Raw genomic sequence first — 57671 nt, 5'->3', positions numbered from 1 at the left:
AGGGCCCAGCACGCCGGGCGCAGCACGGTCGGCATGAGCTGGATGAGTGCGTGGATGGCGGGGTCGTGCGCTCGTGTGGTGCGGCGGCACAGCCGGTACGCCGCCCGTAAGAGGGGGTCCTCGCCCATCAGTGCACGGCCGGTGGCCCGGCCCCGCCGCGCGGGCGTGACGTCGTCGAAGGGTGCCGAGGTGGGCTGGGGGTGTGGGTGTGTGCGCATCTGGGGACCGGGACCTCAGGGTGCTGTCGTGTCGGATGCCGGCCCCGGCGCCGAGGGCGTGGCGGTTCGACGTTGGGGGGTGAGGAAGGAGTCGCTTCCCGGCTCGGGGGCGAGGGCCTGTGCGGCGGTGGGCAGGGTGCTGCGGGTGCTGCGGCGGAAACCCACCAGGGCGATCAGGGCCGCCACCGCGAACCAGGTGAGCTGGATGGCGAGGTGGCCCGGTACCGGGTTGGTGGAGAACCCCGCCGCCGTGCCCGCCTGCATGGCTCCGTAGGAGGGCAGGAAGCGCATGATCGGGTTGTCGGCCCCGGAGCTCACGATCGGGTTCTGCAGGGCGAGGTCGATGATGCTGGTCATCACGATGGCGAACATCCCCTCGACCTCCCGGCGCAGCACCGAGCCGAAGCCGACCCCGAGAGCGCCGTAGGTGAGCCCGGCGCAGAACAGCGCGGCGGCGAGCAACAGCGGTTGCCGGGGTGTCCACGCCAGGCAGGTGACCGCGGTGGCGTAGGCGGCGACCGCCGCCGAGACCAGGGCCAGCGCGGTGACCTTGGCCGCCACGAGGTGGGTGCGGGGGTAGCCGGCCATCGCCAGTCGGCGGTCGAAGCGGCTGCCGGAGAACGTGGCGGCGAACATCATGAAACCGGTGATGAGGGTGACCGCGTTGAGCGCGCCGCTGATCTCGGTCAGCTCGTTCCCGCGCGGCGCCAGCGTCTCACCGGTGGCGCGCAGCCGCAGGGGCGCCGGGGTGTCGGGCACCGACAGATACGCCAGGGTCGTCCACAAGGGGATGAACAGGACCACGAGGAGCGTGGCGAACCGGTTGCGGCCGTGCTCGATCAGCGCGAACTTGGTGGCCGTGGTGAACCAACTTAAGTGGGACCTCACGCGGACACCGCCTCGTCGCGGCGGAGCACCCCGTCGTCCAGGCGCCACAACTCGTCCAGGCGTTCGGTGTCGTAGGCCAGGTGGGAGACCACCAGCACCGAACGCCCCGCATCGCGCAACCGCGCGGCGAGGTCCCAGAACCGCTGGTAGGTGTCCCAGTCGAACCCCTGGTACGGCTCGTCCAGCAACAACACCCGCGGATCGTGCATCAGCGCCAGCGTCACGTTCAGCTTCTGCCGCGTCCCACCACTGAGCACACCGACCCGCTCGTCGACGTACCCGGCGAAGTCCAACACATCCATGATCTCTTCGGCATACCGCAGATCGGCCAGGCGATAAGCCTTCCGGAAGAACTCCAGGTGCTGCCGCACGGTCAGAGCGTCATTGAGGACCACGTGCTGCGGGCAGTACCCGAACGGACCAGCGTGACGAACCGTCCCGCGAGTGGGCCGCAGCTCACCGGACAGGACCTTCAGCAAAGTCGATTTCCCCGCACCGTTCTCCCCGACGACCCCGCACAACGCACCCGGACGAAGCCACAGGTCCACGCCCCGCAATACGACACGCCGACGATAGGCATGACGCACACCCCTGACCTCCACGCCTACTTCCCCCACCCATCCGGGCCAACCGTGACCGAATCGCCCAACGATCATGACGCGGAGAAGAAACGGGCATTCACCCCAACGGACTAGTTCCGGCGGTCGACCGGGCGACTGCACGAGTCGTTGATCACGCGATGAGGGGCGGGCCCGAACACTGAACCTTTCATCGTGGTGGCGGGATGCAGGCTGGTGGACGCCGAGACCGCCAGCGCGTAGGTCAGGCCGCGGTCGGTGAGCCCCTGACGGAAGACGGTGTTGTCGCCGCAGGCGGAGTCGGCCACCACCGGCCGCAGCGCGGCAGCGGGACGACTCGGATCCGTGAGGTCGGCCGGTGCCGGCGGTCCGCGATGTCCGGCAGCCCGGCGTCCGACCGGTCCGCGGTTCGACCGGACCGCCTGTGCGACACGGCCCCGAGGTCCCGGGCTGGATCGCGGGAGCGGCGTGTCCGACTGGGTGGCGCTTCGACCACGCCCCGGGCCGACCGGTGCGGCGGGGGCGCGCGGCTCGGCGGTCAGACGCGGCCGAGCAGTTCGCGTGCGACGGCGAAGTCGTGGCGGCCGGCGAAGAAGTCGTGCAGGGCGACCGCGAGCTCGCGGATGTCGAGGAGGCCGTTGCCGTTGCGGTCGAGCGCGCGGAGGTCCGTGATGATCTCGTGGCGCTTGGGGCTGTTGGTGAACAGCCGGGCGTACTCCTCCTCGGGGATCCTGCTGTTGCCGTCGCGGTCGATGAGGCGGCAGATCACGTCGACCACGTCGTCGACGCCGCGGGTGGTGGCGGTGTCGCCGGGGTAGCGGCCTTCGGTGACGGCCGCCTGGTACTGCGTGAAGGTGATGGCGTCCGTGCCGCCCGTGGCGTCGCGGAGTTGGTCCCACCAGGACTCGAAGGCGGCGTGGACCTCGTTCTCGTCGGCTTCGTCGAGGTCCAGGTGGACGGACAGCTCGCGGGCCATGGCGAGCAGGTCGTTCCACCGGATCCGGCCTTCGCCGGTCTGGTCGAGGACGGTGGTGAAGAACATCGCCGGGTCCATCGGGGTGTCCAGCCGCGGTGCGTTGCGCACCGCCTTGATGGAGGCCGCGGCGTAGGGCATGTAGCGCCACGGCTCCGGCAGCGCGTCCATGACCACCCGGACCGCGTGGTGCAGGCCGAGCACTACCAGGCCGAAGCCGGGCAGGGTGGTGATGCCCAACTTGCGCCGCAGCGCCGCCGGCAGGGTGGTCACCGTCGCCTGCACCGCGGCGGTGGTGACCACGCGCCACAGCGGCGCCCAGACCGCTTGGGGGATCCGCACGCCGGGCGGCGGGGGAGCCTGGTGGATGCTGCCGAACAGCAGGTCGCGGACGGCCGCGTTGTCCTCCAGGACCTCGTCCACGGTGCGGTCGAAGTAGGCGGTGAAGTCGTCGAGCGTGGAGGGCAGGTCGGCGTCGGTGATGCCGAACCGGTGCCCGAGCGCGCGCCACTCGGCGTAGAGGCGCTCGGCTTCGACGCGGGGCAGCGGGTCGCCGCCCAGGCGGTGCACCGTGAGCATGGAGTCGAACAGGGTCAGGTGGACCCACATCCTGGCGGCCGGGTCCGACGCGGTGAACGGCCTGCCCCGCTCGTCGACGCCCCGCATCCGCCGGTGCAGCCGCTCCAGGCGGGTGATCTCCCGATCGCGCTGGGCCTGCGTGCCGTAGATGTAGAGCTGCAGGCTGTCGAGGGTGTGGAACAGCCGCCGCCACGGTCGGGCCGTGTAGACGGAGAACTGGCTGATCGCGGCGCCGACGGCCGGGTGGGCGCCTTGCAGGACCAGCGCCCGGTGGGCCACCAGCAGCAGCCGCCACCTGCCCAGGTACCTCCACGAGGCGGAGCCGACGCCGAGTTCGTCCTCGTCCCCGACGGCGTGCTGCGCCTGATCCGACACGCGACCTCCCCAGCCCGGACCGCACGGTCCTCCCGCTCCGGGACATGATCGGGCGACGCGGGCCGTTCGGGAAGGTCCTCGCCGCCAGATCATCCGATCAGGTGGTCGGCGCCACGGCGGTGGCGCCGAGGCGGCGTTGCCTGCGCCCGTGCTCGGTGATGGCCTCCCGCAGATCGCGCAGGTCGACCTCGAACCAGGGGCGCGGGCGAGTGCGACTCGGCCTAGTGCGGCCTGCCAGCGGAGGAAGTTGGAGGAGCGCTGCTCAGCGCTGGTGCGCCACAGCAGGTCGACGTCGGGCATGTCGGCCAGGGGCAGGTGCCGCGTGTCAGGCGCGCGCTCACCGTGGTCGTTGCCGAAGTCTCACCACCTGTGCGCGCTGGACATCGCGGGCTTGGACAACCTCGACCCGGTCGAGTTCCTGGCGGCACACACCACGCGACCGGAGGCCGGCTCACGGCTGCCCTGAGTGAGTGCCGGCCGCTGCGGAGGAGAACGGCCACCTTCGCCTGGTGTGACTCTCACACGTGAATGCGCCGGCCTGCCGTGGTATTCCTGCTGGTTCGGCAGTCAATCACGTGTTGGCGGTGTACGCGTCGCTGTCCATGGCGGCGAGGTCGCCTACGGGGTCGACGTTGTCCGGCGGTGTGGGGGAGGAAGTGCCAGACGAGTGCGGCGGCCGCGATAGTGACGGCTGCGGCGACGGTGGCGGCGGAGGTCATGCCGTCGGTGAAGGTTTCCCTGGCGTCGCCCAGGGAACGGGTCCGCAGCGGCTTTGCCCGATCGTGGTGGTCGTGCGGGTCGGCCATCCGGACGCGCAGCCGGGACCTGCCTCAAGTGTCTACTCTGGTGCGTCCGTCCACGCTGGCGGAATGGCTCGCGTCCACGGCTCCTGAGGGGACTTCCGGGCCTGCGGTCGAGGGACCGCTGCGGTTTCTGTTCCACGGGAGAGCGTCCACTGCCGAGCACCAGGACCCGCGGACGTCCCGGCTGTGGCAGGTTGATGTCGCTCGCAAGCTGGTGGCCGGTCACGGAAGGGATCGTGGCCGAGTACTTCGAGGTCGGCTGCTCCCGTCAGGTGCCCTGGCCCAAGCGTCCGCAGCCCGCCCCGCTGCTCGCGGCCTTGGGCGACCCGGCCAACCGGATCGACGCGATCGTGGTCGGCGAGTACGAACGGGCCTTCGACACCGGACAGCTCGACGCCCTGCGCCCGATCCTGGAGCGGCACGGAGTCGGGTTGTGGTTGCCGGAAGCTGGAGGACCAGTCGAATTCGGCAGCCCCCTGCACGAAGCGTTGGCCGCGGTGCCGGCAGCACGATCGCATGCCGAGGTCGTGCGCGCTCGTCACCGCGTCGTCGCCGCAATGCGCCTGCAAACCGTCGAGCAAGGCCGCTACCTCGGCGGGCGGCCTCCCTGCGGCTACCGGCTGGTCGACGCGGGCCCACACCCCAATCGGGCACTGGCCCGTCGTGGTGTCCGCGTGCAGCGCTTCGCCCCCGACCCGAGCACCGCGTCCCACGTGCGATGGATCTTTTCGCAGCGGCTCGCGGGCCGCAGCTGCGCCCACATCGCGCGCCGACTCAACGAACGCGCCATCCCGGGCCCGTCGGGCGCCGGCGACGGCTGGTCGCTGCGCACCGTCACCGAGATCCTCCGCAATCCCCGCTACACCGGGTACCAGGTGTGGAACCGCACCAGCGCGGACCGCACCGACCGCTCCGCTACCGGACGACGCCCCACGACCCGCAACAGCCGGCACGAGTGGGCGCTGTCCCGCCGCATAGCCCACCAGCCGCTGGTGTCCGAGCAGGACTTCCTCGCCGCCCAAACCGTCCATGCCGGTCGCCCCAACGCCGAGGGCGGCAAGCACGTCTATGTGTTGACCGGAAGCCTTCACTGCGCGGTGTGCGGGCGGCGGATGGACGCGCACCGGGTACATGACCGGCCCGGCTACCGCTGCCGCCACGGACACCCCAGCGCCCGGACCCGGCCCGACGACGCACCCCGCAATCTCTACCTCCGCGAGGACCACCTACTGGCCCGCATCGCCGACCACCTCACGTCGGCGGGCATCGCCGCAAACCCCACACCGGTCCTGCACGTGCTCGCTGTCCTGCCGCATCCGAGGGTCACCCACAACGTGGTGCAACTGTGTCGTTTCCTGGCCTCACACCGCCCGATCGAAAGCTTCGACGTCATCACCGAAGTCCTCACAGCACACGACGAGGAGCACGTCGGACAGACCGTTCCACTCGACGCCGTCCTGGAATGCGTGGACCGCCATGTGATCGTCGACGAAGAGTCCTTGCAGGACGAGCCGCGCCTGGCTGGCTTGCGACGCCTGCTGGAAGCGCTGAGCTCCCGCGGCAGAGGTGACACCACCGCATTCGCGGATCGGATGAGGTCGGCCTTCCAGTAGGCGGCCGGCCCTACCGGGCAGGCGCGCGTTCGACGCGCGCATCGCGACCGCGGAACCGCCCTCGGCGATGCGCCTGCACGACTCCACCGCCGATCGGGCACGCCTGGTCAGCTGGTGCCCCTCGGTCACCCATTCCCGGCCACGGTCGCCGAAACACCGGCACATCGTGCTCCTCCGCCCGGACGAGCATCGGCGTGATCTCCTCCAGCACCACAGCCCCGGGCTTGCAGCGGAAATATGGCATGTACGAGGAGGGGTCGTGGTGATCACGTCGAGGGCTCGGCGTGGCCGACTGCCGCCGATCGCGCCGAGCCGCCGATCGCGGCCGAGACGGCGCTGCTGCACGACGGCAATCGTCCCGCACCCGCGTCCCGGTGCCACCGCGGTCGCGGAACGCCTGATGTGACCGCGACCAGCGAACGGCACCAACGTCGGGGCCGATCACGCGCAGCCCGACCAGACCCAACGTGTTGTCGACGCACTGGGTGGACCTGCGGGCCGCCGTGATCACGACAGTCGGACGCCTCGTGCTGTCAGCCCTTGGCGTGGTGCATGATCAGCGCATCAGCTCGTGCGCGGGTAATGAGGAGGGGCCATGCCGATCGGGAACCAGCAGGTGCAAAGTCACGCGTTCCTGCAGGAACTGTACGCGGACTCGTACTACCCCGATCACGTCGTCGACAAGGGCCGGGCGATCCTGCTGCGGCTGTGCGAGCGGATCGAGGCCGAGCAGCCGGCAGATACGGCGGCCCTGTATGCGTTGACCGAGGCCGCGACGGAGGAGTTCAACCTGCTCCAAGCGGAGTTCGATGCAGCCGGAAGTGAAATCGAGACGGTTGCGCGGGAGGCGATCGCCGAGGAGTTCTGGTTCGTCGCCTCGGCCTACGGGTACGCGGACGCGGATGTGGAGAAACTGATCGCCACCCGCGATTGGTGAGCGACAGACGGCGCGTTGGCTCGACTCTGTCGGGGATCTTGGTCGCTGCCGTGTCAGCTGACGGCTCGCCAGGGAACGCAGGCGCAGGATGTCCTGCTGGTCGGGGTAGTCCTGGAAGGCTCTTGGTGGTCGTGTGGAGTGCCAGAACTCTGCACTGGGCTGCTGAGCTGCGGTGATCGTGCACCGTGGACCGCATGGCCATGATCGTGAAGCGTGGCGTTGCGACTGCTGTACCTGATCTTCGTCCGGCTCGTCGGCTGGTTGGTTCTGCTCGGCCGGTCTTCCGCGGCCAAGGACGTCGAGCTGTTGGTGCTGCGGTACGAGGTCGCGGTGCTGCGTCGGACGAACCCACGCCCGCGATGGGACCGGGCCGACCGCGCGGTGCTCGCCGCGTTGGTGAGACGGCTCCCCGACTGGTTACGGGAACACCGGTTGGTGACGCCGGGCACCGTTCAGCGGTGGCATCGGTGCCTGGTCGCGAGGAAGTGGACCTACCCGAGTCGGACGGGGTGCCTTTGTCGGTCACGCTGAGGGGAGGGGATGTCGGCGAGCAACGGAGGTGTGGACGGCGGCCGAGCGGTGCGTGGACAGCTCCTGTTGGATGTCGGTGAGCGGGTGGGTGGGGTTCGGTGTGTCGTTCAGGGTGTCGGAGATCGTCCGAGCGACGAGCGTGCCGGTGTCGGTGAGGCAGTTGTGCAAGGCGGTGGTGGCCAGTTCGGCGGCGGGGCCCAGGACACCGGGATGGTCCTCGATGCGATCCATCGGCACGACGGGGTGATCGATCATGGCGGTCACGACGTCGGCCAGGCGTATCCGGACGTCCGGATCCAGGCTGTCGCCGCGACGTGCCAGGACGGTGCAGGCGCCGGTCTTGTCGTCTGCGGTGACCTGTGGCTCGGATAGCAGTGCGTAGAGCGGTTCCCAGCGTGCGACTGCCGGGTGGGTGGTGTTCAGCACGGCCAGTGCACGGCCGAGGTCGTGGCCGCCGGTAGAGCAGGAGCCGTGCAGCGCCTCGTCGATCAGGCCGAGGATCCGGGGTTGGAGCATGCTGATCAGGTCGGCGGCGACGTCATCGGGTAGGGAGGGGACGTTTCCGAGTGCTGCCAGCGCGTCCAGGGAGTCCTCGTCCCTGATCTCGGTGAGCAGTCGCTGGTGGGCGGTCTTGTCGACTGGGCCGGCTGCGGAGAGCAACGCGAGGCGCAGCGCGTCGTGGTGTGCGGATGCGGCTGTGGTGGCACGGGCGGCGAGGGCGGGGGTCCATGTGTTCTCGGGCAGGGCGTGGACCACGCGGGCCCAGGAGGTGGCGGTCATCTGGTCGTGCTGTGGGGGCATGGTCAACACGGTGTCGATGACGGTGAGGTGCTCCGCCGGCGCGGCTGCGGGCACGACTCCGGCGAGTGTGTCGATCAGGCGGCGGCCGAGGCGGAAGGTGGGAGTGGTGCGCGCGATGAACTCCTGTGGTGCGTTGAGGGTGGCGAGCAGCCAGTCGACGGCGGCGGAGGCAGTGGAGGAGTCCAGGACGTCGCCGCCGCGGTGCAGCAGGGTCAGGTTGGCGGGTGTGGTGGTGCGGGTCCAGCGCGCGAAGTCGATCTCGGCCGCGGCGGTGGTGACGGCTTGACGGCGATGTCGAGGGCCTTGTGGTCGCCGTTGACCCGCAGTGCGTCAAGGAGAATACGGGCCTGCTCCGGGTCGGTCGTGCGATCCACTCGCAGCAGGGCCCGTTTGGTGTTGAGGCTGACCAGACGTCGCCATGGTCGCCTGTGTGGCTGGCCATGAGTGAGGCGGTGAACAGACGGTTGTTCGCGACGTCCTCGGCACCGATCACCAGGGCCGAGCGCCGGCTCCAAGTGGTGAACTCGCGATCGATCACGGAAGTCGCGCCGGCCGCGATCCGCTGGTAGCGCCACCACACGGAGATGGTGTCCGAGCCGACGATCACCTCTTGGACGTCACGGGTGCCCCAGTCGGCGAGGCTGAACAGCAGTTGGGTCGCCACACCGGCGATCGCCGTCGCCGTCACATCCTCGGCGTTGCCCAGCCGGACCCGCTGGACGCGGGCGGCATCCTCGCGTGCCTGGTCGACCAGACCGATCTCCAGACAGGCCCGAGCGTGCTGCACGGTCAACCAGGCGTGGTCGACGGGGTCGCTGTCGTCATCGGGCGAGTGCCGCGTCCAGCAATTCCAGGGCCTGATCCGGCTGTGCCCGCTCCAGCAGCGCCGCGGCGGCGGCGGTCGCCGCCGCACGGGTGGAGGGAGTGTCGGCGGTCTCCACGCAGGCCAGGAGGTCGTCGATCGCGCCGGTCAGGGTGCGTTCGGCCAAGGCTGCCGCGAAGCGCCATCCCCACTCCGGTGAGTTACCCGCCGGTTCGAGGCCCGGGACCTGGGGGTGGCGGGCGGCGAAGCCCTCGATCGCCTGCGATCGTGCCTCGACGATCAGGGCGACGGCCTGCTCGGGACCGATCGCCTGTGCCACGCCGGCGTTGAAGTGCGGGGCGACGAGCCGAGGGGTGAGCAGCGCGTGCCGCAACAGGTCCTTCGGGCGGATCGCACCGGATCCGGCCCACGCGCTGCCCTCCCAGACCGCGGGCGGTCGTACCGTGGCGGCCACCGTGAGCAGGGCCTCGCGGTGTGCCCTGTCGACGGTGTCGCTCCGGGGTACCAGGATCTTCGCACCCTTGCCGGTGGGCACCACCGCCTCGGGGGTGACGTGCACCCAGTACGAGGTGGCGCTGTCGAGGTCGTGCAGGACGAGCAGGTGCGGCAGCGTGTGCGCCAGCCAGTAGTCGACGTGCTCGCGGTCGTCGTCACGAAACCACCAGCCGGTGACCTCGCCGGACTGGTCCCGCCGGGGTTCGTCGAACCAGCTGTCGCCGGTCTTGACCTGGACACCCACCACCAGGCCGAGGTCGAACAACCGATCGTCGCGCACGAGCAGGAACAGGTCGGTGCCCACATCGTGGTCCTGTGCCTTTGGCTACTCCCCCATCGGAGGTCCACGAACGCGGCCTCGACAGCGAGCTCACCCTGAACGCCCTTTTGTTTCTTCTCCGGCTGCCGCATCGGAACAGTCGATACCACGACATCCCTTACGGCGATGGGTTGGCTGCGGCGTGTCCGCCGATCGTCCCCCATCGTGTGAGTGCGGTGGTTCCCGTCCGCGTGCTCGCCGCAGTCTCAGCCCTGTCCGACATCGCGACTCGCCGGTCCGGCGTCACCATCGGATTGTCGACGGAATCCGCTGAGCAGCGGATTCGACGGTGAAAGCTGGCAACGTTCCCGGGTTACCCGTGATCGTTTCCCACCTGGCTGCCCGTCTATGAACGGTCAGCCGCTACGTCGGGACTGCGGTTGGTTGTGTTATCGAGGTTGTCGAGTTGCGTTTGGACGCGGTCGGCGTCGGTGTCGCGGCCCTGCTCCCGGTACAACTCCAGCGCCTCCCACCACACCGCGCGGGCGTGGTCGTATTGTCCGAGACCGGCGTGGGAGTGACCGATGCGGCCGAGCGTGTCCGCGACCCGATAGGCGTTGTCGAGGGTGCGATACAGGGCGAGGGCCTGGTGGTAGCGGTGGAGGGCCTGGTGGTGCTCGCCGGTGCGGTGGGCGATGTAGCCGAGGCTGTCCAGGGTATCGGCCTCACCGTCGGTGTCGTGGTGGTGTCGTTGTAGGGCGAGGGCGGCGTGGCAGTGGTCGCGGGCGGTGTCGAACTCGCCCAGGCGCGCGGCGTACCAACCCACCTGGTTGTGCGCGCAGGCTTCCCACACCGGCCGGTCGAGTGCGCGGTAGAGGTCGAGGGAGTGTCGGGCGTGGTCTAGAGCCCGTCGGTCGTCCCCTACCAGTTCCCAGGCGGCCGCGAGCTGCCGGTGGGTGTGTGACTGTTCGGTGGGGTTGTGGTGGCGTGCTGCCAGGTCGAGGGCCTGGTCCAGGTGTCCGATGGCCTCCTCGTGTTGGCCCAGCAGAGAGCAGGCGCGGCCGAGGGCCCGGTAGGTGCGGGTGCGAGTGGCGGGGTCGGGCAGATGTGCGGAGGCGTCCAAGGCCGCCCGCCACATCACAAGATCGTCGTGGTGGTGCCCGTGCCGGCTGTGGAAGGTGTGCAGGTTCCAGGCGAGGTGCCAGACGGCGTGGTGGTGGCCGAGAGCGGCGGCGGTGCGTTGAGTGGCCAGGAGGGTGGCGTGCTCGGCCTCCAACCAGGTTGTCGCGGCCTCGACGTCGGCCAATGGGAGCGGGCGAATGCCGGGCACGGGCGGGTCGGGTGACAGAAGCGTGCGGTGGCGGTCCAGGAGGCGTTCGGCGGCGTGGGCGGTGTGCAGGTGGAAGTCCGCCACCCGCACCAGGGCCGTCGTGCCTACGTCATCGGGCAGGGTGTGGGCGGTGGTGGCGGCATAGGCTCGGACCAGGTCGTGCATCGCGTACCGGCCACCCGGTCGTCGCTCCAGCAGCGAGGCGTCCTCCAGTGCCGTCAGCGCTTTGCGCGCCGCGGTCGGGGCCAGGCCGGTGAGGGCGGCGGTGGCCGGCGGGGTGGTGTCGGGGCCGGGGGCGATCCCGAGTAGGGCGAACAGGATGCGCTGCTGGTCGGTGAGTCGGCGCAGGGACCAGGACAGCACAGTGGGCAGGCCGGCGGCGGGATCGTCGTGGTCCAGCGCTTCCAGGCCGAGGTCGCGCAGTTCGGCGGCGATCTCGGTCAGCGGGATGGCGGGTCGGGTGGCGGCGGTGCGGGCGGTGATCGACAACGCCAGCGGGTAGGCCCCGCACAGCGTCACCAGTTCATCAACGGCCTTCGGTTCGGCGGTGACGCGGTCAACACCCATGCGTTCGGTCAGCAGGGCGCGGGCTTCTTCGCGGGACAAAGCGTCCAGTTGCAGGTGGCGGGCGCCGTGCCGGTCGATCAGCGAGGCGAGCTTGCGGCGGCTGGTGACCAGGACGGTGCAGGTGGGGGTGCCGGGCAGCAGTGGGATGACCTGGTCGGTGGTGGCGGCGTTGTCCAGCACGATCAGCATCCGTTTGTCGGTGATCAGGCTGCGGTACAGCGCGGCCTGGGCGTCGAGGTCGGTGGGGATGCGGCTGGGGTCGACGCCGAATGCGTCGAGGAAGCCGCGGACCGCCACTGCCGGGTCCGTCGGGTCGTCGGCGGGGCTGAAGCCGCGCAGGTCGACGAACAGCTGCCCGTCGGGAAACCGGTCGGCGTGGCGGTGGGCCCAGTGCAGCGCCAGCCAGGTTTTGCCGATCCCGCCCGCGCCGCCCAACGCCGAGATCACCACCGTCGCCCCGGCGGCGGAGTCGTCGCCGACGGGCGTCAGGGCGTGGTCCAGGTCGGCCAGGTGCTCCTCGCGGCCGACGAACAGCGCCGGCGCCCCGGGCAGCTGCCGAGGCACCACTCCATCACCGTCGGGTGCGGCCGGGCCCGCTTGCTGGTCGAGCACGCCGGGGTCGGCGGTGTAGGGGTGGTCGGGCAGGGCGAGCCAGGCGGTGTCGCGGACCTCCTTCACCGCCACCGGCACCAGTCGGAATGTGGCCGGGTCCAGCACGGCGGAGTGGCGGACCACCTCGTCGAACAGCCAGCGCGACACCACCAGCGCGACCAGGCCGGGCGAGTCCGCCAGTGCCCGCTTCACCGGCGGCGCGTCCAGCAGCCGGAAGGTCGTGGTCACTGCGGTCGAGGTCACGCCGTGCCGGTCGAAGACCACTTCACCGGCGTGCACCGCCACCCGCAACCGGACGTTCTGCGCGGACGGGTTGCCGTCGTTGTGTCCCCGCAACGCTTCCGCCAATGTCCCTGGCAGCACCTCCACCAGCGGCGCCTTGGCGTACTCGGGCGGGACCAGCACGAACACGCCGTCGCCGCGGTCCTCGTGGTGGCAGTCCTGCCACCGCACCCCTGCCGCGCCTAATGCCTCGACGACCATCCGGTATAGCCCGGCCCGGGTCGCCACCTGGTGAGGCAGCGTCCGGCGCGCATCACCGAAACCCTCCACGTCCACCACCACGATCGTGCGATGCACGGCCTGACCCGGACCCACCATCCCAGCCCTCCGGAGCAGCCTGTCAGGTCTCTTGACCAAGCCCGGTCTACCGCACGACCGACCACCGTCCCCGCCCTCGACACGCGTATCGCCCGGACGGACGCACGAGACCGTCCGCCTGTCAGAACACACCCCGCCTGCACCGGGCCCCGCTGACGATCCAGGCACACGACCTCCTACATCGACGTCATCGGCCCGCCGGTAAACCGTCGGTCGAAGCGGGCCTATTTCGTCGTCAGCCCACCATCGCCTGATGAGGGTGCCGCAGGCAGTGGCGGTATGGAGTCGCGCATGTAGCCGATGCCGGCGGTGACGACGTAGTTCGCCGATGCCGTGTCCAGTTTCCAAGGGTGTCGCAGCAATGACTTGCGCAGCCCACCGTTGTCCTTGATCCGGGCGGGTCGGGCGGGCAGCCGGGAGAACCGCTTGCCGTCGGCTCCCCAGTGCGGGTCGGTCGGGTCGTCCAAGGCGGCCACGAAGCGGTCGGCCAATCCGGGCCAGGTCCGGGTTCCCCACCAGTGGCGACAGGCGAGTCCGCCGTGTGCCGCAGCGCGCCAGAACGCGTAGCGGGCGCTGTGTTCCTCGGCGAGGATGGCGACGGTGCCCAGTGTTTTGGCGACGTGGTCGGCGAACGCGTCGAGGTCGTCGCCGGCGATGTCGGCCAGTGTGACTCCGGTGGGCAGCCTGCGGTCCGGGTCGATGAGCCAGCGGCAGAGCCGGCCCATGAGCCAGTCGACGGCCTCGGCGTCGAGGGCGTCCAGCGCGGTGGTGGGGGAGTGGGCGTCGATGCCGCAGTCGGTGCGCCAGCGCCGGATCATGTCCCGGACCCGGTGGGTGGTGGGGGAGTTGACGCGCAGCATGTCCCCGTCGCTCAGAGGGCCGTCGCCGGCGTGCCAGTCCTCTACGGGGCTGTTGCGCCACGTGCTGTTGACCAGGCCGACGGCGGCCATGCCCAGCACGGCGCCGACGTGGTGGGGGTCGATGCCGACCTGGTGGCGCAGCATCACTTCGACCAGGTCTTCTTCCTGCTCGGCGGTGAGTTCGCCTTGCCTTGCGGCACCCTCGTTCGTGCTCATGCAGACGCCCTTCACCGACTCGGCATCCAGTGGCAGTCGCAGCCGACGGCGACTCTGACCACGGCGACCATCCGCCGGTAGGCGCGCCTGTGTGTCCGTGGACGTCCACCGACCTCCCGTCCGGCATACACAACTGACGAATGCGCAGCTCACGCTTGCACCACTCGACATCCTCTACGCGGTGCCGCGTCCGTGCCTACGCGCCCCAGCTTCAGGGCGCCTACACGAAAGGGTGAACTGGCGCTTCGTCAGGCTGGCACGCCGCTGCACCGGACCGCTCTGCGGACCGGTGCGGCGATCATCGTGAAATGATCATGAGCTTGTGCCGGCGCGGCACCACGAAGAGGACGGCGATGATGACCGGTCGCGACATCGACACGCCGAGCTTCGCCGCCCAGGGCGGGAGCCGGTCCGCCGGCCGTACCGGTCGACGGTAACGGGCCGGTTGCTTGCGGGCAGGACGGCAGAGCCGTCGCCAGCCGTCAGGCTCTGTTTTCGCAGGGTGAACCGACCGTAGACGTCGTCGCGGAGTCGTCGCGAGTGCCTTGACGTGCGGATGTGACGGCGGGAGGTGTCACCGTTGCGACGCGATGCGGGTGGCGGCCGTGCCGAGGCCGGTGGGGCCGCCGAGGGCCGGGGTTCGCGGTGATGTCGCCCGGTTCCGGGTGTACCGGCCGGTCATCCGGTACCACTGGTTGTCGCCGGCCATCCAGTCCTTGAGGCTCTTGACGTACCGCAGGACACCGTCCCGCTCGGCCGCGCTCAGCGACTGTTCCACGAAGAACACGGGCAGATGTGCGGCGATGTGCTCGAATTCGGCGATCCGGGCGTTGTAGAGGTCGTGGGCGAAGTCGACGGCGTGCTGCAGGTCGCTGCGCAGGAAGTGTTGCAGGGCCAGCACTCCGTTGTTGACGTCGTGCTCGACTTCGATCTCCTTGCGGTAGGAGTAGATGTCGTTGCGCAGCGCGACGCAGTCGGCGAACGCGTTGACCAGTGCGGACATCGGGCCGGACTGGAGGATCCCGGCGGGGAGGGCTTTCCCGAGGGTGTACGCGGCGAGGTTGGTGGACAGCTCGGTCCCCGAGGTGCTGCGGCGCTGGTCGAGGTACTCGATCGGGTCCACGACGTGGTTGCCGATGTTGTTGGCCAGTTCCCACAGGTTGCCCCGGGCGAACTCCATCACGTGGTCCGGGAACCGGCTGCGCACGTTCGGCGGCATGTCCGGGGCCGTGCGCGACCAGACGTCGGCGAGGCCGCGTTCCACCTGGTTGGTCGGCACAGGGGCGGTCGCACCCTCCAGCGGCATGAACTCACGGAGCCGTTCGACGAACACCCTGGCCCCGACCGGATCTCGGGTGTCCTTGTAGGCGGCGACGAAGTAGTCGTCCAGGGCGAGCAGGCACACGTCCCAGAGGCTGACCCGGTGCAGTTGCTCCCGGTCGGCATCGGGATGGGTCAGGGCCGCGAACAGCGGCCAGTCGTCGGAGTCGAAGGTGTCCTCGCTCCACGTGCCGAAACCGGACAGCATGCCCATCTCGCGAGCCCAGTCCTTGGCGTGCCTGCGCGCCGAACCCACGTGCGGGTTCGTCCGCGCAGGCCAGGGCACGCGCAGATCGGGCAGGACGAACGGGTACCCCGGTGTGTTCTCGCCCTTGTCGCAGCGGCGGCCGTACCGGACGGATTCGGACGGGGTGAGGGCGGATCGGGTTACATCCATGACCCAGGTTGTTCCAGAGCACTCACCCCGGCCGCAACCCTCGTCACCGCTATGGTGGACATCGGCGCTATTTCCGAAGATGCCTCGCATTCCGCTGAGCTGTGGGTACCGAAACTGGGCGGCAAGTTCGACGCTCGGAACCCGTCACACAAGATGCTCATGAGCGTGCTCGGTGGGATGAGCGAGTCCGAGCGTCAGCACGTGCAGGCACGCGTCCGAGCCGCGATGGATGCCCAGGTGGTCAATGAGGCGCGGCACCAGGGCGGACGTGCGCCCTACGGCTACGTGGTCGTGGACGGCGGTCCGCACCCGAATCCCAGGAAGGCGAGTGAGGGATACCGGTTGCGGGTGCTGGCCATAGATGAGCAGTCGGCGGAGGTTGTGCGGCGGATCTTCGCCGAGTACGTGAGCGGTCGAGGTGACCGGGCGATCGCAACGGGCCTCAACCGGGACGGGATTCCGTGCCCGTCTGCTCGGCGGCCGGACCAGAACCGGCACCGGTTGGCCGACGGCTGGCAGGGCAGCACGGTCCGGGCGATCCTGGACAACCCGAGGTACACCGGGTTCGCGTTCTTCGGGCGGTGGGCGCGGCAAGAGATGTTGCTCGACCCTGACGACGTGGCGGCCGGCTACGTGATCCGCTTCCGGCGAGCGAGCGCCGATCGGATCGTGCGGTCCCGCAAGCCTGCGCATCCGGCGATCGTGAGCGTCGAGGAGTTCACGCAGGCGCACCTACTGCGCAAGTCGAAGTCCGCCGCGGGTCCTGCGCGGCACCACCGGCAACAACGGCTCGACCCGCTCCCACAGATCGTCCGAGGCGGTCAACGGCGACGCCTCACCCTCCTCACGACCGAAACTGATCCACATCGGACATGCTTGACGCCACCACAGTGATTCATTTTGTTAGGATCGGGAAGCGCGGGTGAAGTCGGCGATGATCCCGTCGAGGCACCGTTCGACCACCGCCGCGATGGTCAGTGCCGGGTTGACGGCGGCTGTGGAACCGGGCATCAGGGCGCCGTCCAGGCAGTACAGGCCGCTGTAGCCGCGCAGCCGGCCGTAGGTGTCGGTGCTCTTGCCCAGGATGACGCCGCCGACGGGATGCGCGACGACCGGGCGCGTCGGCTTGCCGGGTATCACCGGGTGTCCGCCGGGTATGTACCGCGCGACGTGGCGGACAAGGCCGTTCACGGCCTTCCGGGAGGTCGCGTCGTAATCGGCCTTCCAGTTCAGCCTGGTCTTGCCGTCTGCCGTCATGGTCCACTGTCCGAAGTGGTCGGAGATGCCCATGCCGATGCAGGTGAGCAGCCCTGAGCCCGCGGGGAAGGGCATGGGCGAGTGCATCAGGCTGGCCGTGCCGTCTGAGTTTCGCACGAGAACCGCCGGCGGGCCGCCCTGTGGTGCGCCGATCGGGACCAACGAGGTCCTGATCACGGTCAGGTGATCGCCGTTGGATCCCCAGCCCTTTCCGATGGACTCGTGCAACCGCGGCAGGGCACCGGTCTCGCGTGCGGTGAGCAGGATCCGCGGCGTGTGGGCCCCGGCCGCGAGGATCAGCCTGTCGCAGACGAAGACCAGGCGCTCGACGGCCGTTCCGCTCTCGTCCAGGCGCTCGGCGACCACGCGGTAGAGGCCCATGCGATCCTGGGACACGTGGGTCACCCGGTGGAGCGCCCGCACCGTGGTCTTGCCGGATGCTTCGGCCCGTGCGAGGTACGTGCGGTCCACGCTCATCTTCGCGCCGCTGTTGCAGCCGGTGAAGTGGTACTGGCCGATCACCACCGAGGCTGTCCCGGTGCCGTCGAGTTCTCCCCGGACGGTGTCGAAGTCGTAGTTGCTCTCGATGGTCTCGGCCGAGAGCCCTGACCGGTTCGCCGCGAGGTTCCACAGGCGGTTCGAGTCGTAGGGCTTCAGGGCGTACAGGTCCTCAGGGAACGGGGCGGCCACCAGGCGCTCGCGCGCTCGGGGGTAGTAGACGCGGTCGAGCTCGTCGTAGTCCAGGTCGGCCGGGAACAACCGCCGGAAGGGGCCGGGGCGCGGCTGGGCGAGCACGCCTCCGTAGACCAGTGTTCCGCCGCCGACTCCCGCGCCGCTGAGGATCACGACGCCGTCCTGGACGTTCACGTCCAGCAGGCCGGTGGAGCGCGGCAGCGCCGCCGACAGCGTGCGACGGAGCAGGGACAGCAGAGGGCCACGTGCCGGCGGCAGGGGCGTGGAATCGTCGTCCAGCCACACCAGTCGGCGGTCCAGGGAGGGGAACGCGGGGAAGGTGTCGCCGGCAGGCGTGACCGGCCAGCGCCGGCCCCGCTCCAGGACGACGTTCTCCACGCCGGCCTCGGCGAGGCGGAAAGCGGCGATGCTCCCGCCCACACCCGAGCCGACGATGACGACTCCGTGCCGTTCCTCGCGTTCGGTGTCGTCGTTCACGGATGTCCTCCCCTGTTGGTGGTTGCGCGACCGTTCGGCGATGTGCGGTCCGGCGATGGCATGTCCGGCACCCCGGACAGGGTGGTCCGTGATCAGGACTGCGGCGGCAGGAGCGAGGCGGGAACGTCGACATGGCGTGCCCGCAGGAATTCGCCCAGTGATTTGCCCAGTTGGTCCAGTGACAGTCCCGCGGAGCTGCTGGGTGCGAGGTAACCCCGCAGGACGAAGCAGAGACCGCGTAGTTTCGGCAGTTCGTAGCGTTCGATGGTGATCACCGCGGGGCTCGCGAGCAGCTCGGCGAGCCGGTCGGCGGTGAGGAAGGACAACAGCCAGGGGTAGGCGTTGTCGTGGCTCACCCAGACGCCGAGGTTGGCGTTGCCCGCCTTGTCTCCGGCGCGTGCGTGCACGACGTCGCCGAGGGGACGCCGAACGGTCGGGCCGAAGAACGCCAGGTCGGCCGGTGGTGTGCGGGTACTTGCCGGCTGTCCTTCGTAGGGCTGGACCCCCGAAGGGGGAGGTATGTCCACGACTCGGCCGTCGGGCAGGTGTGCCTGGTGTCGCAGGCTGTCCTGGCGGAGCAGGCCGGGCCAGTAGTCGATACGGGCCTGGACGCCGGGGAAGATCTCGGTGACCTCGATGTAGAAGCCCGGGAAGCTGCCCAGCCAGAAGGAGTTGAGTTGGGTGAGAAAGCCTTCGACGTGTGCCGCGGTGGTCCCGGCGACGGTCACCTTCACCGGGACGGTGGCCTGCCACTGGTCGGCCGGGTCGGCTGCGGCCCGGCCGCAGACCGACAGCCGTAGCTGCTCCACGTCGTTGTCCTGGGCGGCGATCTCGGCCTGCCGCCGAAGCATCTCCACCTTCTCGTCGATCTGCAGTCCGGTCGGGAAGTACCACATCGACCCGCGATAACCGGTGTGCAAATGGATTCCCACCCGGGTGGTCCCGACGGGCGCGCTGCCCTTCGCGCCGATCACGCGTACCCGGTCCGGTCCTTCCTGCGTGACCGTCACCGAGTCGACGTGCCAGGTGACGTCGGGGTTGAGGTACCGGGGGCCCTGGATCTCGTAGACCAGCTGGGCGGTGACCGTGTCGACGGTGACGGTGCCGCCCTCGTCGGCCCTTTTGGTGATGACGCAGTCACCGTTGCCGGCGACCTCGGCGATGGGGAATCCCAGGACGGTGTTGTCGGGCACGGTGGTGAAGCCGGAGAAGTTGCCGCCGGTGGCCTGTGGGCCGCACTCGATGATGTGCCCGGCGGCGACGGCACCCGCGATCTTGTCCAGTTCGTCGCGTTCCCACCCGTGCCACCAGGCGGCCACACCGCTGATCAGGGAGGCGTCGGCGACCCTGCCGGTGATGACGATGTCGGCGCCCGCGTCCAGTGCCGCCTTGACACCCCAGGCTCCCAGGTAGGCGTCAGCCGCCAGCAGACGCCGTTCGCTGCTGCCCAGGGATTCGCCGGTGTCGGTGTTGACCAGTTGCCCTTCGGCGACCAGCCGGTCGACCTCCTCGAACAGGTCGTCGCCGGTGACGCAGGCAACGCGCAGGTCCACACCACCCGCCTGCACCGCCTGACGGATCTTCTCCGCCAGCCCGCGGGGGTTGTGCACGCCGGCGTTGGTCACGACCTTCAGCTTCTTGTCGGCCAGCGCGGGTAGCTCGGGCAGCAGTTGTGCCGCGAACAGCGGGGAGAAGAACCGGCGGTGTTCCTCCGGGTCGTCGAGGAAGCGGGCTGCCACCATCGACTCCACGAACTCGGTCATCGAGTCGCCGACCAGCACGTCGACGGGTTCCCCGTGGACGGCGTCGTGAAAGGCGGAGGATCTGTCGCCCATGCTCCCGGAGAAGCCGGCGATGCGGACCGGGCGGCGTGGGGACACCGGATACCTCCTTGGTCGCGCTGTCCGGCGGATGCCGGACGACGGTGCGCGGGCTCGGAACAAGGGCGGGGTCCGCGGCTGGATGGCGGTCGCTGCTCCGCGGCAGGTACTGCCGTGCGCGGTGGGGGACGTTCGACGTGTCGCAGTTCCAGCCCTGGACGTCGTAGGCGGGCGGGCTTCCCCCACCAGCCGGCCGGCCCTCATCCGTGACCAGGCTGAGTCCGCGCGTCGGTGCCACCTTGCGCGGCGCCTCGTCGTCCGGGGCGTCGTCGTTCACGGGAGTCCTCCCTGAACGGTGTTCCTGCGGACGTTCGGCGAGGCGGGTTCCAGGTCGTCGCGGACGAAGGAACCGAGTGCGTCCACGAATTCCTCGTGGCTGTCCAGGTAGGACACGTGCCCGGCGCCCGCCAGGACGGTGAGGCGGCCGTCCGGGAGTAGGCGTGCGGCCGCCCAGCCCTGCCACACGGGGAGGAGCTGGTCCAGGCCTCCCCAGACCACCAGGGTCGGCACGTCGATCCGGTGCAGGCGGTCGACCACGGTGAGGTCGTCGCGCTGGCCGGTGATGCCGGCGCACTGGCGGAACACCTCGAACGAGGTTCGCAGTGCCTGTCGTGACCGGGCCAGCCGGGACTGGGCCGCCCAGGTCATCACCGGGATGCGCCAGGGCTGCCGGAGCAGCAGGTTGCTCGAGAGGGCGAGGGTGGCGGCGCCGCCGGGGAGGGAGACGAAGGCGGATGCCAGGTCGGCCGCGCGCTCGGGCAGCATGCCCAGCGCGATGGCGATCGGGTGGACCGCCCGGCCGAGGCCGGAGGCGTCGACCAGCGTCAGTCTGCTGACCGCACGGGGATTCTGCAGGGCCAGTTCGGCTACCACGTGGCCGCCGTAGGAGTGGCCCACCGCGATGACGGACTCCACCCCCAGGACGTCGAGGAAGTCGGCGACGAACGAGGCCACCGCGGCGGGGCGCACGTCCCGCTGCGGGCTGGTGCCGCCTAGGCCGGGCAACGACAGCGCGACGACCCGGTGTGTCAGGGCGAGTTCACCCATGACCGGGAACCAGTCCTGCGGGTCGGTCGCGACACCGGGCACCAGCAGGACCACCGGGCCTTCTCCGGCCTCGTAGAAGAGGGTGGAGAGCCCGTTCACCAGAACACGCCGCCTGGTCGGCCGCCGGTCGTCCATGCGAATCCTCCTCGAACTGTGCGACGGGCGCCGAGCTCGGCGCCCGGGACTCCTCGAACAGAGGCCACGGTCAGTCGAAGACCAGCTCGTCCGTCACCGAATCCCGCCCGGCGAGCCACATCCCGAGCGCCTCCCTGGTGCCGCGGACCTCCCGCGCGCACGGTGAGCGGGCTCCGAGCCCGGGATAGCCGTCCGTGGGTACGCACCGGTACCGCAGGATCCTCAGGTTGGTGCTCAGGCTCAGCAACGCTCCGTCCCAGAGGATGAACGTGGGCACGGTGGCCGGCAGGTCCCGGCGCATTCCCAGTCCCCGCACGATGTCCTGATGGTGGACCGCAAGGTCCCCCAGCGTGATCACGGCGCCGATCCGGCTGGACAGGGACGGCCGGTCCGCCCACGTCCGGGCGCGTGTCATCAGTCGGCTCCGCGGCAGCAGGCGGGCCCGCTCCACCTGTTTTCGGTTGGCGGCGTGGAAGAAGGGGCCGTAGGGGAGGTAGGAGGCAGCGACGTCGTCCACCGCCAGGAGGTGCCCGAGGACGTCCCGCGGCGACCACTCGGCGCACAACGTGCGACCGGATTCGAATGCGTCGTCGGACAGCTGATCCAGGGTGACGATCAGCCGGTGCCTCTCCGCGCGCAGTTCCTGTTCCAGGGGCAGACCCACTGCTCCGGCCTCCTGTCGGCTCGTCGGTCGGGATGTGTCGGATCTCGGGTGGATCAGCCGGTGACCAGTTCGCGCAGGCTCTGCTCCAGGCAGTGGTGGAAGAGGCCGGTGTCCGTGACGGCGGCCGGGTCGAGGTTGGTCCCGATCGCGCACGTCCCGTCGTGCGAGGCCATCGAGATGTTGGCCGCGGCACCACCTCGGGGAGCCCAGGCCACCGCGTTCACCACGTGGGCGCCCGCGGCGAAGGTGGTGCGGGAGAACCCGGGCACGCTGGTGACCACGATGTCGACCGCGCTCCGCAGCAAAGGGGGTAGGAGCGACCGGTGGACCAGGCCCGGAACCCAGGATCCGAGGTCGGCCAGGGTGGTGTGCACCTCCCGGACGAGGGCGTCGCGGGCCTCGGTGATCGCGGAGTGCACGGCGGCCATGCGCGCCGGGGCCGGCATGTCGCCGATCGGCCCCGCGATGCGCACCGAGGCGACGATGTTGCCCGCGCCGGTCTCGAAGGGCTTGCGTATGTTGACCGGCACCAGAGTCGGCACGCTGTCGTGGCTCACCCCGTGATAGTCGTGGTAGCGGTGGAACGCGCCCAGCACCGCTGAGATGTAGGCGGATGTCACGGACACACCGGCGGCCTTGCCGGCGTCTTTGAGGTCCGCCAGGGGAACGGTGACCATGCCGCAGCGAATCGCGGAGCTGCGCTTGCGCAGGAGGGGTGATCGCCTCACGGGCTGGAGCAGGTGCGCGGCCGCCCGGCCGGCGAGGCGGGCCCCGTCCACCGCGGCGCGCGGTGTCGTCAGCCACCGCGTGGTCTCCCGCAGGAGCGCTCTCGTGCCGTCGATGACGCCGTGGGCCGCGGAGGTCAACGGGAGGCGCGTGACGGGAGCCGTTCGCCGGACGGTGTGCTCGTCGGTGGGCCGCGGCCGGCGGGGGAGGTCCGTCGGTGCCGCATCGGGGAGCAGTCCGTTCATGACCGAGACGATGGTGACCGCGTCGCCGATGCTGTGGTGCCACTTGAGGAGGATCGCGGCCTGGTCCTGGTGGTAGCCCTCGACGAGCGTGGCCTCCCAGGGCGGGTGCAGGGGGTCGAAGTCCGCGTTGTTGCGCCACTCGACGAGTTCGAGGAGGTCGCGCAGGCTCGCCGGCTCCGGGAGCCGCATCCGGTGGACGTGCCGGGTGAGGCGGAAGTGCGGGTCGGGCGTCCACGCCGGGGTGCCGGCGCGTAACGGTGTGTCGACCACCCGGTGGGTGAGTCGGGGGAGTCTCCTGACGATCCACCGGCAGCCGGCCAGGAAGGCGTCCCAGTCCGGGGTGCTGTCGAGGTACCAGAGCCAGGTGACGTGCGGACGGGTCAGGGGGTTGGTCCCCATGCGCCAGAAGAGCGTGTCCGTGCCGTTCATCGGGCTGGGCGAGGACCACCCGGCTATCGGCCTGGTTCCGTGGATGGTCGCTCCTCCGGGGGCGGTGTCGCGTGTGCTGTGCTCCTGGGACGGGCGGGTCATGAGAGACCCACCAGTTCTTCGGACCGCTCCCACACGGCGCGTTGCAGGCCGGTCCGGAAACGGTGCGGGGACGGTGGCAGGAGAGCGGCTCCCGGCGTCGTGGAGTGGAAGCCGCCGCTCCGGCCGGTGAAAAGCGGGTCACCGGCGAGCCGCAGGGCGTGCTCGGCGCCTTGACGGGCGTTGCGCACGAGCGGTGTCCGTGCGGCCAGGGAGAACAGGCGCGCGCCCATCGGGATGTTCCGGACGAGCCCGGTGGACACCAGGCCGGGGCAGAAGGCGTTGGCGGTGATCCCACGTGAGGTCCACCTGCGCGCGATCTCCTGTGTGACGAGCACGTTGAGCAGCTTCGAGCGGGCGTAGACGGACAAGGAGCCGACCGGACCGTAGGAGCCCGGTTCGGCGAAGGTCCGGGGATCGAGGTGCAGCACGCTGCGGTGCGATTCGGAGGCGACCATCACGATGCGAGATGGTGCTGCCCGCTCCAGCAGGTCGACGAGGAGGTTGGTCAGCAGGAAGGGGCCCAGGTGGTTGGTGGCGATCATCCGGTCGAACCCGTCGGCGCTCACCTCGGGGCGCAGGTCGTGCGTGCCGGCGTTGTTGACCAGGACGTCGAGGTGCGGCAGGTGTCGGTGCACCTCTTCGGCCACCCTGCGCACGTCCCGCAGAGCCGAGAGGTCGGCCACGAGCATCCGGACCGCGGCGGACGGGTTCTCCCGGTGCAGCTCGGCCAGCGTCGCCTCGCCCCGCGCGCGGTCGCGGCATATGAAGAGCACGTGTGCGCCCGCCGTGACGAGTCCCCGGGCGATCTCCTTGCCGATGCCCGAGGTCGCGCCGGTGACGACGCAGTACGCGCCTGCCAGGGCTTCGGTGGGCCCGGTCATGTCGCCATCTCCGCGAGCTCGACACCGGACATCTCCAGCAGGACCCGGCCGGTGGGGGTGACGGCTCGGTGGACGCCGTCCGGACCGACCGACACCACGAGCCCGTGCCCGTGGCGAAGCAGCAGGTCGTGGTCGTTGGCGCCGTGGGTGTGCAGGTGCACGCGCGCCACCGAGCGGGGCACGAACAGGGGGTGGTCGCGTGCACCGGCGGGACGCAGGGCGGACGTCCTCAGCGCGGCACACATCAGCAGTGCCGGTGTCGTCATCGTCCGCAGTCCGGGGTACCCAGCCAGTTCGGGGGTCCAAGTGCCGCGCGCGAAGGAGCCGTCCACGACGCAGCCCGAGAGGTTGCGGAAGGGACCGCGCAGCGACACCGGGGCCTCCGCAACGGCGTACGGGTCCCGGGCGGGTACGGGATCGACCTGGGCGGGTGGGTCCCACGCAGGGGCGTCCGGCAGCCGAGAACCGGACAACAGCACCTTGGTCTCGAAGTGGCGGAGTCCTCCCGGTCGCATCCGGCCGTCCGGGCCCAGGGTGTCGGAGTGGATGCTCACCGCCACGGCCGTCCTCGGCTCGTCGCCGGACCGGCGCTGCGCCACCCGTGCCCTGATGCGCAAGGGGGCGGGCTTGCTCCGGTTGAACGGACGGATGAAGGCGTCGAACCGGGCGTCCAGGAACCCGGTGGCGAACGTTCCCGGGACCAGCGCTTCCGCCGCCTGCGCGGCGATGTCCAGGATGAACGTCGCGGGCACCGTCGGTTTGCCGCTGACCAGGTGGTCGTAGAGGTGGGGTTCCTGGTCCGGGGCCACGGGGAGGGCCCACTCCCCGCTGGAGCCCGGGTCCTGCGGTGACGACCGCCAGGACGGCCACAGACGGCTCGCCGGACGTGCGGGCGGCTCGTCGTGCACGAAGCCCGGGAACTGGTGCCGCAGTCGGTCTCGTTCCGTGCTCCCCAGGTAGACCGCCGTGCCCCCCGCGCGGGACGCGGCCGCGAGCTCGTCGAGGAACTGCGCGGTGCCCTCGGCCGTCGATATGGGGGTGAACCGCGCCTGACGCGAGACGTGTTCCTGGTACAGGGCGCCGGATCCCATGCCCGTCTGGCGCCACATGGTGAAGCCGACGGTGATCTCCCGGAAACCCGCGGCGGTCTCCGCGGTGGCCTCCAGGTAGGCGTTGCCCGAGGCGTAGTCCGTGTCGCCGGGCGCGCCGGCGGATCCCGAGTACGAGCCGATGTTGCACCAAAGGAACGGTTGCCCCGGGCCCAGCGCCGACCTGATGTTCAGGTGGCCGAGCACTTTGGTGTCCCGTACCGCGCGAAACACGTCGAGGCTCTTCTTCTCCAGCAGCGTCGAGGCCACCTGGCCGGCGGCGTGGACGACGAAGTCGACCCGCCCCTCGGCACTCAGCACCTGTCCGACCGCCTCCCGGACCGAGTCCTCGTCCCGCACGTCACATGCGAGGTAGTGCACCCGCTCCTCACCGAACCGGTCCTTGAGCGCCCGCAGTGCGAGGTGCAACCCGTGTTGTTTCAGCAGGGCGTCCGCGCGGGCGATCACCGACTTCGGGGCCAGTCCGGGCAGGCTGTCGCGGAGGCGGCGGATGAGGTCGGCGCGGGTGCTGGTGAGCCGTTCGCCTCCGATGCCTTCGAGTTCCGACGGCAGGGCCTCCTCGGTGCGGCCCAGGAGCCACAGGGTCGGTCGGGCGTGCTGTGCCACGGCGTCGAGCAGGGCTTGGACGATGTCGCCCGCCCCGCCTGTGACCAGACCGACGGATCGGTCGGTCAGCGGCAGTTGTGGGGACGGGCCGGTGGACGCGAGGGCAACCGGGTGCAGTGCTTCGGTCCAACGCCTTCCCTGGAGGTAGGAGAGGGCGGGAGGCGGGAGCGGGCGGACGGCGCGTTCCCGCGCCACGCGCGTGAGCAGGCCGGGTGCGAGGGGCTCGTCGGTGGTGAGCGTGAACGCGACCGTGCCCGGGCGCTCCCAACGCAGGCTCTTGACGAACCCGTCGAAGAGCGAGGCCGCCGGGTGCGCCGTTCGGTCGCCCGGGGCGCCGCCCAGCAGGACGGCCAGCGAGCTCTCCGGCTGCCAACGCGACCAGAGGCGCTGGGTGATGAGGAAGACCGCGTCGTGCAGGGCAAGGGCGTGTGGCACGGAGAGGGTCGCCAGGTCTCCCAGCACCGTCAGGTGGGGGGCTGCCGAGTCGACCGCGGTGAGCATCCTGTCCACCGAGGCCGCCGACATGGGCCCGCCGCTGCTGTCCGGCAGGTCCAGGACGAGTGAGTCACTGTCGTGGAGGTCGTCGCGGACCGCGACGCCGACACCCGGTGAGGCCAGGAGCACGACGCCGCGGCGGGGCAGCGACGGTGGCGGTGGGATGCCGGCCTCGCTGTGGCCGGGCGCTGCCACGAGCTGCTTGCGGTAGCGGAGGGTGAGACGCTCAGGTCCGCCGTCCTCGTGCTCGGGGTGCGCCTTGACAGCCGGTTCGGCCAGCAGGGCCGTGTCCTGGTGCTCGGCGGGCAACCGCACGGGCAGGGCTCCGCGCTCCACAGCACGCAGGAGGGCCAGGGCGTGATCGGCCGCCAGGTAACTGCGGCCTTCTGTCGCCGGTGGCCGTTCCGGCGGGGCGGCGTCGAAGGACAACCGGGCGAGAACCGGCAGTCCCCGCTCTCGGGCGGTGTGGTCCGTCGTCACGGCCAGCAGGAAGGCGCCCTCGCCCAGCGGCGCCGGCCCGAGCCCCGACAGGACGGCGTTCTCGGTGCTCCCGTTGCCGTTGACGGCGACGACCAGCGCGAGATCCAGTTCACCGGTCCTGAGGTAGCGGTGGGCCACCCGCAGTGCCGCGAGCGTGCCGTCCCTTCCGGCGTCGATCACCATGCACGGACCGTGCAGGTCGTAGCGGGTCGCGATGCGGGAGGCGATGACGTTCGGCAGCACGCCTGCCTGCGAGTCCTCGGTCGTCGCCGGGAACCGCTGACGGGTCTTCTCCAGGTTCTGCGCCACGTGGGAGAAGGCCGGGTCGGCACCGTGCCGGTCGAGCAGCCAGGTCGCGTCGTGGGCGTAGCAGCGCACCGCCGTGCCCACGAGTCCGTGTGGCATCCCCGTGTGCGCGGCGATCACTCCCGTGGTCTCCCGGACATCCGCCCACACCTCACCGTGCTCCGCGGCGAAACGCGCCGCGACCTGCAGCGCCATCAGCTGACAGGGATCGATGACCGGTATCGTGCGCGCGGGCATCCGGACGTCGGCGGGCGCGGGCGCGGGGTAGGGCCGGGGGAAGCCGGCCGCCGGCGGAGCCGCCGTGCCGCGCAACCAGTCGCGGACCGACGTGGTGGACGGTTCGCCGGGCAGGTGGGCCGACCAGGCGACCAGCACCAGCTGCCCGGAGTCCGGCCGGACCGGCGGACCGGAGCGCAGACCCCCGGCGGCGACGCGATCGGCCACCAGCAGGTGCGCGTTGGTCCCGCCGAAGCCGAAAGCCGATACGCCGACGGTGCGAGGCTCGTCCTGCCTGGGCGGATAACGCACGGCTCTGCCCGGGACCCGGACCCGCGCGCCACTCGTCCGGCCCTCCGGGTCCTCCGCGCCGAGCTGCCCGGGTATCCAGCCGTTGCGCAGGGCCAGCAGTGCGTGCATCAGGGAGAGGACGCCGGCATTCCACCCTGTGTGGCCGAACACCGGTTTGTTGCTGCTGCACCACTGACCGGAGTCGGGACCGAGCTCCGTGAGCACCTGTGACTCGACGCCGTCGCCTGCCGGTGTGCCGGTCCCGTGCGCGACGACCCAGTCGACCTGGTCCGGCCTCACCCCGTTGACCGTCCGGGCTCGCAGTATGGCCCGTCGCTGACCGGCGGGGTTGGGCGCCGAGATGGACTTGCCGCGGCCGTCCGCGGCACCGCCGAAACCGAGGAGGACACCGAGGACGGTGTCGCCGTCCTCGCGTGCCCTCCGCAACGTCTTCAACGCCACCAGCCCGGCGCCGTCGCTGAACAGCGTTCCGTCCGAGGCTCCCGTGAACGCCCGGACACGCCCGCGCGGGGAGAGACCGCTCAGTTTGGCGAACATCACCGCCATGGTCGGATCCACGACGTTGACGCCACCGCAGTAGGCGATCTCGCACTCACCCGCGAGAAGGGCCTTGCTGCCCAGATCGACGGCGTAGAGCGAGGAAGCGCACGCGGTGTCGACGACAAAGGACTCGGCCACCCGCTCCGTGAGCCCCGCGAAGGCACGGCGCACCACAGCGTCGGGGCCGGCGGCCCGATCGAGGGTCACCGCGTGCCGGTAGTGCGCGAGCAAGGCCGCTCGGACCCTCTCCACGTCCTCCTCGTCCGACGCCGATCGGGCGAGCAGCTCCACGAGCACCGACTCGACGAGGCTCTGGCTGCCCCCGGGCCAGGCGCCGACGTAGGCGCCGCAGCGGTAACCGGGTTCGACCCGGACACCGGACCGCGCTTGCAGAACCGTGTGCCGCAACCAGCGGACTGCTTCATCGCGGCCGGGACCGGCGTCCTTCTCCGCCTCCAGCAGAGCGGGGTGGGGCCGGAAGTCGTGCAGGTAGCCGGCGCGGCGAGCGTAGGTCCGGTCCGGCTCCTGCCGGTCCCGGGACCAGAAGCGGCTCAGCTCGAAGCGGTCCCCCGGTTCGCTGAAGACGTCCCGCCCGCCGTTGACCGTTCGCCACAGCTCACCAGGACTGCAGGCGCCGGGTACCGCGACGCCCATGCCCACCACGGCGACCAGGTCGGCGGCCTCGCTCGGCGCGGTCATCGGCGCTGCTCCGCCACCAACTCGGCGATCTTCTCCAGCGTGGTCGCGCGGACCCTCCGCTCGGCCGGTGGTTCGGCCAGCCCGTACTGCTCGCGCACCCGTTGGAACAGTGCGAGTTGTTTGGCGGAGTCGACGCCCAGATCGGCTTCGAGGTCGATGTCGGAGGACAGCATCTCCACCGGGAAGCCCAGGTCCTCGGCGTACATGTCGGCCAGCTCGGCAAGCACGTCGGCGCGGGTTGGCGGCGATTCCCGATCGGCGGGGACCACCGCCTGCGGTGACCCCTGTGCATCGGGTGCGCCGGCCTCGTCCGGGCCGGGCCCGGCGGGGAGCGGGCGCCGGGTCACCGGGAACCCCGCGTCGTCGAGGGCGGCGGTGATGCTCTCCACGTCACCGCGGCTGGGCAGCAGGGGGAGTGCGCGCGCGGACGTGGGCAGCGAGGACCTGACGATGCCGGTGAGCGCCTGGCGCGCACCGACCTCGATGAACGCCGTGGTGCCCGACCGGAACAAGGAGAGCAACGCATCGTAGAAGCGCACCGGTGCCACCATGTTCCGGGCGATCACCTCCCGGACGTCCGCGACGGTTCGGACGTGCCGGCCCAGGATCGGGGAGAACACCGGCACCCGGGGCTCGGCCGGCCGCACGTCCGCCGTGGACTCGCGGAAGATGTCCGCGGCGAGGTTCAGCACCGGGTTGTGGAAGGCGTACTTGGCCCGCAGCCGGGTGGCGCGCAAGCCCAGGCCGGTCGCCACCGCTTCCGCCGCCCGCAGGGACTCCAGCGGGCCGGAGACGACCGTCTGTCCCGGGCCGTTGTCGATGGCCAAGCGGAGTCCGGGATCGTCGAGCAAACCCACGAGGTGCTCGGTGCGCCACGCGGGTGCGTCGAGCGCGAGGAGTCCGCCCTCTGCCGGGTCGGAGCGGCGGAAGGCTTCCGTCCGGGTGCACGCCATGCGGGCGACGTCGGCGACCGACACCGCTCCCGCGGCCGACAGCGCGGCGAACTCGCCGAAACTGTGGCCGACCAGGACGTCGGCCCGCAGTCCGAGCCCGGACAGCACCTCGAAACCGGCCGCGTTGATGGCGTAGATCGCCAGGTCCAGTTGGTCGCTGTTCTTGGTGAGGAGCTCGTCCAGCGGGGCCGCTTCCCGTTCCAGGACCAACGGTGCCACGGGCTCGAAGCCGTGCTCGGCAGCCACCGCGTCGATCGTCTCCAGTGTCTCGACCGCCTTGGGGAAGTGCCGTGCTCGATCAGCGAGGATCCCGGGCAGGTAGGCGCCCTGGCCGGGGAACAGCACCGCCAGACGTGGAGTCATGAGTGCTCACTTTCTTGAGGGCGAACAACGTCGAACTACTGCTCGTCGGGCCGAAGGAGCCCCTGATCGGTGTAGAAGGCCTTGGCGACGGCAAGGGCGTTCAGCGTTCTGGGGAACCCGGCGTACGCGCTGACGTGGGCGAACAACGCGACGACGGACGAGGGAGGGATGCCGATCCGGTGCGCGATCGCCAGGTGGAGCTTCAGCTCCTTCTCGGTGTCGCCCAGGACGGCGAGTGCCGTCAGCGTCACCAACTCCCGCTCGCGGTGATCCAGGCCCGGTTCGTGGTGGAGCGTCCCGAAGACGGTCTCGACGACCAGGCGCGCGGTGCTCCCGCTGATCGGCTCCAGGTCGTCGAGGAACTTCCGCACGGCCTCGTGCCCGGCCAGCTCGTTCGCCGTGTCCAGGCCGCGCTCATACCTTCCGTCCTGGTCCCGGTGCGGGACCGCGAGTGGGTTCTCCGCTGTCATGGGCAGTCATTTCTTTGGGTCCGGCGGATTTCGCGCAAGGTCACGGCCGGTACCGGACGGGTCTCTGCGGGTTCAATGAAGGCGTCGACACATGACGGCCAGGGACTTCGAACGCACCGCACAGGCGAACACAATGGCCGGCCCCTGTCGCACCTGCCCTGATTGTGCGCTACTTTGTAAAATCATCGTTTCGCCGTGATGCACTCCGAGAGTGCGCTGCCCGTTTCCAATACACAAGCGCCCAGGGTTCACCGCAGCTGAAACGTTATATTCGATGTGTGCGGACAAATTCCCGCTCGAGGGGAGAGTCGGATCCGTTTGGAATGATTCTCCGGTCACCGGAAATATTCCAGTCGGACGTGACCCGGGTCCGCGTGAGATGGATCCCGACGCCGTCGAGACGAATCCGGGGGTGGGATCACAGGAAGCGGTAGGACTTGAACAGGAACGTGATCGAGCTGCCCGGCGGCACCGGGTTGGCGAGCACGGCGCAACTGGTGTCCGTGTAGAGGGTGACCGTGGTGTCGGTGGCGTTGTAGACGCTGGTGCCCAGCGTGGACACGAGGTGGCATTCGCCGATCTCGGGATCCTGGACCTGCTGATTGCCGCCCACGAGGTCCACGTAGTAGAAGGTGCCGTGCGCCCTGCTGTCCTCGGCGACAGCCGAGGTCGGGGCGGTCGAGACGGTGGCGAGGGCGAGGATGAGGACTGCCGTCACTCGTGATGCGCTTCGCATGCCGGTTGCCTTTCAGTCGGACGGTGCGTGCCGCTGAGCAGCTTTCCCTGCACCCGGTGATCAACACAAGAGCGGGAACGATCTCGCCGAACCGTGACAACGGAAAGTGATCTTTGATATTCCGCGACCAGCTCGACTTTCGTCACCCGCTAAGAGTAGGCGAGTTCACCATGTGGTGACCGGTTGCGCGTGCGGGTGACGGTGAGTGGGTGCCTGCGAATAAATAGGAATAATCATGCGGCGCACGAGTGATCGTGCCGACCTGAACTTGCGTCGGGGCGACACGGGGAAGACGATCGAGCGGCTGAACACGATGTCGTTCGGGGCGTAATGGGGAGCGTGATGAGCAGTTCTTCCGACCGCACCGCGGAAGTGATCTCCTGGGTCGACCGCGACATGCCGGTGATGCGAATGCTCCGTGAACGCTTCGGTTCGGAGCGGCCGCTTGCCGGGTACCGCGTGTCGGCCAACGTGCACCTGCTGGCCTCGACGGTCCCGTTGTTGCTGGCGTTGCGCGACGCGGGCGCGGACCTGGTGGTGTGCGGGTCGAACCCCATGTCGACCGACTCCGGTGTCGCGCGATGGCTCGGTGAGCACGGTGTGACCGTGTTCGCTCCGGGCGCGGACGACCTCGGAGACGACCACGAGCGTTTGCTGGCCGTGTTGGACCACCGCCCGCACGTCGTGCTCGACGAGGCGGACGGGCTTCTGGGTCTCCTGCACGCCGAGCGCGAGGAGTTGGTGCCGGGCCTTCTCGGCGCGTCGGTGCACACCCTCACCGGTGTCCGGCGTCTGCGTCGCTTCGCGGATCAGGGGCGTCTGCGCTTTCCAGTGGTCGGGATCGACGGCAGTCCGATCAAGCAGCTCTTCGACAACGAGATGGGCACGGCGCAGAGCACGCTCGACGCGATCACCCGCCTGGTCAACCCGCTGTACTGCGGGTCGGTCGCCGTGGTGGCGGGCTTCGGGGCGTGTGGGCGGGGGATAGCGAAGGCGCTCGCCCGCCGGGGAGCCGACGTCATCGTCACCGAGGTCGACCCGGTGCGTGCGCTGTGGGCGGTGACGTCCGGTTTCCGGGTCATGCCCGCGGACGAGGCCGCCTCGGTGGGGGAGTTGTTCATCACCGCGACCGGGAACATCGACGTTCTCACCGGGTCGCACTTCGCCCGGATGAAGGACGGGGCGACCCTCGTCAACGCCGGACACGGGAACGTCGAGATCGACGTCGCGACCCTGGCCGACACCGCGTCCGAGATCCGCACCGTCCTCCCGCTGGTGACGGAGTACCGCGACAGCAGCGGCCACCGGAGGTTCCTCCTCGCGGAGGGGTACCCGGTGAACACCGCCGCATCGGCCGGCCACCCGCCGGGGCTGATGGACATCAGCTTCGCCGCGCAGGCCCTGGGGATCGAGTACCTCGTCCAGAACGCCTCGCACCTGTCCAGGACGGTCCACGCGCTGCCCGAGGAGGTGCAACGGCGCGTCGCCGGCGCCAAGCTGGCGGCGCTGGAGGTGTCCATCGATCGACAGGACTCCGAGCAACTCCAGTACGACGACCAACTCAGCTTCGCTTCGCGTTGAGCTCCGGAGAGCGCCATGCTGCACCTGATGCCGTACCGGTCCTGGCTCGCCGCTGAGACCGTCGACCACCCCGACGCGGTCGGCCTCACCGACGACAACGCCGTGCTGGACCACGCCAACAGCCGCCTGACCGACGACGAACGCCCGTTCGTGGTGGTGGAGCCGCACTTCGGCGTCGCCCCGAGGGTCCGCTTCCTGTGCCGGGACATCAGGGGTGCCGTGGTGGAGATCGCGCCCCGGCCGCCGATCGCCGGGCAACTGGACCTGTTGCCGCACCCCGAAGGCGGTTGGGCCAGGGAGATCTGGGAGGCCGACTCCACCTTCACCCCGTCGGGCTATCCCGGTCCGCGCGCGAGTGCCACCGCGTTGCAGTACGCACTCGGTCCCGACGAGCGTTCCCGCTGGCACGTCGTGCGGCCGGACGAGTTGTGGTTGTGGCAGAGCGGGGCGCCCCTGCGGATGCTGCTCGGCGGCCGTGCCGGGGAACCCGCCGACCCCTCGGAACACATCCTCGGCGACGACTTCGCCCGAGGGCAGCAGCCCTGCCTGCTGGTCCCGGGGGGCACCTGGCAGGCCGCCGAACCGGCCGCGCCCGCGGAGGTGCTGATCACCTGCGTCGTGTCACCCGGCTGGGACCCCCAGGACTACCGCATCCTCGAAGCGGACCGCGAACGGCCCTGAACCCGCGTCCAGCGGTGCGGAAGAGGCGACCGGTGCGACGGATGGACAACGCTCCGGCGGGGGAGTGGTCGAGGTCGACTGGAAAGCCCGACATGCGACCGCTGATCGCGTGCCGCATCGCAGCACCGCTTGTGGTTGCGCCCGCATCGTCGGTGGCTCGGGACCAACGCCGCCACGGGGTTACCCGCGCGACCGTCTCGCGGACGAGCATGTCGACCATGCCGGGCAACCCGTGGCCGGTCGCCGGACGGCGTTGTCGGGTGGCGGCGCCGCAACCGGTCGACACCCGGTCCAGCAGCGATCGCACCTCGTCGAGGTCACCCGCCGAGGTCAAAGCGGGTGTGATGTGCAGGAGAAGGCGCGCACCCAGGGTGGGCACGCGTGCGCCGGTTCAGGGGGCGACCTGTGCCGCTCGAAAAATCAAGTCACGCCGGTCGGACCGACCCCGGCCGCGGTGGACGATTCACGAACCGGCCAACCCGAAGGTGGCACTCACCGTAAGAGTCACCCCACGACCGGAGTCGATCTACCACAACCAGCGTTCTGATGCTGGATTTCGACTGCTTCAAACGCATCAACGACCGCTTCGGCCACCTGGCCGGGACGACGTGCTGCGCGCAGTGGCCGACGCCATCCGCCGCGTCGTGCGCGGCACCGACCTCGTCGGCCGCTGGGGTGGAGAGGAGTTCGCCGTGCTGCTGTCCGGCGTCGACACCACCGGAGCGGCAGCGGCAGCGGAACGAATCCGGGCGATGGTCTCGGTGCTGCGGGTGACCACCCGCGACTACACCGGCGAAGAGGTCGTCGTCGCCGACCTGACCCTGTCGGTGGGCGCCGGGGCCTTCCCCACCACGGCCGCCACGGTGGCCGACGTGCTGCTCCCGGTCGACACCGCCCTCTACGAAACCAAGCACAGCGGACGCGACCAGGTCCGGCTCGCCGCCCTCGGCGCGGCCTGAGGACACGCACGTCGTGGTGGAGAGCCGACACGGCCCAATCGCGTAACGGGCGGTCTTCGCCCTCGGGGCTGTCTGTTCCGCTTGAAGTTGGTGGAGGTGGAGGTGCCTGGCCTGCGGCCCGTCGGGTAGGTCTGAACAACCCGACCGGCGGGTTGTTCAGACCTACCCGACGGATTCGGCGGTCGAGGGCGAACGAGGCGACGGTTTCGGAGGGGTTGCCGACACGCTGCCGCAGCTCGGTGTCGTGCGCCGGCGAGGTGGCTGCGGTCTGCGCGGCCGTCCTCGCGACCCATGTCCGTTCCGTGTGGGAGGTGCCGCCGGACGTCGCCTTGACCACACCGCGTCCGGTCCCGTCCGCGGGGTCGCCGGACCGCACCGTCCCGCACTCGCCGACCGCGGGACCGGCATGGGGCGGCATCGGGACGGTGAGGTCAGAGGGAGGTGATCTCCAGGGTGGTCAGGGAGTAGATACCGGCGACCGTGCCCAGTCCTGCGGTGCACAGCAGCACGTCGGTGGCCGGCCCGGTGGTGACCTGGACGACGCTGCTCCCGGCGAACAGGCCGGAGGTCACCGTGCCGGTGGCGGTGACCACCAGGGCGGCCCCCACGATGGTGGAGGTGTCGTTGGCGGAGACGGTCGAGGTCTGGCCGGTGTTCCAGGTGACGGTGAAGGTGAAGGACCCGCTGTCCAACAGGTCGAGGCAGGACCGTCCCGGTTCCTGGCCGGTGTAGGTGCGCGAGCCGGAGGTGATGGCGGGGTTGCTCGGCGACACGCACGGCCCGTACTGCGCCGTGACGCTGATGGTGACGGTTTGCGGTGCCATGGTCAGAGGCGGGTGGAGGTGATGCTGTTGCTGCTGGGCGGGGTGCAGGTCACGTCCAGCACCCCGGCCGAGGCCGTCCCAGCCGGGCCCGGCACGAGCAGCGCCACGGTGCACACGGCCGTCATCAGCATGGCCGCGGCGATGCGTGACGACTTGGTCGTCATCGCTCTCCATCCGGGCGGCACCCGACACCCCGTGTGGGCGCGAGCCCGCACCAGGCACCGAGGATGGCCCCGCCCGGACTGTCCCGACAGGACCAAGCGGGTGACCGTGCAGGACGTCCGGCCCTTTGTCGCCACCGCCGTGCGGCCCGAACTCCGCCGGTTCCGGCTGGACGGGAAATCGCCTCACGGGTCCCGACAAGTACCTCCCGACACCGACACCACCACGGTCAACTACCCCCCGAACACCGCCATCTTCGCCCGAACAGAACAGGGCGTCCGTTCCGGGTGATGTTGGCGGAGGTGCGACCGTCTGACCTGTGGTCCGCCAGGTAGGGGCGAACACCCGACAGGTCCGGTTGTTCGGACCTACCTGGCGGGTTCGGCACCGGAGCCCCACCACGCAAGCTATGGGCGTTGGCCGGGCTGCCAACCCGACCACGTTCGCCCAGCTCGTACTCCGGCATCCGCCGACCAGTCCCGAACAGGGCCGGACAACTGTCCGTTCTGCGTGAACCCTGCGCAGCGTGAGCCTGGTGACCTGCTGTTCCAAGGTCGGGTCCGGTCAACTGCCTGCCGGGTTGTTCGGGTCTGGTTCTCCGATCACGGGGTTGGTCAGCCGGAAGTGGGCGGCTGCGGTGCAGGGTGCCGGTGGTCCGCCATGCGGATCCGGACGTTGGCGGGCTGGGGTTGTCCGGATCCCGCTTGGCGGAGTCGACGGCTTCGGGGTGCGGTGTTCGCCGCTCACGCCTCGACCACGTCCCGGCGGGCATCGCCCGCGGCGTTGCCGACCGCACGGCCCTGCTCTGGTCGACCGCGCGGGACCGGGGGCGGGACGGCCTCGGGGACGGTGGGTCAGAGTGAGGTGATCTCCAGGGTCACGAGGGCGTAGGTGCTGGGGACCGTTCCCAGGCCAAGGGTGCACAGCAGCACGTCGGTGGCCGGATTGGTGTTCACCTGGAGGACGGTGCTGCCGGCGAACAGGCCGGAGGTGACCGTGCCGGTATAGGTGACCACCATGGCGGCCCCCACGATGTTGACGGTGTAGTTGAAGGAGATGGTCGAGGTCTGGCCGGTGTTCCAGGTGATGGTGAGGGTGGCGGACCCATTACGCAGCAGTTCGAGGCAGCTGAGTCCCCGCGCGGGTCCGGAGGCGGTGCGGGTGCCGGAGGTGATGGCGGGGTTGCTCAGCGACACGCACGGCCCGTACTGCGTGGAGCTGGAGCCGGCGACGTCCTGCGGGGTCGCGGTCAGCGGCGGGGTGTAGGTGATGCTGTTGCTGCTGGGCGGGGTGCACGTCACCTCCAGCACCCCGGCCGAGGCCGTTCCGGGATGCGGGACTGGGCTCGCCGTGAGGGCATCTCGATCGCGGACCGCGGTCGGGTTCCCGACGAGATCAAGCTGCGGTACCAGGCGGCGCACCCCGACGAAGCCTCGCTGGCGTGACGGCGATGACCGCCGAACTCGGGCGCGGTCGCCTCGGCCACTGCCTGTCCCCACTGACGCTGCCCTGGGCGGTCGACGAGCTCGTGGTGGCGTTGACCGTTGAGCGTGCGAAGTCGCTGAAAGTGCGGCCTGGGGAGCCGTCACCGTGGAAGCACCGGTGGCCGACCTCCGCAGCGGCAATCTGGGCTGCTAGCCGGGAGAGTCAGGCTGGCGGACTTCGCCGATCACATCAGATAAACGCCTGCGCCGCGGCGACACCTACAGCCGCCTGGCTGCGGGGTTCGGCGTCGGCCTGGCCACCGTCTGCCGCTACATCCACGAAGCCGTCCAACTCCTGGCGGCACTGGCACCGGATCTGGCCGACGCGGTGAAAGTCGCCATGCGCAAGGCCTACGTCATCCTCGACGGCACCCCGCTGCCCATCGACCGCATCGCCGCCGACCGGCCGTACTACTCGGGAAAGCACAAGCGCCACGGCATGAACGTCCAAGTCCTCGCCGACCCCGCCGGGCGACTGCTCTGGACCTCACCTGCACCCACAGACACGGTCCACGACCTGACCACAGCCCGTGCCCACGGCATCGTCGACGCCTGGCCGGAGCGGACATCCCATGCTGGGCGGACAAGGCATACCGGGGTGCCGGCGGCCCGTCCGCGTGCCCTATCGCCGCAAGTGGCACAACCTCTCGCCCGGTCAGCAGGCGGTCAACCGCTCGCATGCCCGCATCCGCGCCCTGGGCGAACGAGCCGTCTCGATCCTGAAGGAAAGCCGGTGCGGGGCTCCGGCGTGGTGGGGCGCCGGTCGGGACAGCGGAGGTCGCGGTGCCGCTGTCCCGACCGGCGCCCGCTTCAGCTGCCCAGTGGTGGCGCGGTGCCGTCGATGTGCTTCTTGAGGAACTCGTAGGCCCGGTCGCCCACGCGCCTGCCCAAGTCACGTCCCGCGTCGATGGCGGAGCGGAAGTGGACGCCTCCCAGGAGCCTGCTGAGGCCGCATTCCTGCTCCCACTCGGTCAGCGTCTCCCACGGGCCCAGGGTGGTGTCGGCGCGCGGGGTGATGCCCGGTTCGACCACCGACGCGCCCCTGGCGACACGGATCGACAGGCCGAGGGCGTCCGAACCGGTGAATCGGCGGGCCGCCTGGGCGAGCGCGCCACAGAACGCGGTCGAGGTCGACGGGTACTCGGGGTGGTCCGAGGTCTCGAGGTAGCTGCGCCACTCGTTGCCCTTGATATCGGTGACGGTGCCCTGACCGGGGCCGCCCCATGCGGTGACGTTCTGGTCGCCGTACAGGTAGCGGATCGCGGTGAACGGGCGGACCGCGTCGTAGCGCAGCTTGTAGTGCCAGGTCGCGATCCCGGCGTCGAACGGGGCCACGTTCGAGAGGGCGTCGAGGAAGACGAACCGGTCGAGGTCGTAGTGGTTGGCGGCCGCGATGTGCCGGAAGGCGGGCGGCAGCGCGCGGAACTTGTCGTTGAAGTTCTCGGCCAGGACCTTCTGGTAGTCGGTCAGGTTGGCCGAGGCGTGCAGGATCTCGTCCGCCTGTCGCTTGTACCCGGCAGGGTTGCGCACTGCGTCGCTGTTCACGGGCGGAGGCAGGGGGAATTCCGCGGGGTCGCGGTACGAATACGGCCGCGTGACGCTCCACTGCGGTGTGACGAACTCCTGGACGCGGAAGACGCCGTTGCCGGTGGTCACCACGTTCGGTTGCCAGCGGGACGGGTCCCGGATGGTGTCGGCGGTGTTGACCGGCCGGTACCCGAGGTAGTCGGAGTAGGGCTGCCGATTGTACTTCCGGCCGCCCTCGTCGCCGAGTTGGTTCATGCCGTCGTGCAGCCTACTGGCTATCACCGCCTCACCGGCGCGGTTGCCAATGCCCGCGGGCGTGGTGGTGTCGCGGCTGTCGTTGTCCGGGTCGAGCCCGGTCGAGGTGAGCATCTCGCGCCATTGCGCGCGGAACTGCGGCAGTTGGCTGTTGAGCACGCGGTAGCTCGCGTACATGATGGCGATGTTGCGTTCCCGGTTGGTCACCCGCTCGGTCGCCGGCCGGCGACCGAGCCGCGACGCGATGCCCACCGCAGTCGGGTGGTACGGCGCGATGGCGTCGAACCAGGCGTTGTTGAGCAGCACCGTGTACCGGATGACGAGCGAGGCGTCGCTGGGGGACACCGTGGTGCGGAAGAGCGGGTTCTCCGCCGGGATCACCACTTCCGCTATGGCGTTTCCGGTGTCCAGGTCGAACGGAATCCCGGGGTCCGTTTCACCGCGTACAGGCGCTGACAGCAGAGTCAAAGCGAAGACCGCAGCCGACACTCGGACAACGACCCGCTTAACGATCGATTTCGGATACATACCGCCGCCCTCCCGAAGGACGAGACGATTCCGGACCACGTCGGAACGGTGACTCCAAGTGATTCCGGGCGGTCGTTGGCCGGTATGTTACGGCAGGCGTCGCCATGGTCGCAACGGCACTTTTCCTGATTTGCGTGGAATATCGCCGCCTCTTCCGAGGGTGCACGACTTGGTTCCTCAGCTTGCCTTATTGAGTCACGTCTTGGCCCACCCCGGGCACGTCACTGCCATCGGCGGCACCTTTGGTCGTCACACGAGCACTCCGTTCGACCGGAGCATGGACCGGCTGGAAGAGCACCTTGACGTTCCACACACCCTCGCGCACCGCATGAGTGCGGACAACACCCCAGCTCCAGCAGAGGGCGCGCCCCGCACCTACTGGGAGAGGGGCGGCGACATGAGTTCTCGGTTCGCGGTCGCCCCGGACCCACTCCCGTTCGCCGCCACCCCGAGCAGGTGCCACGGGAAACGAGACTGATCACGGTCTCAACGCCGTGAGACACGAGGAAATTCGCAGGACACAAGATCGAAATGTCACGCGCGGCGAGACACTACAGCCCAATACGTGATGGCCGGATGAGGCCAGGGCGTGCAACCCGGTACATGGACCACAGAATCGGGTACCCGGTGCCGATGTACCCCGTTGCAGCGCTCGCCGGTAGATCCGGTATGTCTTGGAGTGTTGAGCGCCCAAGGCGCGCATCGTGTTGTTGATGGTGTGGTTGTCCTCCAACGTCCAGGACGCCTCGCGCTGCCGGTAGCCCATACCGTGGCTCGTCCGCAACATCTGGGCGTACATCAGGGCGTGGGTATCGCGGTCGCGATATGCCTTCTGGACACCGAACGCGATCAGTCGTCCGGCACGGATCGTGCGCAGCGCGCGCCATCTTCCACAGGCTGTACGGGTTCGTCCGGCCGGCCGCGACGCGCAGGGCCTGGTTGGCGTCCGGCAGTCCGAGGGCGAAGCCGATCGCTTGGCCGCCGACCTCGGCGAAGACCAGCAGTTCGGGGCGCAGGATGGGCTTGAGCTGCGCGGCCATGTGCGCCGACTCGCGTTCGGTCATCGGTACGAAACCCGGTTGTCCACCCAGGCGCTGTTGTAGATGGCCGCGAATCGCGTGATCTCGGCGCGGCAGTCGCCGAGATCGATGGTACGGAGGGTCACCTCCTCGTTGCGGCGCACCGTCTCGATGAGGTGTGTCGCCCAGGCGGTGCTCCACCGCTACGACACGCCTGATCTGTCCTTGACAGCCTCACACACCGACCAACTACGCGGCCTTGGGGCAAGTCCCCTACGTACGGCTGTGTTCGCGAGTCAACCCAGGGAGACGACGGGTATCAGCCCGTACGACGCTGCGCCGGATCCGGACCGCGAGGTGCCGGCGGGCTTCCAGCCGGCGCGTGATGGGCGAACCAGCGCAGGGTTGCCTGACGCCACACCTGGGTGCCCACCGCGCCGGGCGCGGCGTCGAAGACGTGCTGGCCGTAGGGGACTTCGATCAGGTCGCAGGGGATGCCGCCGCGGTGGAGCCGTTCGGACAACCGGCGGGTGCCGTCGGGCGGCACGATGTAGTCGGAGGTCCCCATGGTGAGAAGGGTGGGAGGCGCCTGGGGGGTGATGTGGTTCGTCGGCGTGGTGGCGGCGTACCGCTCGGGGTACTGATCGGGGCTCCCCCCGACGTACCGCTCGGCGAAGATCCTGGATGGTTCATTGGCGTAGAGCTGTGCCATGTCGCTGACGGGGTAGAGGGCACTGACGGCGTCGACCGGAGGTGGGTCGCCGCCGCAGCCGGAACGGAGCCGACCGGTGTTGCCCTTGTAGGCGGCTTGGAGCGCCAGGTTGCCGCCGGCGGAGTCGCCGATCATCATCAACCGCGTCGTGTCACCGCCGTACCGCCGTGCGTTGGCGCCGGTCCACGCCAACGCACAGCCGATCTGCTGCTCGGTGATGTCCCACAGGTGACGCTGATCGGTGGAGAGCGTGTAATCGGCGCTGATGACGAGGTACCCGTGCTCGGCGAACCAGCGCGCGTGCGCGGGCGGCGTGCCCTCCAGCCGGGAGCTCGAGATGAAGCCCCCACCGTGCACCATGACGATGACCGGTGCGGCGCCGCCGCCGGCCGGCCGCCACACCGACAGCGACAGGTCCTGCCCCTCGAAGCGGAGGTAGTCGACGTCCTCGTCGGGTGCGGCGCGCCCACCCGGGAGGTCCAGCAGTGCTCCCACGTCGAGGTCGACCTCCTCGTGGCCGGCCATGGCCAACTGCCTGCCACCGATCACGGTGACGCCCGCCAGTGACAGGACGGCCAGGACGACCAACGCACCTCGTGCATGGGTCCGTCGTCGCCACCACAGCCACCCGACCACCGCGACCAGGAGGAGGGAGGAGATGACGAGGTGCGCCGAGAACGACGACAGAGTGGCACCGACGACGTTCACGGGAGCGGGCAGGAAGGTGCTGACGACGACGAGGAACACCACGACCACTGCCAGCCCCAGCACGAGGAAGAGGGTTCGCCGCGCCCACTCGGCCACGACACCGGTGCTCGGCCGAGTGTCGAGCGCCGAAGTCCGCGCGGGCAGGTCCCCCGGGGCGCCAGGGTCTGCGGGCGAGGTCATGGAGGACTCCTCACAGGCGTGGTGCGGCGCAACGCTCGATTACCCGACCATGACTTTGTACCTGCGGTCGCACCGAGCCGCAGCACGGCGTTCGAGCCCGGCACATGCTGCGAGCCGCAGGCGGTGGGGAAGCCCGGCGACAGCAGGCGCGTCCTCGGCCGGTGGTGACCAGTGCCGCCCGGATCGCGCCGAGTGACGAAGCAGCGTCGGACTCCCCGTTCCCTCCCAGCGGCCGGTCCGGTCGCGGTGGGATCCCGGCGCGGGCATGATGTCGTCGTCCCGCGCCGGGACTGAGGTCAGAGTCGCCCGGAGCGGGCGACTTCGCCGTACCAGCGCGCGCTGGGCTTGATCGTGCGCGTGAAGGTCTCGCGGTCGACCGACACCAGACCGAAGGTCGGGGTCCACGAACCCCACTCGTAGTTGTCCAGCAGCGACCAGTGCAGGTAGCCGCGCACGTCGACGCCGTCGGCCATGGCGCGTGCCAGCCCGGTCAGGGCGGTGCGGGTGTACTCGACCCGCTCGGCGTCGTCGGCCGTCGCGATCCCGTTCTCGGTGACCAGGACCGGCACGGTGGGGCCGACCCGCCGGGCGGTGTGGCGGACAGCGCCTTCCAACGCCTCGGGGTAGAACTCCCAGCCGGTGAGCGTTCGGCGCGTGCCATCGGGATCCTGCGGACCGTCGGGCCCGATGACCACGCGCGTGTAGGCCTGCACGCCGACGAAGTCGTCGTCCTTGGCGACGTCGAGGAACTGGTCCTCGCGGGAGTGGGACCACTGCGCGGTCGACTCCTCGGCGCCTGCCGCGGCCTGGAAGTTCTGGTTCGCCACCGTCCAGCCGGAGCGCACCCCCGGCAGCGCGGTGAGCTCCTCGCGTGCGGCGCGGTGTGCGCCGATCAGCGCGTCGGCGACGTCCTGGTCCGGTGCGGGCATCGCGCCGGCCACGTTCTCGTGCCGTTCACCGCGCTTGAGCATCGCGCTGATCATCGCGAGCATGTTCGGTTCGTTGATGGTGCACACCCACTCGACGCCGTCGAGGATCGGCAGCACCGACCGGACGTAGTCGCGGAACCGGGAGACGCCGCCCTCCGCGGTCCACCCGCCCGCCGCGCGGAACCACGCCGGGGCCGTGAAGTGGTGCAGCGTCACCACGGGTGTCAGGCCGCGCTCGGCGCAGCCCTCGATCATCCGGCGGTAGTGGGCGAGCTGTGCCCGCGAGGTGTGCCCGGGCGCGGGTTCGACGCGCGCCCACTCGATGCTGAACCGGTAGGAGTTGAGGCCGAGGTCGCGGACGATGTCGAGGTCCTCGCGCCAGCGGTGGTAGCTGTCGCAGGCATCTCCGCTGCGCTCCGGCATGATCGGGTCCGGCGCGTTCTCGACGGCCCACAGGTCGCTGCTGGTGTTGTTGCCCTCGACCTGGTGCGCGGCGGTCGCGGCCCCCCACAGGAAGCCGTCGGGGAAGGTGGTCGTCATGGTGTCTCCTGGCTGCGGGCGCGAGGTGTCACGGGCGTCGGTAGGCGCCGGCGGCGATGAGTTCGTCCTGGCGGGCCTGCGCTCGGGCGACCAGGTCGGCCACGGTCGCCGCGGTGACGCCGAGGCCGAAGGAGCGCAGCTTGTCGAGCGGGATGGACAGGAACATCCGCACCAGCTCGGGGGCGACCGACGACGCCCGACCGGCCAGGGACACCCGGCCGAGGAGCGCGGCGAGCACCTGCTGCCCCGCGGGGTCGGCCTGCCACTCGGCGATCGTGGACTGCGCGGTGAGCGGCGCCAGCACGCGGTCGCCGTCGCTGTGCACCGTGGCACGCAGCCGTACGTCGCGCGAGGAGGCTCCCACGCGCACGGCGTAGTCGCCGGGGAGCACCGTCCAGCGCTGCCCGCGCGCGTCCCACGTCTGCAGTTCGGCGGCGGTGAGCGGCAGCGTGACGGTGGCCGTCTCGCCGGGTCGCAGGTCGAGCGTGGCGAAGCCACGCAGCTCCGCGCGCGGGCGGGTCGGCTGCTGTCCCCCGGCAGGGCCGACGTAGAGCTGGGCGACTTCGCGGCCGGGGTGGTCACCGGTGTTCGTCACCGAGAACGCGACCTCCCACGTGTTCTCGGCGTGCTCGACCACCCGCAGGTCGGAGTACTCGAACCGGGTGTAGGTCAGGCCGTGCCCGAACGGGAAGGCGACCGGCCGGTCCACCGCGTCGAAGTGCCGGTACCCCACGTGGACGCTCTCCCCGTACACCGAGATCCCGTCGGCGCCGGGGAAGCTCGGGTAGCTGGGGTGGTCGGCGAGCCGCAGGGGGATGGTCTCGGCGAGCCTGCCCGCGGGCGCGCGGTCACCGAGGAGGAGGTCCGCGGTGGCCTCTCCTCCCGCCTGTCCGAGTAGCCAGCCCTCCAGGATCGCGTTGGCGTGGTGCTGCCACTCGGCCACCGACACGACGCCGCCGTTGGACAACACGACGACCACCCGGGGCGCGACGGCGGCGACCCGCTCCAGCAGGCCGACCTGGTCGGCGGGCAGGTCGATCGTCGTGCGGTCGAAGCCCTCGGACTCGGCGTTCTCGGGCAGTCCCAGGAAGACCACCGCGACGTGGGCGGCTCCGGCGGCCTCGACCGCGGCCCGTGCCAGCGCCTCGTCGCCGGAGCCGTCCACGGCGTACCCCGGTGCGAACCGGACGGCGTCGGCGCCCAACCGCGCGGTGAGCGCCTCCAGGGCCGAACTCACCCCGGTCGGCACGATGCGGGATGAACCTCCGCCCTGGAAGCGGGGTGTGCGGGCGAACTCGCCGATCACCGCGACCGAGGCCCGCGACGAGCGGTTCAGCGGCAGCACGCCGTCGTTGGTCAGCAGCACCGCCGATCGCGCGGCTGCCTCCCGGGCCAGGTCGGCGTTGCGGTCGCGGATCGCCGCCAGCTCCTGCTCGGAGGCGGGTTCCCTGGTCGCGCCGAGCCTCGCTTCGAGGCGGCGCAGGCGCTCCACCACGGCGTCGAGCGCGGACTCGGCCAGCTCGCCCCGTTCGACGGCGGCCACGACCTCGTCGTCGGTGCCGGTCGGCGGCATCTCCAGGTCCAGGCCGGCGCGCAGGGCGGCGACCCGGTCGTCGACGGCGCCCCAGTCGGACACGACGACGCCGTCGAAGCCCCACTCCCCGCGCAGCACCTCGGTGAGCAGCCAGGGGTCCTGGCTCGCGGGGACGCCGTTGACGCGGTTGTAGGCGCTCATCACCATGGCCGGGCGGGCGGTCCGCACGACGTGCTCGAACGCGCGGAGGTAGACCTCGCGCAGGGCGCGCTGGTCGACCTCGGCGGAGACCCGCATGCGGTCGGTCTCCTGGTTGTTCACCGCGAAGTGCTTGACGCACGCGCCGACGCCGGCGGACTGGATGCCTTCGACGTAGGCGGCGGCCAGGCGACCGGTGAGGTGCGGGTCCTCGGAGAAGTACTCGAAGTTGCGCCCGCCGAGAGGTGAGCGCTTGAGGTTCATCCCCGGACCGAGGAGCACGTCCACTTCGAGGGCGGCCGCCTCCTCGGCGAGGGCGGCGCCGACGCGGCGCACCAGCTCCGGGTCCCACGTGGACCCGAGCGCCACCGCCGGGGGGAAGCACGTGGCCGGCACGCTGGTGCCGATGCCGAGCGCGTCACCGCCTTCACGCTGGCGGCGCACCCCGTGCGGCCCGTCGGCGAGCAGGAACGGGCGCACGACGCCCGGCGCCCCGGTCGAGTGCCAGGTGTCGCTGCCCGAGGTCAGCGACGCCTTCAGCTCGATCGAGGGGGAGCGGTCGATCTGGTCGGGCATGGGTGCGGTCTCCCTCATGGGTGGGGTGGGGTCGGCGGGCTGCGGCGTCCGAGCGCGCCCTGCCGGTGCGCCTCAGGCCGAGTCGGTGCGCCAGCCGGTCGTGTCGACGCCGAGCAGGGCGAGGAAGTCGACCAGGCGGGCGCGCATGTCGATCACCTCGGGGGCGAGCAGCCACTGCGTCTGCAGTCCGTCGAGGAGCGCGATCAGCTGCTGCGCCGCCGTGTCGGGGTCCACACCGGGACGCTCGTCGTCCCGGCCCACGAGTTCACCGAGGACCGCCGCGAAGTGCTCCCGCAGGATCTCGTAGCGGCGGCGGAAGTAGGTGTGGGCGGGGTGGTTGACGTCGCTGGCCTCGTTGGAGAGCTTGGCGTACAACGCGACCAGCCCCGGCGTGCGGGCGTTGCGCTCGACGATGCGGACCGTCTGGTCGAGGTGTCCCCAGGCGTCGAGGTGCTCGTCGAACAGGACGACGGCGTCGTCGGCGTCGCGTCGTTCGAGCACCTGCATGAGCAATTCGTCCTTGCCGCCCGGGAAGTGGTGCAGCAGACCCGCGTGGGTGATCTTCGCCTGGGCGGCGATGTCCCGCTGGGACACCGCGAGGTAGCCGAACCTCGAGAACAGGTCCGCGGCGGCTTCGACGATCCGCTCCTTGGTGCGGTCGCCCTTGGTGTACCGGCGGGCGGGCGCGGGCGGGTCGTTCACGACGTGGTCGAGGTCCGGGCTCGTCATCGTGTCTCCTCGTGGGTCGGGTCCCGGTCGGGCAGCACCGGTGATGCGAAAGCGTGCTGGACATCTTGCGTGGTGGTGTGCCTACCATGTCGCCCGGCAGAACTTACCACATGGTTAGTTCTGCGAGATCGGTGTGCGGGCAAGGAAGCCCGGCTGCTCAGAACAGGAGTGACCCATGAGGATCCGCAGGTTCCCGACCGCCGGTTCGGCGTGCGTCGTGGCGGCTGCCCTCGTCCTGGCGGGGTGCGCCGGAGCCGGCGGCGGGACGGCCGGGCAGAGCGATCCGACGCTCGACATCGCCACGATGACCTTCCCCCAGAGCCTCGACCCGGTGACCGCGGTCGGCGGAGCGCTGCCCTTCTTCCAGGCCACCTACGACACCCTGCTCAAGCGCGAGCCCGACGGCGCCTACCGGCCGATGCTGGCCACCGAGTGGACCTGGGACGCGGGTCGCACGAACCTGTCGCTGACGCTGCGCGGCGACGTCAGGTTCGACGACGGCACGCCGTTCGACGGCACGGCGGTCAAGGCGAACCTGGAGCGCTTCAAGGCGAGCAGCGGGGCCAACGCCAAGTGGCTGTCCGGTTTGGAACAGGTGGAGGTGGTCGACGCGACCCACGTCGTGCTGCACCTGGACGCGCCGGACCCGGCCTACCTCCACTACCTGTCCGACGCCGCCGGCCTCATCGCGAACCCCGCGGCGTTCGCCGATGCCGAGAAGCTGAAGACCACGCCCGACGGCACGGGACCGTACGAACTGGACGCTTCCCAGACCACGGTTGGGACGAAGTGGGTCTACCGGCGCGCCGAGGGCTACTGGGGCGAGCGCCTGCCGTTCGACGGCGTCACCATGACGGTGTTCGACAACGAGACGGCCATCGTCAACGGGCTCAAGACCGGCCAGATCGACACCGCCGTCGTCCAGGACGCCAATCAGCAGGCGGCCCTCGAAGGCGCAACCGGCCTGACGACGACTCCGATCAACTTCGACTACCAGGGCATCCTGCTGTTCGACCGCGCCGGTGTGGTCACACCCGAACTCGCCGACGTGAAGGTGCGACAGGCGCTCAACCACGCGATCGACCGCAAGACGATGCTGGAGCAGATCCGCCGGGGCAAGGGCGTGGTCACCAGCCAGATCTTCGGCACCAACTCCCTCGGCTACGACGAAGCCCTCGACTCGCACTACGCCCACGACCCGGAGAAGGCCAAGCGGCTCCTGGCGGAGGCCGGCCACGCGGACGGCTTCGAGCTGAAGATGCCGCGCATGACCTCCATCGTCACCGAAGCCATCGCCTCCTCGCTCAAGTCCGACCTCGCCGATGTCGGGATCACCCTCACGTGGGTCGACGTCGACCAGGGCGACGCGCTGCGGCGCGTCTTCCAGAACCGCGAGTTCTCCGGTTTCGTGATGAACCTCGGGCAGCAGGCCAGCGACTGGCTGGTCATCAAGGACCTCGTGCTGCCGGGCACGTTCAACCTCTTCGGCTACACCGATGAGACGGTGCGGGCGCTGGTGCCGGAGATCCAGACCTCCTCGACCGAGGACGCACGGGACGATCTGCGGGCCCTCAACCGGAACCTCGTGGAGAACGCCTGGTTCGTCCCGTTCTACCGGATGACCTACGCCCTGGTGACCGACAGCGGCGTCACGGCGACGCCCCAGTCGGGCATGGCGGTGCCATCCCTCTACAACTACCGGCCGGCCGCCTGAGGCCGAGGGGAACCCGGGTCCCGCAGGAGGCCGTTCACCATGTCGAGATTCGCTGCCCGCCGCCTGGTCGCGGGCGTCTTCCTCCTCTTCGTCGTCTCGTTCGTCTCGTTCGTGCTGTTGTCGATCCCGACCCTCGACGTGGCGCGGCAGCTGCTGGGGCAGTCCGCGTCGCAGGAGGCCGTGGACGCCAAGAACGCCGAGCTCGGCCTCGACCAGCCGGTCCTCGCCCGTTACGCGCGGTGGCTGGGGGACGCGCTCACCGGCGACCTGGGGACGTCGTGGTTCACCAGCGAGGACGTGCTGACGGCCATCGGGCACCGGTTGCCGGTGACGCTGAGCCTGATGCTCGGCGTCACGCTCGTCACCGCGCTGCTCGCCTTCCTCCTCGGCGTGTGGGCAGGCGTGCGTCGCGGGCCCGTCGACCGGTTCGTGCAGGTGCTCGGCGTCGTCGGGTACGCGTTGCCCGGCTTCCTGGTCACGCTCGTCATCGTGCTGGTCTTCGCCGTGCAGCTGCGGTGGTTCCCGGCGATCGGGTACATCCCGCTGACGACATCGGTCCCGGGGTGGCTGTCCACGGTCACCCTGCCGATCCTGTCGTTGTCCGTGGCGGCCGTGGCCGGCGTCTCCCAGCAGGTGCGAGGTTCGGTCATCGACGTGCTGCGCCAGGACTACGTCCGCACGCTGCGGGCACGGGGTCTGCCGCCCCGGCGCGTGCTGTTCCGCCACGTGCTGCGCAACGCCTCGGCGCCGGCGCTCACCGTGCTCGGCATGCAGTTCGTGGGCCTGCTCGGGGGCGCGGTGCTGGTCGAGCAGATCTTCGGCCTGCCGGGCATCGGCTCCATGACCGTCACCTACACCACGCGCGGCGACACCCCGATCATCATGGGCCTGGTCATGACCACGGTCGTCTGCGTGGTCGTGATCAACCTGGTCGTCGACATGCTCGTCGGCTGGCTCAACCCGAAGGCGAGGGCCGCATGAGCGAGGCGCTCATGTCAGACAACCACCCGGTGGCCGGCGCGGCGACGCCCCGCCGCGCCAAGCGGTCCCGACGGTTCCTGCGCAACCCGCAGGCCGTGATCTCCACGCTGGTCCTCGTGCTGATCGGCGGCGCGGTGCTGCTGGCGCCGCTGCTGTCCACCGACGACCCCGGTGCGGCGGAGCTGAGCAAGGCGTTCGCCGGGGCGGAGCCGGGACACCCGCTGGGGTTCGACTCCGCAGGGCGCGACGTGTGGTCACGGCTGCTCCACGGCGGCCGCAACACCCTCGGAGGCGCGTTGATCGCCCTCGCGGTCGCGCTGTCCGTCGGGGTGCCCGGCGGCCTGGTCGCGGGCTACTACGGCAAATGGTTCGACGCGCTGGCGAACTGGGTGGGCAACTTCGTGATGGCCCTGCCCGCCATGGTCGTGCTCCTTGCGTCGCGGGCCATCCTCGGCCCGACCATGTGGGTGCTCATGGTCGTCCTCGGCGTGCTCGCCGCGCCGAGCTTCTTCCGGCTCGTGCGCGGCATCGTCGCCAACGTGCGCGGTGAGCTGTACGTCGACGCCGCCCGCGTGTCCGGGTTGCGCGACCGCCGGATCATCGCCCGGCACGTGCTGATCGTGGTCCGCGCGCCGATCATCATCCAGACAGCCCTGGTCGCGGGTATCGCCATCAGCCTGCAGGCGGGTCTGGAGTTCCTGGGCATCGGCAGCGGTGACCTGCCGACCTGGGGTGCCATGCTCAACGAGGCGTTCCAGAACGTCCAGCGCAGCCCGCTGTTCATGGTGTGGCCGGGGCTGGCACTCGGTATCACCAGCGCCGCGCTGGTACTGCTGGCGAGCGCGCTCCGCGACGTCCTGGAGGACGGGGACGCCAAACCCTCGAAGCCGCGGGCCGCCCGCCGTGCCCGAGTGGTCGCATCCGCGACCCGGGACGATGCTGGGCCGCGGGCGGCGTTGCTGTCCGTGCGCGACCTCGCCGTGTCCTACGGCGCCGGCACGTCGGCCGTCGACGTGGTGCGCGGAGTGGACCTCGACGTCTCCGAGGGCGAGGTGGTCGGCCTGGTCGGCCAGTCGGGCTCCGGCAAGTCGCAGACGGCGTTCTCGGTGCTGGGCATCCTGCCCGAGGGCGGTCGCGTCACGCGGGGCAGCATCCTCCTCGCCGGCACGGAGGTCGTCGGGCTCTCCGAGAAGGGGTACCACGCGTTGCGGGGTGACGTGGTCGCCTACGTGCCGCAGGAGCCCATGACCAACCTCGACCCGGCTTTCACCATCGGCAGCCAGCTGGTGGAACCGATGCGGCTGCGGCTCCGGCTCTCGCGCAAGGCCGCAGCCGAGCGCGCACTGGAGCTGCTGCGTCAAGTGGAGATCGCCGACCCCCGGAAGGTCTTCCACGCCTACCCGCACCAGATCTCCGGGGGCATGGCGCAGCGGGTGCTCATCGCCGGGGCGATGAGCTGTGACCCCAGACTGCTGATCGCCGACGAGCCGACCACCGCGCTCGACGTCACCGTGCAGGCCGAGGTGCTGGAACTGCTCCGCCGACTGCAAGCCGACCGTGGCCTGGGCGTGCTGCTGGTGACGCACAACCTCGGCGTCGTCGCCGACCTCTGCGACCGCGTCGCGGTCATGAACGCCGGTCGCATCGTCGAGACCGGCAACACCGAGCAGGTCCTCGCGGACCCGCGCCACCCGTACACCCGAACCCTGATCGACGCCGTGCTCGACGACGCCCCCGCCAGGCCCGCCTGGGTCGCGCCCCGAGCCGACGACGGCACGGAGGTCCCGGCATGAGCAGCGTGTCACCCGAGCCTCCGACCACCTCGGTGGCGCCACCCGGACCGCGGGTGCTCGACGTCCGCGACCTGCGGGTGTCCTTCCCGGGCAAGGGGTGGCGCGCCCCGCGGGTGGAGGTCCTGCACGGCGTGTCGCTCGACATCCGGCCCGGCGAGACCGTGGGCCTGGTGGGCGAATCCGGCTCCGGCAAGACGACGATCGGACGGGCCGTCCTCGGCCTCGCCCCGGTGCACGACGGGACGGTGCAGTTCCTCGGCGAGCGCATCGAGCACGTCCCCAACCGGCGGCGTCGCCGGCTCAGCCGCGACCTGCAGGTCATCTTCCAGGACCCGTTCGCCTCCCTGAACCCGTCCATCCCGGTCGGCGACACGCTCGCCGAACCGCTGCACGCGCAGGGCATTCCGGGGCAGGAGGCTCGGCGCAGGGTCCTCGACCTCCTCGACCGCGTCACCCTTCCCTCCGACGCGGCCCAGCGGCTTCCCCGTGAGTTCTCCGGCGGGCAGCGCCAGCGCATTGCCATCGCCCGGGCGCTCGCCATCGGCCCGAAGCTGATCGTGTGCGACGAGCCGGTCTCCGCGCTCGACCTCACCACGCAGCGCACCGTGCTGGACCTGCTGCTGGAGATCCAGGAGCAGACGGGGGTCGCCTACCTGTTCATCTCCCATGACTTGTCCGTGGTGCGCTACATGAGCCACCGGGTCAACGTCATCCACCGCGGCCTCATCGTCGAGTCGGGAGACGCCGGACAGGTCACCACCGCGCCCCGGCACGCCTACACCCAGCGACTGCTGCTGTCGGCCCCCGTCGCCGATCCTGCCGTGCAGCGGACCCGACGAGCCGCGCTGGACCAGCGGCGCGCGGAGGAGAACGCATGACGCCGGGCCTTGCCCTCGTGCCGCTCCCGTCGCACGTCGAGACGACCCGAGCGGAATCCGTCGCCCTCGCGACCGCGGGGACGGTCACCGTGGCCGTGCCGCGCGACCTCGCCCGGGGCGTGACCGACTGGTTCGCGACCTGGGCACAACGGCTGCACGGATTGGACGTCCGCGTGGTCCCGCACGGGGAACCGCGAGCCGACGTCGTGGTCGTCGTGGCCGATCCCGAGGCACTGGGACTGGCGTATCTGCAGGGTCCGGACGGGGTCGACCCCCGCGCGGCCCCTGCCGATGAGCGGTACCGGCTGACGGTCCGCCCCGAGGGCGTGCTCGTCGAGGCCGCAGGTGACGAAGCCGCCTTCCGCGGCCTCACCACCCTGCTCCAACTCGTCGACCCCGCGCAGACCGTCCCCGGCGTCACGATCGAGGACGGACCCGCCTACGCGTGGCGCGGCCTCTCACTCGACGTCGTGCGCCACTTCTTCCCGCCCGAGGAGGTCTGCCGCGTCGTCGACCTCCTCGCCTGGTACAAGCTTGACGTCCTGCACCTGCACCTCACCGATTCGCAGGCGTGGCGCGTGGAGGTCACCGGTCGTCCTCGGCTCACCGGCCCTCACCTCACCGCGACCGCGGACTTCTACTCGCGGGCGGACCTCGCCCGGATCATCGCGTACGCGGCGGAGCGCTACGTCACGGTGGTCCCCGAGTTCGACGTGCCCGGCCACGTGATCGCCGCTTTCACTGCCTACCCGGAACTCGCCGGCGGTACGGAACCGGCACACCCGTACGTGCGCTACCTCGACCCCGACATCCCAGAGGCCGCCGCCTTCGCCCGAGACGTGCTCCACGAACTCGTCGACCTGGCACCGGGACCGTTCGTGCACCTGGGGGCCGACGAGCCGTTCGGCATGCCGGAGCAGGCGTACCGGCGGTTCGTCCGGGACGCGCATGCACTGCTCCGCTCCCGCGGCAAGCGCGTCGCGGCCTGGCAGGAAGCCGCCCGGGCGCACTGCCTGGACGGTGACGACCTGCTGCAGTACTGGATCGGCCCCGACAACCCCTTCGACGTGGAACAGCTCAAGGCGCGGGCCCCGGCCGCGCTGCACCCCGTGATCGACGACGCGGCCCGGCTGTTCGCCCTCGCACCGCAAGACGTGCCTACCGCAGCCGCAGCAGGCGTTCCGGTACTGGTGTCCTCCAACACCATGCTGTACCTGGACCGCCCCTACGCGGACGCTGCGGCCGACGAGGAGGCGGAGCGGAGGAGGGGGCGCGTGGGACACCGCGACTACGTGGCGCGCAGCCCAGAGGAGGCGTTCGCCTGGCATCCGAGCACCCTGCCTGAACTCGAGGCTGCCGGCGCCCGGATCGCCGGTGTCGAGGCGGCGATCTGGTGCGAGACGGTCGACTCGTTCGACGACCTCGCGTTCCTCCTGCTCCCGCGCCTCGCGGGAGCAGCGGAGAAGGCCTGGACTCGGCAGGCCACCGACTGGCCCGACCACAGTTCGCGTCTCGTCCCACACGCCGGGGCGTGGAACCTCCTGGGGTTCCGCGCCGCCTACCGCGCAGCCGTCGCGAACGCTGGCGCACCGGAACACGGCAGCCACGATCAAGCCGATGCCTGAACTCAGTGGCGCCACTGACGGCTCCGGCCGGCTGCGCAACTGGGTGCGCCAGGCCGAGGTCGACGGCGGGCAACGTCCGGGAACCACGACGGACGAGGTGGCGGAGCTCAAGCGGTTGCGGCGCGAGCAAGCGGAACTGAAGCGTGCCAACGAGATCCTGAAGTCCGCGGCCAGTTTCTTCGCGGCGGAGCTCGACCGCCCACACACCAGGTGATCGCCTACATCGACGCGCACAGGGACCGATTCGGTGTCGAGCCAGTATGCGCCGTCCTGCGCCAGGCGGGAGTCGCGATCGCCCCGAGCAGCTACTACGCGGCCAAGGGTGCCGACGCTGGAGCAGCAGCGGGAAGCGGAGCGAGGCGGTGCCGCCGATCCGGGTCGATTCCGGCTGGTGTGCCCGGTGTTGCGGCAGGTGGTGCAGTTCCATCTGATCTGGCGGCGTGAGCTGCACACCGACCTGGACCGGCCGCTGCACCCGGAGGCCATCGTGACGGCCGAGGCGGTGGGCTGGTGGTCTCAGTTGGGGCGGTTCTGCGGGTTGGCGACCGGGTCGCGTTCGACGGCGACGAGTACCTGGTGGTGGGGCTGGCGGGCTCGGCGGTCCGGTTGCGCGCGGACGCCAGCGGGGAGCAGGTGGTCCTGGCCAGGCACCTGATGGCCGCTGCGGACTTCGCGGTCCTCGACAGTCCTGGGTTGTCCGCGGTCGAGCCGTTCGGGTTGCTCGACGCCCTGCCCGCCGGGGCCGAACGGTGGCGTGACCACGTGATCGAAGCGCAGACCGGTCTGCCACCGGGAGCCGGGCCCGGCGCGGTCCCGCGACCCGGTTATGACCCTCACAGCACAACACTGGCCGAGCGTCAGCACGTCAAGGCGACCGAGTTGGGCATCGGGTACCGCACGATCGAGCGCAAGCGCGCCCACTTCGAGGCCGGGTCGGTGGACGTCCGACGCGTCGCCGGGCGCTGTAGTCCCACTTGCGGGCAACGAGTCTGCGGTGCCAGGCGAGCAGGGTGGTCGGCGTGACAGGGAAGGCCTCTCGCCAACGGCGACGATCCACCAGCCCGGACAGGGCGGCGAACCAGAACCGGTCCGCGGGCTCGTAGCGCACCGGACCTGCGAGTTGCCGGCGCAGGGCCGCGTTCTCGTGCCGTAGGACGAGCAGTTCGGCGTCCTTCGCCGTCTCGTTGCGCAGCACCACTGACGGTACGGACAGCAGCCTTCGGGTCACCTTGAACAGCAGGGATACGACCACCCGGACATGTTCCCAACACCGTGACAGCCTTGCTCTACCAGCAACGATGACTCTTCGAGCGGCACACCATCGGCATGCCCGCGAACCCCGGCGAACCTCCCCGGGATCGACTGCCCGGATCGCGGCCTTGATCAACGGTTGGCGAAAGGCTGCGGGCAGCTCGACGGCAGCCTCGGCGGGGCCCGGTGTCTCATACAGGACTTCCCCGAAAACCTTCCCGTTACATCTTGACGTCGTCGATGTTATCGCTCACAGTCCACCTGGTGCGTTCGTCACACCGCCAGTTGGTCTAATGATCAACTACATCCCTACATGTTCATGCCCGGATTCGTCAGCACCCCAGTAGGGGTGTTAGCGCTAACAAGTTGTGTTGGGGGCCGTCGTCCGTGCGCGGGTGGCGTCGGGGCCCGCGCCGATGCGGCCCGCCTCATGTCGGCGATCCCAATGATGGAAGGAAAGACGCTATGTCGGTTGGGTTTGCGCGCGCCGCGAGGTGGCGTCGTCGGTTGCGGTCGGGGTTGGCCGCCGCGGCGGCGGTGGCGTTCGTGGGCGGGTTGCTCTCGGTGGTCACGACGTCGGCGTCGGCCGCCACGGTGGACACCGCCGCCTGGTACGTACTGGTGAACCGCAACAGCGGCAAGGCCCTCGACGTCTACAACTTCTCCACCGCCGACGGCGGCAACGTCGTCCAGTGGGCCCGCACCAACGCCGACAACCAGCAGTTCCAGTTCGTGGACTCCGGCGGCGGCTACTACCGGATCAAGTCGCGGCACTCGGGCAAGGTGCTGGACGTGTCCAGCTGGTCGACGGCCGACGGTGCCGCCATCCACCAGTGGGCCGACCACAACGGCACGAACCAGCAGTTCCGGTTGGCAGACTCCGACGGCGGCTACGTGCGCCTGGTCAACCGCAACAGCAACAAGGCGGTCGAGGTCCAGAACGCGGCGACCAACGACGGCGCCGGCGTCGTGCAGTACAGCGACTGGGGCGGCGCCAACCAGCAGTGGCAACTCGTCCGGGTCGGCGGGGGCAGCGGCACCTGCACGCTGCCGTCGACGTACCGCTGGACATCGACCGGCCCGCTGGCAACCCCGAAGGCGGGATTGGCCTCGCTCAAGGACTTCACCGCCGTCGTCCACAACGGCCAGAAGATCGTCTATGCCACGACGCACAACACCCTCACCGGTCAGGACGGGAGGTGGGGATTGACGACCTTCACCCCCTTCACGAACTGGTCCGACATGGCCACCGCCACCCAGAACACGATCACCCAGGACACGATTCCCGTCGACGCCTTCGCGCCGACGCTGTTCTACTTCGCCCCGAAGAACCTCTGGGTGCTCGCCTACAACGGGGGTTGGCCACAGCCCTTGTCCTACCGCACCTCGAGCGACCCCACCAACCCCAACGGCTGGTCCGCGGAGCAGGTGCTGTTCACGGGCACCCTCCCGGTTGGGGCCCCCCTCGACGTGACCCTCATCGGCGACGACACGAACATGTACCTGTTCTTCGCCGGCGACAACGGCAACATCTACCGGTCCAGCATGCCCATCGGGAACTTCCCCGCCAGCTACGGCTCGTCGTACACGACGATCATGAGCGACACGAAGGAAAAGCTGTTCGAAGCGCCGGAGGTCTACAAGGTCCTGGGTCAGAACCAGTACCTCATGATCGTCGAGGCGATGGGCGCGAACGGGCGCTTCTTCCGCTCGTTCACCGCCACCAGCCTGGACGGCACGTGGACACCGCAGGCCGACACCGAGAGCAACTCCTTCGCCGCCAAGGCCAACAGCGGCGTCACCTGGACCAACGACATCAGCCACGGCGATCTGCTTCGGACCAACCCCGACCAGACCAAGACCGTCGACCCGTGCAACCTGCAGTTCCTCTACCAGGGGCGCGACCCCAGCTCGGACGGCATGGACTACGGCATCCTGCCGTACCGGCCGGCCGTGCTGACACTGCAGCGCTAGTCGGTGGCGTGACACAGGTCCGGCTCCGGTGTTCCCGACGTCCGCGGGCGACGACGTACGCCGAACCGGGTGAGCGTCACGGCGCGCGATCAGGAACGGGTGGAGCTTAAGCGGGCGGGCTCGGCACAAGGCCGAGCCCGCCCGTGCACGCGGAGAACCCGGATGGTGGCGGCCTCGTCCTGGTCGACCACGAGACGCGGAACGTGCCACGCCTGGTGAGGTGGTCGGTTCCGGGGTTTGTCGAGTGAGCCGGGGTCGCCGGCGTCCGAGGTGATCACCGGGCGGCGGCGTAATCGTGCTGCTGGTTGATGCACACGTTGGTGGCAATGATCGGCGGGGTGGGTGGCTTGTCGACGAACCGTTCGGGGTTGCGCCGGCAGGCGGCGGTCAGGACGTCGGCGCGGGCGGCGACCATCCAGACGACGGTGTAGCGGCTGCCATGGGACGCCGACCGGCCGAACCCGAACTCTGGCCCGTATTCGGCCCGGACACCCGTGGACGGCCGGACTTCACCGGACATGGCCGGACAGACGACTAAGGCCCTTGACCAGCGTATACGCCGGTCAAGGGCCTTTTCGTGCTGGTGGAACGATGTGCCCCCGGCGGGATCGCACCAAAGGATGGGACCTGGGCTGGCCTGAGGTTGTCCCCTTGAACCGGACACCCTGATCCCAGACAGCGGTCTGGGGAAGGATGTTCCCCGTGTCAGGCAAGTCGAAGTACCCCGAGCAGT

At 70.2% G+C, this 57671-nt stretch carries 45 protein-coding genes, 4 pseudogenes and 1 other annotated feature (1 of these 50 running past the window's edge); of the genes and pseudogenes, 19 read left to right on the top strand and 30 right to left on the bottom strand.

What is annotated here, in order from left to right:
- The 6 genes and pseudogenes from uppS to AB0K14_RS38385 all read right to left on the bottom strand — a co-directional run.
- Positions 1–218 carry the beginning of a polyprenyl diphosphate synthase gene (uppS, locus tag AB0K14_RS38410; RefSeq protein ID WP_360462906.1) on the bottom strand. It extends 1651 nt beyond the left edge of the window, so only the first 218 of its 1869 coding nucleotides appear in the window; it begins with the start codon at positions 216–218; the stop codon falls past the left edge of the window.
- A 15-nt stretch (positions 219–233) separates the two neighbouring features.
- Positions 234–1106, bottom strand: a complete 873-nt coding sequence (locus tag AB0K14_RS38405) for an ABC transporter permease (protein WP_360462904.1) — start codon at positions 1104–1106, stop codon at positions 234–236.
- Positions 1103–1762, bottom strand: a complete 660-nt coding sequence (locus tag AB0K14_RS38400; protein WP_360462926.1) for an ABC transporter ATP-binding protein — start codon at positions 1760–1762, stop codon at positions 1103–1105. Before AB0K14_RS38400 ends, AB0K14_RS38405 begins: the two co-directional genes overlap by 4 nt.
- A gap of 35 nt (positions 1763–1797) precedes the next feature.
- A complete protein-coding gene (locus AB0K14_RS38395) occupies positions 1798–2004 on the bottom strand; it encodes a transposase (protein ID WP_360462923.1) in 207 nt (68 codons plus the stop codon).
- A 218-nt stretch (positions 2005–2222) separates the two neighbouring features.
- The gene (locus tag AB0K14_RS38390) at positions 2223–3611 is read right to left on the bottom strand and encodes an oxygenase MpaB family protein (protein ID WP_360462901.1); all 1389 of its coding nucleotides are present in this window, start codon (positions 3609–3611) and stop codon (positions 2223–2225) included.
- Positions 3612–3845: 234 nt separating this feature from the next.
- Positions 3846–3920, bottom strand: a pseudogene (locus AB0K14_RS38385) (undecaprenyl diphosphate synthase family protein); the annotation flags it as partial.
- 13 nt (positions 3921–3933) lie between these two features.
- Here AB0K14_RS38385 and AB0K14_RS38380 point away from each other — a divergent pair.
- The 4 genes from AB0K14_RS38380 to AB0K14_RS38365 all read left to right on the top strand — a co-directional run bounded on the left by AB0K14_RS38380 (position 3934) and on the right by AB0K14_RS38365 (position 7495).
- Positions 3934–4077, top strand: coding sequence for a hypothetical protein (locus AB0K14_RS38380; RefSeq protein WP_360462898.1), 144 nt, complete (start codon positions 3934–3936; stop codon positions 4075–4077).
- 573 nt (positions 4078–4650) lie between these two features.
- Positions 4651–6027 (top strand): recombinase family protein, encoded by a 1377-nt coding sequence (locus AB0K14_RS38375; protein ID WP_360462896.1) that lies wholly within the window; start codon positions 4651–4653, stop codon positions 6025–6027.
- 595 nt (positions 6028–6622) lie between these two features.
- A complete protein-coding gene (locus tag AB0K14_RS38370) occupies positions 6623–6964 on the top strand; it encodes a DUF5713 family protein (RefSeq protein ID WP_360462893.1) in 342 nt (113 codons plus the stop codon).
- Positions 6965–7177: 213 nt separating this feature from the next.
- Positions 7178–7495, top strand: a complete 318-nt coding sequence (locus AB0K14_RS38365; RefSeq protein ID WP_360462890.1) for an integrase — start codon at positions 7178–7180, stop codon at positions 7493–7495.
- Here AB0K14_RS38365 and AB0K14_RS38360 read toward each other — a convergent pair.
- Positions 7487–8350, bottom strand: a complete 864-nt coding sequence (locus AB0K14_RS38360) for a hypothetical protein (RefSeq protein WP_360462887.1) — start codon at positions 8348–8350, stop codon at positions 7487–7489. The genes AB0K14_RS38365 and AB0K14_RS38360 overlap by 9 nt on opposite strands.
- Before the next feature lie 61 nt (positions 8351–8411).
- On the opposite strand from AB0K14_RS38360, the gene AB0K14_RS38355 reads away from it, so the two are divergent.
- Positions 8412–8582 (top strand): hypothetical protein, encoded by a 171-nt coding sequence (locus AB0K14_RS38355; RefSeq protein WP_360462884.1) that lies wholly within the window; start codon positions 8412–8414, stop codon positions 8580–8582.
- Positions 8583–9117: 535 nt separating this feature from the next.
- Here the strand turns inward: AB0K14_RS38355 and AB0K14_RS38350 are convergent.
- From AB0K14_RS38350 to AB0K14_RS38335, 4 genes are all read right to left on the bottom strand, one after another.
- Positions 9118–9918 (bottom strand): DUF4365 domain-containing protein, encoded by an 801-nt coding sequence (locus AB0K14_RS38350; protein ID WP_360462881.1) that lies wholly within the window; start codon positions 9916–9918, stop codon positions 9118–9120.
- 361 nt (positions 9919–10279) lie between these two features.
- Positions 10280–12982 carry a tetratricopeptide repeat protein gene (locus AB0K14_RS38345; protein WP_360462878.1) on the bottom strand — a complete coding sequence of 901 codons (2703 nt, stop codon included), beginning with the start codon at positions 12980–12982 and terminating at the stop codon, positions 10280–10282.
- Positions 12983–13206: 224 nt separating this feature from the next.
- The gene (locus AB0K14_RS38340; RefSeq protein ID WP_360462875.1) at positions 13207–14058 is read right to left on the bottom strand and encodes a hypothetical protein; all 852 of its coding nucleotides are present in this window, start codon (positions 14056–14058) and stop codon (positions 13207–13209) included.
- A 574-nt stretch (positions 14059–14632) separates the two neighbouring features.
- On the bottom strand, positions 14633–15775 hold the full coding sequence (locus AB0K14_RS38335; RefSeq protein ID WP_360462872.1) for a hypothetical protein: 1143 nt from the start codon (positions 15773–15775) through the stop codon (positions 14633–14635).
- A 51-nt stretch (positions 15776–15826) separates the two neighbouring features.
- Here AB0K14_RS38335 and AB0K14_RS38330 point away from each other — a divergent pair, with 51 nt between their 5' ends.
- Positions 15827–16669, top strand: coding sequence for a recombinase family protein (locus AB0K14_RS38330; RefSeq protein ID WP_360462870.1), 843 nt, complete (start codon positions 15827–15829; stop codon positions 16667–16669).
- 9 nt (positions 16670–16678) lie between these two features.
- Here AB0K14_RS38330 and AB0K14_RS38325 read toward each other — a convergent pair whose 3' ends face one another.
- From AB0K14_RS38325 to AB0K14_RS38280, 10 genes are all read right to left on the bottom strand, one after another.
- Positions 16679–18202 (bottom strand): GMC oxidoreductase, encoded by a 1524-nt coding sequence (locus tag AB0K14_RS38325; protein WP_360462867.1) that lies wholly within the window; start codon positions 18200–18202, stop codon positions 16679–16681.
- Between the two features lie 92 nt (positions 18203–18294).
- Positions 18295–20082 (bottom strand): acyclic terpene utilization AtuA family protein, encoded by a 1788-nt coding sequence (locus AB0K14_RS38320; RefSeq protein ID WP_360462864.1) that lies wholly within the window; start codon positions 20080–20082, stop codon positions 18295–18297.
- A 273-nt stretch (positions 20083–20355) separates the two neighbouring features.
- The gene (locus AB0K14_RS38315; RefSeq protein WP_360462861.1) at positions 20356–21264 is read right to left on the bottom strand and encodes an alpha/beta fold hydrolase; all 909 of its coding nucleotides are present in this window, start codon (positions 21262–21264) and stop codon (positions 20356–20358) included.
- A gap of 70 nt (positions 21265–21334) precedes the next feature.
- On the bottom strand, positions 21335–21928 hold the full coding sequence (locus AB0K14_RS38310) for a maleylpyruvate isomerase family mycothiol-dependent enzyme (RefSeq protein ID WP_360462858.1): 594 nt from the start codon (positions 21926–21928) through the stop codon (positions 21335–21337).
- A 53-nt stretch (positions 21929–21981) separates the two neighbouring features.
- Positions 21982–23328 (bottom strand): wax ester/triacylglycerol synthase domain-containing protein, encoded by a 1347-nt coding sequence (locus AB0K14_RS38305; protein WP_360462855.1) that lies wholly within the window; start codon positions 23326–23328, stop codon positions 21982–21984.
- Between the two features lie 98 nt (positions 23329–23426).
- A complete protein-coding gene (locus tag AB0K14_RS38300; protein WP_360462852.1) occupies positions 23427–24311 on the bottom strand; it encodes an SDR family NAD(P)-dependent oxidoreductase in 885 nt (294 codons plus the stop codon).
- Positions 24308–29074 (bottom strand): SDR family oxidoreductase, encoded by a 4767-nt coding sequence (locus AB0K14_RS38295; protein WP_360462849.1) that lies wholly within the window; start codon positions 29072–29074, stop codon positions 24308–24310. The genes AB0K14_RS38300 and AB0K14_RS38295 overlap by 4 nt, the downstream gene beginning before the upstream one ends.
- Positions 29071–30390, bottom strand: a complete 1320-nt coding sequence (locus AB0K14_RS38290; RefSeq protein WP_360462846.1) for an acyltransferase domain-containing protein — start codon at positions 30388–30390, stop codon at positions 29071–29073. The genes AB0K14_RS38295 and AB0K14_RS38290 overlap by 4 nt, the downstream gene beginning before the upstream one ends.
- A 35-nt stretch (positions 30391–30425) precedes the next feature.
- Complete coding sequence (locus AB0K14_RS38285) at positions 30426–30860, bottom strand: carboxymuconolactone decarboxylase family protein (protein ID WP_360462843.1); 435 nt, start codon at positions 30858–30860, stop codon at positions 30426–30428.
- Between the two features lie 418 nt (positions 30861–31278).
- Positions 31279–31578, bottom strand: a complete 300-nt coding sequence (locus tag AB0K14_RS38280) for a hypothetical protein (protein WP_360462841.1) — start codon at positions 31576–31578, stop codon at positions 31279–31281.
- 360 nt (positions 31579–31938) lie between these two features.
- On the opposite strand from AB0K14_RS38280, the gene AB0K14_RS38275 reads away from it, so the two are divergent.
- From AB0K14_RS38275 to AB0K14_RS38265, 3 genes and pseudogenes are all read left to right on the top strand, one after another.
- A complete protein-coding gene (locus AB0K14_RS38275; RefSeq protein WP_360462838.1) occupies positions 31939–33177 on the top strand; it encodes an adenosylhomocysteinase in 1239 nt (412 codons plus the stop codon).
- A 15-nt stretch (positions 33178–33192) separates the two neighbouring features.
- The gene (locus AB0K14_RS38270) at positions 33193–33858 is read left to right on the top strand and encodes a cupin domain-containing protein (RefSeq protein ID WP_360462836.1); all 666 of its coding nucleotides are present in this window, start codon (positions 33193–33195) and stop codon (positions 33856–33858) included.
- A gap of 546 nt (positions 33859–34404) precedes the next feature.
- Positions 34405–34817: pseudogene (locus AB0K14_RS38265) on the top strand (diguanylate cyclase).
- A 431-nt stretch (positions 34818–35248) separates the two neighbouring features.
- On the opposite strand, the gene AB0K14_RS38260 reads toward AB0K14_RS38265, so the two are convergent.
- The 3 genes from AB0K14_RS38260 to AB0K14_RS38250 all read right to left on the bottom strand — a co-directional run bounded on the left by AB0K14_RS38260 (position 35249) and on the right by AB0K14_RS38250 (position 37104).
- Positions 35249–35641, bottom strand: coding sequence for a hypothetical protein (locus AB0K14_RS38260; protein WP_360465792.1), 393 nt, complete (start codon positions 35639–35641; stop codon positions 35249–35251).
- 2 nt (positions 35642–35643) lie between these two features.
- A complete protein-coding gene (locus AB0K14_RS38255; protein ID WP_360465789.1) occupies positions 35644–35805 on the bottom strand; it encodes a hypothetical protein in 162 nt (53 codons plus the stop codon).
- An 852-nt stretch (positions 35806–36657) separates the two neighbouring features.
- Entirely contained in the window at positions 36658–37104 is a 447-nt protein-coding gene (locus tag AB0K14_RS38250; protein ID WP_360465786.1) for a hypothetical protein, read from the bottom strand.
- A gap of 289 nt (positions 37105–37393) precedes the next feature.
- Between AB0K14_RS38250 and AB0K14_RS38245 the strand changes: the two are divergent.
- Positions 37394–38003, top strand: a pseudogene (locus tag AB0K14_RS38245) (transposase family protein); the annotation flags it as partial.
- Between the two features lie 94 nt (positions 38004–38097).
- Here AB0K14_RS38245 and AB0K14_RS38240 read toward each other — a convergent pair.
- Positions 38098–39450, bottom strand: coding sequence for a vanadium-dependent haloperoxidase (locus tag AB0K14_RS38240; protein WP_364340298.1), 1353 nt, complete (start codon positions 39448–39450; stop codon positions 38098–38100).
- Positions 39451–40466: 1016 nt separating this feature from the next.
- On the opposite strand from AB0K14_RS38240, the gene AB0K14_RS38235 reads away from it, so the two are divergent.
- The gene (locus tag AB0K14_RS38235) at positions 40467–40700 is read left to right on the top strand and encodes a hypothetical protein (protein WP_360465780.1); all 234 of its coding nucleotides are present in this window, start codon (positions 40467–40469) and stop codon (positions 40698–40700) included.
- Positions 40701–40935: 235 nt separating this feature from the next.
- On the opposite strand, the gene AB0K14_RS38230 is transcribed toward AB0K14_RS38235, so the two are convergent.
- From AB0K14_RS38230 to AB0K14_RS38215, 4 genes are all read right to left on the bottom strand, one after another.
- Positions 40936–42216 carry an alpha/beta hydrolase gene (locus AB0K14_RS38230; protein WP_360465778.1) on the bottom strand — a complete coding sequence of 427 codons (1281 nt, stop codon included), beginning with the start codon at positions 42214–42216 and terminating at the stop codon, positions 40936–40938.
- Positions 42217–42512: 296 nt separating this feature from the next.
- Positions 42513–43685 (bottom strand): family 1 glycosylhydrolase, encoded by a 1173-nt coding sequence (locus AB0K14_RS38225; RefSeq protein ID WP_360465775.1) that lies wholly within the window; start codon positions 43683–43685, stop codon positions 42513–42515.
- Positions 43686–43713: 28 nt separating this feature from the next.
- Positions 43714–45993: a glycoside hydrolase family 3 N-terminal domain-containing protein gene (locus tag AB0K14_RS38220; RefSeq protein WP_360465772.1), complete on the bottom strand. Its 2280-nt coding sequence runs from the start codon at positions 45991–45993 to the stop codon at positions 43714–43716.
- 72 nt (positions 45994–46065) lie between these two features.
- A complete protein-coding gene (locus tag AB0K14_RS38215; protein ID WP_360465770.1) occupies positions 46066–46722 on the bottom strand; it encodes a TetR/AcrR family transcriptional regulator in 657 nt (218 codons plus the stop codon).
- A 175-nt stretch (positions 46723–46897) separates the two neighbouring features.
- On the opposite strand from AB0K14_RS38215, the gene AB0K14_RS38210 reads away from it, so the two are divergent.
- The 8 genes and pseudogenes from AB0K14_RS38210 to AB0K14_RS38175 all read left to right on the top strand — a co-directional run bounded on the left by AB0K14_RS38210 (position 46898) and on the right by AB0K14_RS38175 (position 56938).
- Entirely contained in the window at positions 46898–48436 is a 1539-nt protein-coding gene (locus AB0K14_RS38210) for an ABC transporter substrate-binding protein (RefSeq protein ID WP_360465767.1), read from the top strand.
- Between the two features lie 39 nt (positions 48437–48475).
- A complete protein-coding gene (locus tag AB0K14_RS38205; protein WP_360465766.1) occupies positions 48476–49417 on the top strand; it encodes an ABC transporter permease in 942 nt (313 codons plus the stop codon).
- On the top strand, positions 49414–51210 hold the full coding sequence (locus AB0K14_RS38200; protein ID WP_364340292.1) for a dipeptide/oligopeptide/nickel ABC transporter permease/ATP-binding protein: 1797 nt from the start codon (positions 49414–49416) through the stop codon (positions 51208–51210). Before AB0K14_RS38205 ends, AB0K14_RS38200 begins: the two co-directional genes overlap by 4 nt.
- A complete protein-coding gene (locus tag AB0K14_RS38195; protein ID WP_360465761.1) occupies positions 51207–52088 on the top strand; it encodes an ATP-binding cassette domain-containing protein in 882 nt (293 codons plus the stop codon). The genes AB0K14_RS38200 and AB0K14_RS38195 overlap by 4 nt, the downstream gene beginning before the upstream one ends.
- On the top strand, positions 52085–53713 hold the full coding sequence (locus AB0K14_RS38190) for a family 20 glycosylhydrolase (protein ID WP_360465758.1): 1629 nt from the start codon (positions 52085–52087) through the stop codon (positions 53711–53713). Before AB0K14_RS38195 ends, AB0K14_RS38190 begins: the two co-directional genes overlap by 4 nt.
- Positions 53714–53804: 91 nt before the next feature.
- A pseudogene (locus AB0K14_RS38185) lies at positions 53805–54034 on the top strand (IS3 family transposase); the annotation flags it as partial.
- Positions 53882–53981 (top strand) — a sequence feature (AL1L pseudoknot). (Overlaps the previous pseudogene by 100 nt.)
- 189 nt (positions 54035–54223) lie before the next feature.
- Positions 54224–54736, top strand: coding sequence for a hypothetical protein (locus AB0K14_RS38180; RefSeq protein ID WP_360465756.1), 513 nt, complete (start codon positions 54224–54226; stop codon positions 54734–54736).
- A gap of 693 nt (positions 54737–55429) precedes the next feature.
- On the top strand, positions 55430–56938 hold the full coding sequence (locus AB0K14_RS38175) for a non-reducing end alpha-L-arabinofuranosidase family hydrolase (protein ID WP_360465753.1): 1509 nt from the start codon (positions 55430–55432) through the stop codon (positions 56936–56938).
- Positions 56939–57212: 274 nt separating this feature from the next.
- On the opposite strand, the gene AB0K14_RS38170 is transcribed toward AB0K14_RS38175, so the two are convergent.
- Positions 57213–57458 (bottom strand): hypothetical protein, encoded by a 246-nt coding sequence (locus AB0K14_RS38170; RefSeq protein WP_360465750.1) that lies wholly within the window; start codon positions 57456–57458, stop codon positions 57213–57215.
- Between the last annotated feature and the right edge of the window lie 213 nt (positions 57459–57671).

The sequence above is a fragment of the Actinosynnema sp. NPDC050801 genome (assembly GCF_040673975.1).
Taxonomy (GTDB): domain Bacteria; phylum Actinomycetota; class Actinomycetes; order Mycobacteriales; family Pseudonocardiaceae; genus Actinosynnema.
Note: the sequence above shows the minus strand (reverse complement) of the source record. Positions and strands in the feature narration are given on the sequence as shown.

Excerpts from the sequence above, each read along its gene's own strand:
- AB0K14_RS38400 (WP_360462926.1), bottom strand. The coding sequence starts at position 1,762 with ATGATCGTTGGGCGATTCGGTCACGGTTGGCCCGGATGGGTGGGGGAA.
- AB0K14_RS38370 (WP_360462893.1), top strand. The coding sequence starts at position 6,623 with ATGCCGATCGGGAACCAGCAGGTGCAAAGTCACGCGTTCCTGCAGGAA.
- AB0K14_RS38355 (WP_360462884.1), top strand. The coding sequence starts at position 8,412 with ATGAACTCCTGTGGTGCGTTGAGGGTGGCGAGCAGCCAGTCGACGGCG.
- AB0K14_RS38345 (WP_360462878.1), bottom strand. The coding sequence starts at position 12,982 with ATGGTGGGTCCGGGTCAGGCCGTGCATCGCACGATCGTGGTGGTGGAC.
- AB0K14_RS38340 (WP_360462875.1), bottom strand. The coding sequence starts at position 14,058 with ATGAGCACGAACGAGGGTGCCGCAAGGCAAGGCGAACTCACCGCCGAG.
- AB0K14_RS38335 (WP_360462872.1), bottom strand. The coding sequence starts at position 15,775 with ATGGATGTAACCCGATCCGCCCTCACCCCGTCCGAATCCGTCCGGTAC.
- AB0K14_RS38330 (WP_360462870.1), top strand. The coding sequence starts at position 15,827 with ATGGTGGACATCGGCGCTATTTCCGAAGATGCCTCGCATTCCGCTGAG.
- AB0K14_RS38315 (WP_360462861.1), bottom strand. The coding sequence starts at position 21,264 with ATGGACGACCGGCGGCCGACCAGGCGGCGTGTTCTGGTGAACGGGCTC.
- AB0K14_RS38305 (WP_360462855.1), bottom strand. The coding sequence starts at position 23,328 with ATGAACGGCACGGACACGCTCTTCTGGCGCATGGGGACCAACCCCCTG.
- AB0K14_RS38300 (WP_360462852.1), bottom strand. The coding sequence starts at position 24,311 with ATGACCGGGCCCACCGAAGCCCTGGCAGGCGCGTACTGCGTCGTCACC.
- AB0K14_RS38295 (WP_360462849.1), bottom strand. The coding sequence starts at position 29,074 with ATGACCGCGCCGAGCGAGGCCGCCGACCTGGTCGCCGTGGTGGGCATG.
- AB0K14_RS38290 (WP_360462846.1), bottom strand. The coding sequence starts at position 30,390 with ATGACTCCACGTCTGGCGGTGCTGTTCCCCGGCCAGGGCGCCTACCTG.
- AB0K14_RS38285 (WP_360462843.1), bottom strand. The coding sequence starts at position 30,860 with ATGACAGCGGAGAACCCACTCGCGGTCCCGCACCGGGACCAGGACGGA.
- AB0K14_RS38275 (WP_360462838.1), top strand. The coding sequence starts at position 31,939 with ATGAGCAGTTCTTCCGACCGCACCGCGGAAGTGATCTCCTGGGTCGAC.
- AB0K14_RS38270 (WP_360462836.1), top strand. The coding sequence starts at position 33,193 with ATGCTGCACCTGATGCCGTACCGGTCCTGGCTCGCCGCTGAGACCGTC.
- AB0K14_RS38260 (WP_360465792.1), bottom strand. The coding sequence starts at position 35,641 with ATGGCACCGCAAACCGTCACCATCAGCGTCACGGCGCAGTACGGGCCG.
- AB0K14_RS38255 (WP_360465789.1), bottom strand. The coding sequence starts at position 35,805 with ATGACGACCAAGTCGTCACGCATCGCCGCGGCCATGCTGATGACGGCC.
- AB0K14_RS38230 (WP_360465778.1), bottom strand. The coding sequence starts at position 42,216 with ATGACCTCGCCCGCAGACCCTGGCGCCCCGGGGGACCTGCCCGCGCGG.
- AB0K14_RS38225 (WP_360465775.1), bottom strand. The coding sequence starts at position 43,685 with ATGACGACCACCTTCCCCGACGGCTTCCTGTGGGGGGCCGCGACCGCC.
- AB0K14_RS38220 (WP_360465772.1), bottom strand. The coding sequence starts at position 45,993 with ATGCCCGACCAGATCGACCGCTCCCCCTCGATCGAGCTGAAGGCGTCG.
- AB0K14_RS38215 (WP_360465770.1), bottom strand. The coding sequence starts at position 46,722 with ATGACGAGCCCGGACCTCGACCACGTCGTGAACGACCCGCCCGCGCCC.
- AB0K14_RS38210 (WP_360465767.1), top strand. The coding sequence starts at position 46,898 with ATGAGGATCCGCAGGTTCCCGACCGCCGGTTCGGCGTGCGTCGTGGCG.
- AB0K14_RS38205 (WP_360465766.1), top strand. The coding sequence starts at position 48,476 with ATGTCGAGATTCGCTGCCCGCCGCCTGGTCGCGGGCGTCTTCCTCCTC.
- AB0K14_RS38200 (WP_364340292.1), top strand. The coding sequence starts at position 49,414 with ATGAGCGAGGCGCTCATGTCAGACAACCACCCGGTGGCCGGCGCGGCG.
- AB0K14_RS38195 (WP_360465761.1), top strand. The coding sequence starts at position 51,207 with ATGAGCAGCGTGTCACCCGAGCCTCCGACCACCTCGGTGGCGCCACCC.
- AB0K14_RS38190 (WP_360465758.1), top strand. The coding sequence starts at position 52,085 with ATGACGCCGGGCCTTGCCCTCGTGCCGCTCCCGTCGCACGTCGAGACG.
- AB0K14_RS38175 (WP_360465753.1), top strand. The coding sequence starts at position 55,430 with ATGTCGGTTGGGTTTGCGCGCGCCGCGAGGTGGCGTCGTCGGTTGCGG.
- AB0K14_RS38170 (WP_360465750.1), bottom strand. The coding sequence starts at position 57,458 with ATGTCCGGTGAAGTCCGGCCGTCCACGGGTGTCCGGGCCGAATACGGG.